This window comes from Streptomyces sp. ISL-96, from assembly GCF_018614035.1.
Classification (GTDB): Bacteria; Actinomycetota; Actinomycetes; order Streptomycetales; family Streptomycetaceae; genus Streptomyces.
This window is the reverse complement of record NZ_JAGGPA010000020.1, coordinates 282,363-340,033: the sequence shown is the minus strand read 5'-3', so window position 1 is coordinate 340,033 and position 57,671 is coordinate 282,363. Positions and strand designations below refer to the sequence as shown.

48 protein-coding genes and 1 pseudogene (2 of these 49 cut by a window edge) are annotated in these 57,671 nt (G+C 70.7%); 39 read left to right on the top strand and 10 right to left on the bottom strand.

Translation table 11 applies throughout. The annotated features are described in order from the left end of the window. Window positions 1-607, top strand: the 3' portion of a protein-coding gene (locus tag J7E96_RS14660; RefSeq protein WP_215131243.1) for an ABC transporter substrate-binding protein. 353 nt of this gene lie to the left of the window's left edge; the window shows 607 of its 960 coding nt (coding positions 354-960); its start codon lies beyond the left edge, outside the window; its stop codon occupies window positions 605-607. A gap of 35 nt (window positions 608-642) precedes the next feature. On the opposite strand, the gene J7E96_RS14655 is transcribed toward J7E96_RS14660, so the two are convergent. Continuing rightward, a complete protein-coding gene (locus J7E96_RS14655) occupies window positions 643-1,815 on the bottom strand; it encodes an ABC transporter ATP-binding protein (protein WP_215131241.1) in 1,173 nt (390 codons plus the stop codon). Window positions 1,816-1,925: 110 nt separating this feature from the next. Here J7E96_RS14655 and J7E96_RS14650 point away from each other — a divergent pair, with 110 nt between their 5' ends. Continuing rightward, window positions 1,926-3,224 carry an alpha/beta fold hydrolase gene (locus J7E96_RS14650; protein ID WP_215131239.1) on the top strand — a complete coding sequence of 433 codons (1,299 nt, stop codon included), beginning with the start codon at window positions 1,926-1,928 and terminating at the stop codon, window positions 3,222-3,224. A gap of 128 nt (window positions 3,225-3,352) precedes the next feature. Then, on the top strand, window positions 3,353-4,063 hold the full coding sequence (locus tag J7E96_RS14645; protein WP_215131237.1) for a PIG-L deacetylase family protein: 711 nt from the start codon (window positions 3,353-3,355) through the stop codon (window positions 4,061-4,063). Between the two features lie 18 nt (window positions 4,064-4,081). Here J7E96_RS14645 and J7E96_RS14640 read toward each other — a convergent pair whose 3' ends face one another. Further along, the gene (locus J7E96_RS14640; protein WP_215131235.1) at window positions 4,082-4,990 is read right to left on the bottom strand and encodes a SigB/SigF/SigG family RNA polymerase sigma factor; all 909 of its coding nucleotides are present in this window, start codon (window positions 4,988-4,990) and stop codon (window positions 4,082-4,084) included. A 300-nt stretch (window positions 4,991-5,290) separates the two neighbouring features. Between J7E96_RS14640 and J7E96_RS14635 the strand changes: the two genes are divergently transcribed. The 14 genes from J7E96_RS14635 to J7E96_RS14570 all read left to right on the top strand — a co-directional run bounded on the left by J7E96_RS14635 (window position 5,291) and on the right by J7E96_RS14570 (window position 22,307). Further along, complete coding sequence (locus J7E96_RS14635) at window positions 5,291-7,933, top strand: beta-N-acetylglucosaminidase domain-containing protein (RefSeq protein WP_215131411.1); 2,643 nt, start codon at window positions 5,291-5,293, stop codon at window positions 7,931-7,933. Window positions 7,934-8,192: 259 nt separating this feature from the next. After that, on the top strand, window positions 8,193-9,578 hold the full coding sequence (locus J7E96_RS14630) for a hemolysin family protein (protein WP_215131233.1): 1,386 nt from the start codon (window positions 8,193-8,195) through the stop codon (window positions 9,576-9,578). Beyond that, a complete protein-coding gene (locus J7E96_RS14625) occupies window positions 9,575-10,609 on the top strand; it encodes a hemolysin family protein (protein WP_215131231.1) in 1,035 nt (344 codons plus the stop codon). Before J7E96_RS14630 ends, J7E96_RS14625 begins: the two co-directional genes overlap by 4 nt. Before the next feature lie 108 nt (window positions 10,610-10,717). Continuing rightward, window positions 10,718-11,686: an NADPH:quinone oxidoreductase family protein gene (locus tag J7E96_RS14620; protein ID WP_215131229.1), complete on the top strand. Its 969-nt coding sequence runs from the start codon at window positions 10,718-10,720 to the stop codon at window positions 11,684-11,686. Then, window positions 11,683-12,864, top strand: a complete 1,182-nt coding sequence (locus J7E96_RS14615; RefSeq protein ID WP_215131226.1) for an acyl-CoA dehydrogenase family protein — start codon at window positions 11,683-11,685, stop codon at window positions 12,862-12,864. The genes J7E96_RS14620 and J7E96_RS14615 overlap by 4 nt, the downstream gene beginning before the upstream one ends. Then, the gene (locus J7E96_RS14610) at window positions 12,861-13,973 is read left to right on the top strand and encodes an acyl-CoA dehydrogenase family protein (protein ID WP_215131224.1); all 1,113 of its coding nucleotides are present in this window, start codon (window positions 12,861-12,863) and stop codon (window positions 13,971-13,973) included. Before J7E96_RS14615 ends, J7E96_RS14610 begins: the two co-directional genes overlap by 4 nt. 89 nt (window positions 13,974-14,062) lie before the next feature. Next, a complete protein-coding gene (locus J7E96_RS14605) occupies window positions 14,063-15,658 on the top strand; it encodes an ABC transporter substrate-binding protein (RefSeq protein WP_215131222.1) in 1,596 nt (531 codons plus the stop codon). A gap of 38 nt (window positions 15,659-15,696) precedes the next feature. Continuing rightward, window positions 15,697-16,662 (top strand): ABC transporter permease, encoded by a 966-nt coding sequence (locus tag J7E96_RS14600; RefSeq protein ID WP_215131220.1) that lies wholly within the window; start codon window positions 15,697-15,699, stop codon window positions 16,660-16,662. Then, window positions 16,655-17,536 carry an ABC transporter permease gene (locus J7E96_RS14595; protein ID WP_215131218.1) on the top strand — a complete coding sequence of 294 codons (882 nt, stop codon included), beginning with the start codon at window positions 16,655-16,657 and terminating at the stop codon, window positions 17,534-17,536. Before J7E96_RS14600 ends, J7E96_RS14595 begins: the two co-directional genes overlap by 8 nt. 230 nt (window positions 17,537-17,766) lie before the next feature. Beyond that, complete coding sequence (locus J7E96_RS14590) at window positions 17,767-18,663, top strand: ABC transporter ATP-binding protein (protein ID WP_215131409.1); 897 nt, start codon at window positions 17,767-17,769, stop codon at window positions 18,661-18,663. Beyond that, on the top strand, window positions 18,656-19,315 hold the full coding sequence (locus J7E96_RS14585) for an ABC transporter ATP-binding protein (RefSeq protein WP_215131216.1): 660 nt from the start codon (window positions 18,656-18,658) through the stop codon (window positions 19,313-19,315). The genes J7E96_RS14590 and J7E96_RS14585 overlap by 8 nt, the downstream gene beginning before the upstream one ends. Before the next feature lie 135 nt (window positions 19,316-19,450). Beyond that, window positions 19,451-20,335, top strand: a complete 885-nt coding sequence (locus J7E96_RS14580; RefSeq protein WP_215131214.1) for a phosphatidylinositol-specific phospholipase C/glycerophosphodiester phosphodiesterase family protein — start codon at window positions 19,451-19,453, stop codon at window positions 20,333-20,335. 120 nt (window positions 20,336-20,455) lie between these two features. Next, window positions 20,456-20,650 (top strand): hypothetical protein, encoded by a 195-nt coding sequence (locus J7E96_RS14575; RefSeq protein ID WP_215131212.1) that lies wholly within the window; start codon window positions 20,456-20,458, stop codon window positions 20,648-20,650. A gap of 79 nt (window positions 20,651-20,729) precedes the next feature. Beyond that, the gene (locus J7E96_RS14570; protein WP_215131210.1) at window positions 20,730-22,307 is read left to right on the top strand and encodes a hypothetical protein; all 1,578 of its coding nucleotides are present in this window, start codon (window positions 20,730-20,732) and stop codon (window positions 22,305-22,307) included. Between the two features lie 20 nt (window positions 22,308-22,327). On the opposite strand, the gene J7E96_RS14565 is transcribed toward J7E96_RS14570, so the two are convergent. Beyond that, entirely contained in the window at window positions 22,328-22,678 is a 351-nt protein-coding gene (locus tag J7E96_RS14565) for a DUF779 domain-containing protein (RefSeq protein WP_215131208.1), read from the bottom strand. Window positions 22,679-22,841: 163 nt separating this feature from the next. Between J7E96_RS14565 and J7E96_RS14560 the strand changes: the two genes are divergently transcribed. The 6 genes and pseudogenes from J7E96_RS14560 to J7E96_RS14540 all read left to right on the top strand — a co-directional run bounded on the left by J7E96_RS14560 (window position 22,842) and on the right by J7E96_RS14540 (window position 28,417). Then, entirely contained in the window at window positions 22,842-23,501 is a 660-nt protein-coding gene (locus J7E96_RS14560) for a hypothetical protein (protein WP_308295959.1), read from the top strand. A gap of 470 nt (window positions 23,502-23,971) precedes the next feature. Next, window positions 23,972-24,754: a class I SAM-dependent methyltransferase gene (locus tag J7E96_RS37375; RefSeq protein ID WP_308295958.1), complete on the top strand. Its 783-nt coding sequence runs from the start codon at window positions 23,972-23,974 to the stop codon at window positions 24,752-24,754. Window positions 24,755-24,968: 214 nt separating this feature from the next. Further along, window positions 24,969-25,439: pseudogene (locus tag J7E96_RS38800) on the top strand (ABC transporter substrate-binding protein); the annotation flags it as partial. A gap of 112 nt (window positions 25,440-25,551) precedes the next feature. After that, complete coding sequence (locus J7E96_RS38795; protein WP_374196670.1) at window positions 25,552-26,634, top strand: ABC transporter permease subunit; 1,083 nt, start codon at window positions 25,552-25,554, stop codon at window positions 26,632-26,634. Then, on the top strand, window positions 26,631-27,635 hold the full coding sequence (locus tag J7E96_RS14545; RefSeq protein ID WP_215131204.1) for an ABC transporter ATP-binding protein: 1,005 nt from the start codon (window positions 26,631-26,633) through the stop codon (window positions 27,633-27,635). Before J7E96_RS38795 ends, J7E96_RS14545 begins: the two co-directional genes overlap by 4 nt. Further along, complete coding sequence (locus J7E96_RS14540; protein WP_215131202.1) at window positions 27,632-28,417, top strand: ABC transporter ATP-binding protein; 786 nt, start codon at window positions 27,632-27,634, stop codon at window positions 28,415-28,417. The genes J7E96_RS14545 and J7E96_RS14540 overlap by 4 nt, the downstream gene beginning before the upstream one ends. 39 nt (window positions 28,418-28,456) lie before the next feature. Here the strand turns inward: J7E96_RS14540 and J7E96_RS14535 are convergent, their stop codons facing one another. From J7E96_RS14535 to J7E96_RS14525, 3 genes are all read right to left on the bottom strand, one after another. After that, window positions 28,457-29,041 (bottom strand): antibiotic biosynthesis monooxygenase, encoded by a 585-nt coding sequence (locus tag J7E96_RS14535; RefSeq protein WP_215131200.1) that lies wholly within the window; start codon window positions 29,039-29,041, stop codon window positions 28,457-28,459. A 64-nt stretch (window positions 29,042-29,105) separates the two neighbouring features. Next, the gene (locus tag J7E96_RS14530) at window positions 29,106-30,440 is read right to left on the bottom strand and encodes an erythromycin esterase family protein (protein WP_215131198.1); all 1,335 of its coding nucleotides are present in this window, start codon (window positions 30,438-30,440) and stop codon (window positions 29,106-29,108) included. A gap of 153 nt (window positions 30,441-30,593) precedes the next feature. Continuing rightward, entirely contained in the window at window positions 30,594-31,514 is a 921-nt protein-coding gene (locus J7E96_RS14525) for an SGNH/GDSL hydrolase family protein (RefSeq protein ID WP_215131196.1), read from the bottom strand. 206 nt (window positions 31,515-31,720) lie between these two features. On the opposite strand from J7E96_RS14525, the gene J7E96_RS14520 reads away from it, so the two are divergent. From J7E96_RS14520 to J7E96_RS14490, 7 genes are all read left to right on the top strand, one after another. Beyond that, a complete protein-coding gene (locus J7E96_RS14520; protein WP_215131194.1) occupies window positions 31,721-32,359 on the top strand; it encodes a LysE family translocator in 639 nt (212 codons plus the stop codon). A 92-nt stretch (window positions 32,360-32,451) separates the two neighbouring features. Further along, on the top strand, window positions 32,452-33,252 hold the full coding sequence (locus J7E96_RS14515) for an SDR family oxidoreductase (protein ID WP_215131192.1): 801 nt from the start codon (window positions 32,452-32,454) through the stop codon (window positions 33,250-33,252). 46 nt (window positions 33,253-33,298) lie between these two features. Then, window positions 33,299-34,303: a M28 family peptidase gene (locus J7E96_RS14510; protein ID WP_308295957.1), complete on the top strand. Its 1,005-nt coding sequence runs from the start codon at window positions 33,299-33,301 to the stop codon at window positions 34,301-34,303. A 168-nt stretch (window positions 34,304-34,471) separates the two neighbouring features. Beyond that, window positions 34,472-36,883 carry a SpoIIE family protein phosphatase gene (locus J7E96_RS14505; protein ID WP_215131405.1) on the top strand — a complete coding sequence of 804 codons (2,412 nt, stop codon included), beginning with the start codon at window positions 34,472-34,474 and terminating at the stop codon, window positions 36,881-36,883. Between the two features lie 118 nt (window positions 36,884-37,001). Further along, window positions 37,002-37,649 (top strand): SUMF1/EgtB/PvdO family nonheme iron enzyme, encoded by a 648-nt coding sequence (locus tag J7E96_RS14500; RefSeq protein ID WP_215131403.1) that lies wholly within the window; start codon window positions 37,002-37,004, stop codon window positions 37,647-37,649. 106 nt (window positions 37,650-37,755) lie between these two features. Further along, window positions 37,756-38,223: a hypothetical protein gene (locus J7E96_RS14495; RefSeq protein WP_251069915.1), complete on the top strand. Its 468-nt coding sequence runs from the start codon at window positions 37,756-37,758 to the stop codon at window positions 38,221-38,223. 308 nt (window positions 38,224-38,531) lie between these two features. Then, a complete protein-coding gene (locus J7E96_RS14490; protein ID WP_215131188.1) occupies window positions 38,532-42,161 on the top strand; it encodes a LamG-like jellyroll fold domain-containing protein in 3,630 nt (1,209 codons plus the stop codon). A 65-nt stretch (window positions 42,162-42,226) separates the two neighbouring features. On the opposite strand, the gene J7E96_RS14485 is transcribed toward J7E96_RS14490, so the two are convergent. Continuing rightward, window positions 42,227-45,574, bottom strand: a complete 3,348-nt coding sequence (locus J7E96_RS14485) for an NACHT domain-containing protein (RefSeq protein WP_215131186.1) — start codon at window positions 45,572-45,574, stop codon at window positions 42,227-42,229. A 232-nt stretch (window positions 45,575-45,806) separates the two neighbouring features. Between J7E96_RS14485 and J7E96_RS14480 the strand changes: the two genes are divergently transcribed. The 4 genes from J7E96_RS14480 to J7E96_RS14465 are packed head-to-tail and all read left to right on the top strand — an operon-like array spanning window position 45,807 to window position 49,459. Continuing rightward, window positions 45,807-47,192: an MFS transporter gene (locus J7E96_RS14480; RefSeq protein ID WP_215131184.1), complete on the top strand. Its 1,386-nt coding sequence runs from the start codon at window positions 45,807-45,809 to the stop codon at window positions 47,190-47,192. A 31-nt stretch (window positions 47,193-47,223) separates the two neighbouring features. After that, the gene (locus J7E96_RS14475) at window positions 47,224-48,288 is read left to right on the top strand and encodes an aromatic ring-hydroxylating dioxygenase subunit alpha (RefSeq protein WP_215131182.1); all 1,065 of its coding nucleotides are present in this window, start codon (window positions 47,224-47,226) and stop codon (window positions 48,286-48,288) included. Next, window positions 48,285-48,473: a hypothetical protein gene (locus J7E96_RS14470; RefSeq protein ID WP_215131419.1), complete on the top strand. Its 189-nt coding sequence runs from the start codon at window positions 48,285-48,287 to the stop codon at window positions 48,471-48,473. The genes J7E96_RS14475 and J7E96_RS14470 overlap by 4 nt, the downstream gene beginning before the upstream one ends. After that, window positions 48,470-49,459: a PDR/VanB family oxidoreductase gene (locus J7E96_RS14465; protein ID WP_308295955.1), complete on the top strand. Its 990-nt coding sequence runs from the start codon at window positions 48,470-48,472 to the stop codon at window positions 49,457-49,459. Before J7E96_RS14470 ends, J7E96_RS14465 begins: the two co-directional genes overlap by 4 nt. Window positions 49,460-49,487: 28 nt before the next feature. Here the strand turns inward: J7E96_RS14465 and J7E96_RS37365 are convergent, their stop codons facing one another. Continuing rightward, window positions 49,488-49,976 (bottom strand): hypothetical protein, encoded by a 489-nt coding sequence (locus tag J7E96_RS37365; protein ID WP_251069926.1) that lies wholly within the window; start codon window positions 49,974-49,976, stop codon window positions 49,488-49,490. Here J7E96_RS37365 and J7E96_RS14460 point away from each other — a divergent pair. The 3 genes from J7E96_RS14460 to J7E96_RS14450 all read left to right on the top strand — a co-directional run bounded on the left by J7E96_RS14460 (window position 49,882) and on the right by J7E96_RS14450 (window position 53,545). Further along, window positions 49,882-50,817 carry a SpoIIE family protein phosphatase gene (locus J7E96_RS14460; protein ID WP_374196669.1) on the top strand — a complete coding sequence of 312 codons (936 nt, stop codon included), beginning with the start codon at window positions 49,882-49,884 and terminating at the stop codon, window positions 50,815-50,817. The two genes, J7E96_RS37365 and J7E96_RS14460, sit on opposite strands and share 95 nt — an antisense overlap. Window positions 50,818-50,947: 130 nt before the next feature. Continuing rightward, window positions 50,948-51,337: an MmcQ/YjbR family DNA-binding protein gene (locus J7E96_RS14455; protein WP_215131180.1), complete on the top strand. Its 390-nt coding sequence runs from the start codon at window positions 50,948-50,950 to the stop codon at window positions 51,335-51,337. A gap of 597 nt (window positions 51,338-51,934) precedes the next feature. Continuing rightward, window positions 51,935-53,545, top strand: coding sequence for an RICIN domain-containing protein (locus J7E96_RS14450; protein ID WP_251069864.1), 1,611 nt, complete (start codon window positions 51,935-51,937; stop codon window positions 53,543-53,545). Between the two features lie 30 nt (window positions 53,546-53,575). Here J7E96_RS14450 and J7E96_RS14445 read toward each other — a convergent pair whose 3' ends face one another. Continuing rightward, entirely contained in the window at window positions 53,576-54,169 is a 594-nt protein-coding gene (locus tag J7E96_RS14445; protein WP_215131176.1) for a TetR/AcrR family transcriptional regulator, read from the bottom strand. Between the two features lie 64 nt (window positions 54,170-54,233). Between J7E96_RS14445 and J7E96_RS14440 the strand changes: the two genes are divergently transcribed. Beyond that, window positions 54,234-56,099, top strand: coding sequence for a serine/threonine protein kinase (locus J7E96_RS14440; RefSeq protein ID WP_215131173.1), 1,866 nt, complete (start codon window positions 54,234-54,236; stop codon window positions 56,097-56,099). Window positions 56,100-56,116: 17 nt separating this feature from the next. On the opposite strand, the gene J7E96_RS14435 is transcribed toward J7E96_RS14440, so the two are convergent. After that, a complete protein-coding gene (locus tag J7E96_RS14435) occupies window positions 56,117-57,310 on the bottom strand; it encodes a hypothetical protein (protein ID WP_251069863.1) in 1,194 nt (397 codons plus the stop codon). 165 nt (window positions 57,311-57,475) lie between these two features. Here J7E96_RS14435 and J7E96_RS14430 point away from each other — a divergent pair, with 165 nt between their 5' ends. Continuing rightward, window positions 57,476-57,671: the beginning of an ABC transporter substrate-binding protein gene (locus tag J7E96_RS14430; RefSeq protein WP_215131169.1), read on the top strand. 785 nt of this gene lie beyond the right edge of the window; only the first 196 of its 981 coding nucleotides appear in the window; the start codon lies at window positions 57,476-57,478; its stop codon lies beyond the right edge, outside the window.

Genomic DNA, 57,671 nt, shown 5'->3' with positions numbered 1-57,671 from the left:
CTCTCCCGACCTCGGCGCCACCATGACCGCCCTGCGGGCCCTGGCGGCCCCGCGCGGGCTCGCCGTTCTCGACGCGGGCCGCGCCGTCGACCAGAACGCGTTCGCCGTCGCCGCGTCGTACGCCGCGAAACACCGGCTGAAGACCCTCTCAGACCTGGGCAGGTCCGGGCAGCCGGTGCGGCTCGCGGCGGGCGACGAGTGTGTCCGGCGCCCCTACTGCGAGCCCGGCCTCAAGAAGACGTACGGCATCGACATCACCGCCGTCGATCCCAAGGGGGTCGGTACCACCCCGGCGAAACAGGCCGTCCAGAACGGCCAGGACCAGATGGTCCTCACCACGACGACCGACGCGACCCTCGACGACTTCGGCCTGGTGCTCCTGAAGGACGACAAGAAGCTCCAGAACGCCGACCACATCGTGCCCGTGGTCAACAGGTCGCGGGCCGGATCCGCCGGGGTGAAGCGCGCGCTGGACAAGCTCAACACCGTACTGACGACCAATGACCTGGCGTCCCTCAACAAGCAGGTGGACAGCTGGCGCAGACTGCCGGAGGACGTCGCCCGGAGCTACCTGGAGTCCAGGAAGCTGATCCCGGCGGACGGCTGAGGCGTCAGAGCTCCCGCCGCGAAGGCGATGGGCCGCTACGCGTCCGCCACCGAGTCGAAGGCCACCTGGCCGCGCGGTACGCCCCGCGCGTCCGCGTCGACCGACCGGCGCAGCGCCTCGTGGAGCTTCGCCGGAGTGAGTACGCCGACGAACTTCGCGCCGTCGAGCACCGCCACCCACCCCGCGTCGTACTGGAGCATCTCGCTGAACGCCTGCTTGAGCGGCGCCCCCACCGGCACCCAGGCCTCCATCCGGCGGGCCAGGTCACCCACAGTGCCGCCGCCGCTGCCCTGCCCCGCGATGCTCAGCTCTTCGGTGGACACCCAGCCGTGCAGGTCGTTTCCGCCGGTCAGGACCACGGCCCACCTGGCGCCGTCGGCGCGCAGCCGGGCCGCCGCGTCCCGCGCGGGCTCGTCCAGGCGGGCGATCGGTGGCTGTTCCAGGTCGGCGGCCTCGATCTCGGTGACGGACAGCCGCTTCAAGCCCCGGTCCGCGCCCACGAACTGGGCCACATAGGGGGTGGCCGGCGCGCCGAGCACCGTCGCGGGCGTGTCGAACTGCTCGATGCGCCCCTGTCCGTACACCGCGATCCGGTCACCCATCCGTACCGCTTCCTCGATGTCGTGAGTGACGAGCAGGACCGTCTTGCGCACCGTCGCCTGGAGAGCGAGGAACTCGTCCTGGAGGCGCTCGCGCACCACGGGGTCGACCGCTCCGAACGGTTCGTCCATCAGCAGCACCGGCGGATCCGCCGCCAGCGCGCGGGCGACGCCGACCCGCTGGCGCTGTCCGCCGGACAGCTGGTCCGGGTAGCGCGACCCGTACACGGACGGATCGAGCCCCACCAGGTCGAGGAGTTCCGCCGCCCGCGCCCGGGCCTTCGGCTTCTTCCAGCCGGTGAGGAAGGGGACCGTGGCGGCGTTGTCGAGGACCGTGCGGTGCGGGAAGAGACCGACCTGCTGGATGACGTAGCCGATACGGCGGCGCAGCCTGACCGGGTCGACGGCCGCGATGTCCTCGCCGGCCACCAGGATCCGGCCCGAAGTGGGCTCGATCAGCCGGTTGACCATCATCATGGTGGTCGTCTTCCCGCAGCCCGAAGGACCGACCAAGGTGACCAGCTCACCCTCCGCGACCTCGAAGGACAGGTCGTGGACGGCGGGCGTGCCGTCCGGGTACACCTTGCCGACCTGCTCGAACCGGATCATGTACGCCACGGTAGAAGCGGCAGGGACAAGGCGCACACGGGCCGCGACTGTACGAGTCACCACCCCCGGGTGTGCTGAACTATGCGGAAGTGATCAGAACGGGAGTAACTGTGACCAGCTATCGCCAGCCCGGCACCGTCCTCACCGACCACCGTTTCACCGTCCCCCTCGACCACGCCCGCCCCGCGGGGGAGCGCATCGAACTCTTCGCGCGAGAGGTCGTGTCGAGCTCCAGGGCCACCGCGGACCTGCCGTGGCTGGTCTACCTGGAGGGCGGCCCCGGATTCGGCGCACGCCGTTTCGTCGGGCGCCAGGCGTGGCTAGGCCGCGCTCTCCAGGACTTCCGGGTACTGCTCCTCGACCAGCGCGGCACCGGGCTCTCGACGCCCGCCAACCGGCAGAGCCTGCCCCTGTGCGGCGGCCCGCAGGAGCAGGCCGACTACCTTGCCCACTTCCGCGCCGACTCGATCGTCCGCGACTGCGAGACCATCCGCCCCTGGCTGACCGGCGGCGCGCCCTGGACCGTACTCGGCCAGAGCTTCGGCGGCTTCTGCGCCACCCACTACCTGGCCACCGCCCCCGAAGGGCTGAGTACGGTGCTCATCACCGGCGGCCTGCCGAGCCTCGACGGGCACGCGGACGACGTCTACCAGGCGGCGTTCCCCCGCATGGAGCGCAAAAACGCCGCCCACTACGCTCGTTACCCCCAGGACGTCGAGCGGGCGCGCCGGATCGCCGAGCACCTGAGCGAGAACCAGACCGTGCTGCCGAGCGGCTACACCCTCAGCCCCGAGGCGTTCCAGTCCCTCGGCATCATGCTCGGCTCCGGCGACGGCAGCCACCAGCTGCACTACCTCCTGGAGAACGCCTTCGCCCGTACGTCGCACGGCCCCGCCCTCTCGGACACCTTCCAGGAGGCCGCGCAGACCGCACTCTCGTACGCCGCCCACCCGCTCTACGCCGTCCTGCACGAGGCGATCTACGCCCAGGGCACGCGGCCCACCGCCTGGGCGGCCGACCGGGTGCGCGCCGGATTCCCGCAGTTCGACGTGGGCAAGGCGCTCGCGGGCGAAGGGCCGGTGCTCTTCACGGGCGAGACCATCCACCCCTGGCACTTCGACTGCGACCCGGCGCTGCGCCCGCTGCGCGAGACGGCCCAGCTGCTCGCCGAACGTACCGACTGGCCCGTGCTGTACGACGCGGAACGCCTCGCGGCCAATGAGGTGCCGGTCGCCGCCGCTGTCTACCACGACGACCTGTACGTCGACACGGAGCGCGCGCTCCAGACCGCGCGGACCATCAAGGGCCTGCGCACCTGGGTCACCGACGAATTCGAACACGACGGTCTGCGGACGGGTGGTCCGCGCGTACTGGACCGGCTGCTCGCACTGACGCGCGGCGACATCTAGCGCGACAACCAGCGGCCACAGCCCGCCAGTAGAACCGGAATAGGAGGTTCGCCGCTTATTCTGCGCCCATGACAACCGAGCCGACACACCAGCCTCACCAGCCCCATCAGCCTCAGCAGCTTCAACCGATGCCGAGCGACTGGCAGCGCGCCCTCGCCGTCGTGGCGCACCCGGACGATCTCGAGTACGGGTGCGCCGGCGCCATCGCGGGATGGACCGACGGCGGCCGGGAAGTGACGTACCTGCTCGCCACCCGTGGCGAGGCCGGGATCGACAGCCTGGAGCCGGACAAGTGCGGCCCGCTGCGGGAGCAGGAGCAGCGGGCCAGTGCGGCGGTTGTCGGCGTCTCGGCGGTCGAGTTCCTGGACTACGAGGACGGCGTGATCGAGTACGGGACCGGGCTGCGCCGGGACATCGCCGCCGCCATCCGCAAGCACCGCCCCGAACTCGTCATCGCCCTCAACCACCGCGACACCTGGGGCGGCGTCGCCTGGAACACGCCGGACCACCGGGCGGTGGGCCGGGCCACCCTGGACGCGGCGGGCGACGCCGGCAACCGCTGGATCTTTCCCGAGCTCACCGAGCAGGGGCTCGCGCCCTGGGACGGGGTGCGCTGGGTCGCCGTCGCCGGCTCCACGACGCCCACCCATGCGGTGGACGCGACGCCCGGGCTCGAACGTTCCGTACGCTCACTGCTCGAACACCGTGCGTACATCGAGGCGTTGACGACGGAGGACCCCGAGACGTACTGCCGTACGTTCCTCACGCAGAACGCGCAGCGCGCGGCGGAGCGCTTCGGCGGAAGGCCTGCGGTCACCTTCGAGGTCTTCAGCCGCTGAGCCGTGACGCTGTGATGCTCAGGCTTCTTCGCAGAGCATGCCGGCGCGGAGCTTGGTGAGGGTCCGGGTGAGGAGGCGGGAGACGTGCATCTGCGAGATGCCGAGCTCGGCTCCGATCTCGGACTGCGTCATCTCCTGGCCGAAGCGCATCTCGATGATGTACCGCTCCCGGTCGTCGAGTTCGCCCAGCAGGGGTGCCAGGGTCTGCAGGTCCTCGACCGTCTCCATGGCGGGGTCGGTCTCGCCCAGTACGTCGGCGAAGGTGCGCGACGTGTTGGCGTGGCCGTCGTCGCCGGGGTCGTTGGGCATGTCCAGGGAGCCGGCCGTGTAGCCGTTGGCGGCCACGAGGCCTTCGACGACCTCGTCCTCGCTGAGATCCAGGTGCCCGGCCAGTTCCCTGACCGTCGGGTCCCGGTCCAGCGTCGCCGCCAGCTCCTCCCTGGCCTTGGCGAGCTCGACCCGCAGTTCCTGCAGCCGCCGGGGGACGTGGACGGCCCAGGTCGTGTCGCGGAAGAACCGCTTGATCTCGCCGACGATGTAGGGGACGGCGAAGGTGGCGAACTCCACCTCGCGGCTGAGGTCGAACCGGTCGATGGCCTTGATCAGCCCGATGGTGCCGACCTGGACGGTGTCCTCCATGTCGCCGCCGTCACCGCGGCCCCGGAAACGCCGGGCGGCGAACCGTACCAGCGAGAGGTTCATCTCAATGAGCGTGTTACGGGCGTACTGGTGCTCGGGCGTGCCCTCCTCCAGGACCTGAAGCTGGTCGAAGAACGCCTTTGACAGACTGCGGGCATCCTTCGGGGCGACCGTCCCCGCGTCCTCGATCCACGGCAGCTCACCCGTACCGGGCAGCGTCCCGGTCCGCGCGCCCGTCGCGACCTTCGTCCGCGGAACTTCCGAAATCCGCACCGGCGTTGCCGTCATGTTCCTGCCTCTCTCGTGATCGCTCCGTGCCTCCCGCCTGCCCAGGCGTCCTCGATGTATGCGTCCCGCCGCCGAATGGGGGACGAGACGGGCCCGGCGGGGGCCAAGGTGCGGGTACCGCTATCCGGCCCAACGTTGAATGGGCGTGGGCAACTTGCGGAATCGTCTGGATTAGACGTGCGCACCATTGACAGCCTGTCAGGCCCCAGGAGGATTCTGTGGCGTTGTGATGCGCGATCGCCCACAGTTTTCGCCGGGACCCCTGGAGGACGTGTGACGCTCCGCCTGCGCCCGCTCGCCATGCTCGCTTCCGCTCTCGCCCTTGTGCTCGGGTTTCCGGCCGCCGGGATGGCCGCCGACCCCCCGGCCGACACCGACCGAAGATCCGCCCCCGTCATCACTCCGACACCGCAGGACCTCCGAGAGCGCGACGACCGCGTCACCGTCACCCCGACGGTGACGCTCGTCGCGGGCGCCGACGCCGATGCCGCCGCCCTGACGGTGACTCGGCAGGCGCTCCTCGACGCCGGTGCGCACCAGGTCGTACGCGGCGAACGCCCCGTCACGAACCGGCTCACCGTGTACGTCGGCGGCCCCGGGGAGACCCCGCAGACCGCCGGGGCGCTCGACGCGCTGGACATCGAAGGCCCCGGCCAACTCCCACCCGAGGGGTATGTCCTGGGCATCGGTGAACGCCGTATCGCGCTCTCCGGCAAGGACACGGCCGGTACGTACTACGCCGCCCAGTCGCTGCGCCAGCTGCTGCCCGAGCGAAAGGGCCCCGGCGCGAAGGTCCAGGGGGCCGAGATCCGCGACTGGCCCACCACCACGATCCGCGGCGTCATCGAGGGCTTCTACGGCATCCCGTGGACCCACGCGGCCCGCCTGGATCAGCTCGACTTCTACGGCGAGCACAAGATGAACATCTACGTCTACTCGCCCAAGGACGACCCGTACCTGCGCGAGAGGTGGCGGGAGCCGTACCCCGCCACGCAGCTCGCGAAGATGAAGGAGCTCGTCGACCGGGCCCGCACCCGGCACGTGGAGTTCACGTACGCGCTGTCGCCGGGACTGAGTGTCTGCTACAGCTCCGAGGCCGACATCAAGGCGCTGACCGACAAGTTCAAGACGGTCTGGGAGCTAGGCATCCGCACGTACGCCGTCCCGCTCGACGACATCAGTTACACCAAGTGGAACTGCCAGGCCGACCAGGACAAGTGGGGAACGGGGGCGGCCGCGGCGGGCGCCGCCCAGGCGTACCTCCTCAACCGGGTCAACCGGGACTTCATCGCCACCCACCCGGGCGCCGCGCCGCTCCAGATGGTGCCGACGGAGTACTACAACGTCACCCCGTCCCCGTACAAGAAGGCGCTCGCCGAACAGCTCGACGAGGACGTGGTGGTCGAGTGGACCGGTGTCGGCGTCATCGCGCCGGTCATAACGGTGGCGCAGGCCAGGGCCGCGCGTGATGTCTTCGCGCACCCGATCCTGCTCTGGGACAACTACCCGGTGAACGACTACGTCACCAACCGGCTGCTGCTCGGCCCGTACAACGGCCGGGAGAAAGGGATGCCCGCCGAGCTCGGCTCCGGCATCACCGCCAACCCGATGAACCAGGCGTACGCCTCGAAGATCCCACTGATGACGGTCGCCGACTACATGTGGAACGACGCGGCCTACGATCCGGTCAGTTCGTGGCAGACGGCGATCTCCGAGTACGCGGGCGGCGACGCGCAGACCGAGAAGGCCCTGCGGATCTTCTCCGACGTCAACTACAGCTCCCGCATCAACGCACAGCAGGCACCCGCTCTGGCCGCCTCGATCGCGCGGTTCTGGGAGTCCGGGGACGCGGACCGGCTGGACCGCGCCCTTGGCGGCCTGCAGAGGGCCCCGGACGTGCTGCGCGACCGTATCGCCGAGCAGGAGTTCATCGACGACAGCGGGCCGTGGCTCGACGCCGCCGAGGCGTGGGGCGTCGCGACGCGTGCGGCTCTGCGGCTGGTCGAGCTGGCCCGCGACGGAGACGGCGCCCGGGCGTGGGACCAGCGGCAGCGGCTGCCGGGGCTCGTGGCCGCGGCGAAGTCGTTCACGTACACGGACCTGAACGGGCGCAAGATCCCGGTCGTCGTGGGTGAGGGCGTGCTCGACAAATTCATCGAGGACGCGGCCGCCGAGCACGACCGGCTGCTCGGCGTCAGCGGCGCCGTCAAGGGCCTCACCAACCTGCCGACGTACCAGGGCAACGTGATCGCGCGGATGGTCGACGGGGACGACAGCACGTTCTTCTGGAGCAGCCGGGCCATCGCCACCGGTGATCAGGTGACGGTCGACCTCCGCAAGGAACGGGAGATCGGCAGCATCTCGCTCGCCATGGGCAAGCCGGGAAGCGTGAACGACTACATGCGCAACGGGGTGCTGGAGTACTCGTCGGACGGTGCTTCCTGGGAACAGCTCGCGACGTTCTCCGGTAAGCCCGTCGTGACGGCGACCGCTCCGGCGGGTACCGAGGCACGGTACGTACGGGCGCGGGCCACCGCGCGGCAGACGAACTGGCTCGTTGTGAGGGAGTTCGCCGTCGAGACGACGGACGCCTCCGTGTCCGGCGGACCGCCGGCGGCGACGGGCAGCAGCCTGCGCGCGGCGGCCGACGGAGACGTGACGAGTGTCTACCGCGCCGCCCGCGCACCAGAGCCGGGCGAGGCGCTCCAGGTCGACGTCGGCGGGACGCGGGCGGTGGAGTCGGTGACCGTCCTCCAGCCGAGGGGCAGCTCCGCGCAGGCCGCCGTGCAGGTACGGGACCCGGACGGCGACTGGCTTACGGTCGGCGCGCTCAAGGGCGGCTACGGGGAGTTCACGGTGGACGGTGAACCGGTCTCGGCCGTACGGCTGCTGTGGAGCGAGGGCGGGAGCACCCCGCAGATCGCGGAGGTGATCGTCCAGTAGCGGACGTTCGGTGCGGGGCGCGCGGCTCCCGGGCGATCGATCGGCCCGGGGGCCGCGCTGTGTCCGGCCGTACTGTGGATGTGACCGCTGTCACGTGGCACCTGACATCGTTTTGCGCCCCCTTTACGATTGGGGGGCGGGGATCTTCGTCCCGCCCGGAACTTGAACCAAGAAGGAGCTGCAGTACCGCAATGGGTGAGCCTCCCAGTACGAGCCGTGCCATTCCCGTCCCGTCCGACCGTGGGGCGGAGGTGGCACGGTGATCGAAGTCCTTCTGCTGCTCCTCGCTCTCGCACTCACCCTCGCGTGTGCGTTGTTCGTCGCGGCCGAGTTCTCGCTGACCACGGTCGAGCGTGGCGAGCTGGAACGGGCCGCGCAGGCCGGTGAACGGGGCGCGGTGAGCGCCCTGAGGGCGGCCAAGCGCCTGACCTTCCAGCTCTCGGGCGCCCAGCTGGGCATCACCGTGACCTCGCTGGTCATCGGCATGCTCGCCGAGCCGTCCCTGGCCGTACTGCTGCGCGGCCCCCTGGAAGCCGCCGGGCTGCCCGCCGGGGCCGTGTCCACCGTCGCGACGTTTCTCGGCGTCGCCGTGTCCACCGTGGTGCTCATGGTGGTCGGCGAGCTCGTTCCCAAGAACTGGGCGATCTCCAATCCGCTGGCCGTCGCCAAGGTCGTGGCCGGACCGCAGCGCGCGTTCACCGCCGCCTTCGGGCCGCTGATCCGCCACCTCAACAACACGGCGAACCGCATGGTGCGACGCTTCGGCCTGGAACCCGCCGAGGAACTGGCGTCCGCCCGTACGCCGCAGGAGCTGGTCGCGCTGGCGCAGCACTCCGCGCGCGAGGGCGCGATCGAGGAGGACTCCGCCGAACTGTTCGTCCGTACCCTGCACCTGAGCTCGCTGACCGCGGAGAACGTCATGACGCCGCGCGTGGACGTCCAGGCTCTGGAGGCCCGCGCCACCGCCGCCGACGCCGCCAACCTCACCCTGGCGACCGGCCTGTCCCGGTTCCCCGTCTACCGGGGCACGCTGGACGAGGTGATCGGCACGGTTCACATCCGCGACGTACTCGCCCTGGACGAGACGAAGCGGGACCGGACTCCGATCACCGAGCTGACCACCGCGCCACTGCTCGTACCCGACTCGCTCCCGGTGGACCGGATGCTTCAGCAGCTGCGCCGCAGCCGCACCATGGCCGTGGTGATCGACGAGTACGGCGGGACGGCGGGCGTCGCCACGGTCGAGGACGTCGTCGAAGAAGTCGTCGGCGAGGTACGCGACGAGCACGACCCGGACGAACGCCCCGGCCTCGCGGCCGGTGACCCGTCGCCGGACGGCCACGCGGTGTGGGAAGCGGACGGCAGCGTCCGCCTGGACCAGCTCCAGGAGATCGGCTTCACCGCCCCGGACGGCCCGTACGAGACACTCGCCGGGCTCATCGCGACGCGCCTGGAGCGCATCCCGGCGCCCGCCGACCGGCTCGACGTCGACGACTGGAAGCTCGCCGTCCTCGACGTGGAGCACCACCGCGCGGACCGGGTACGGATCACCGCACCCGCACCCGCACGGGCGTCGGTGGACTCCGTGGCCGCACCCGTTTCCGCACCCGTTTCCGCAGCGAAGATCGCCGAGGACGCCCGATGACCGCCCTCCAGCTCGCCATCGGCGCGCTCACCCTCCTCACCAACGCGTTCTTCGTCGGCGCGGAGTTCGCTCTCATCTCCGTACGCCGCAGCCAGATCGAACCGCAGGCACTCCAGGGCAGCCGCCGCGCCAAGAGCACCCTGTGGGGCCTTGAGCACCTGTCGGCCGTGATGGCCTCCGCGCAGCTCGGCATCACCATCTCCTCGCTCGTCCTCGGTGCGGTCGCCGAGCCGGCCATCGCCCACCTGCTGGAACCGCCGTTCCAGGCCGTCGGCGTACCGGACGGGCTGATCCACCCGATCGCGTTCGTGATCGCACTGACGCTGGCGACGTACCTGCACATGCTCATCGGCGAGATGGTTCCGAAGAACATCGCACTCGCCGCCCCGGTCCCGACCGCGCTGGCACTGGCTCCGGCGCTGGTGGCGCTGACCCGCGCTCTGCGGCCGGTCATTTTCGGTATCAACGCGTTCGCCAACGTGCTGCTGCGGATGCTCAGGGTGGAGCCGCAGAACGAGGTGACGTCCGTCTTCACCGACGACCAGCTCGTCCGTCTCGTCAAGGACTCCAGCGAGGCCGGTCTGCTGGCGCCGGCCGACGGTGAGCGCCTGCGCGACGCCCTGGAGCTGGGCAACCGGCCGGTGGGTGAGGTGATGGTGCCGCTCAGCAGGATCGTCACCCTCGACCACACCACCACCCCGCAGCAGCTGGAGCGGGCGGCGGCGACCTGGGGATTCTCCCGGCTGCCGGTCACCGGGCCGGGCGACGAGGTGCTGGGTTACCTGCACATCAAGGACGCCCTCGGCGTCGTGGAGCGCACCCGGCCGTTCCCGCGCGGAGCGCTGCACCCGGTGATCCGGGTCGAGATCGACACGCCGCTCGACGACACCATGACCGCCATGCGGGCCGCGGGCACGCACCTGGCCGCCGTCACGGGCGGCAAGGGCACCGTCATCGGCTTCGTGACCATGGAGGACGTACTGGAAGAGCTCGTCGGGCCGGCGGCGGCGGGCGGGGCGGTCCCGGTCTGACGACGTCGGCGCGCTGAGCCGATGGTGCCGAGACTGTTCCCATCCGGGCAAGCGACCGCTTAGTATGCGCGAGCGTGGTACTGCCTACGGTGTTGTGGAGGATCTCGGATGCAGGCATGGCGAGTGCACGAGAACGGCGAGCCCGGCGAGGTGATGCGGCTCGACGAGGTCGAGAAGCCCACGCCGGGCGAAGGGCAGCTTCTGCTGAAGGTGCGCGCCGCGAACATCAACTTTCCCGACGCCCTGCTCTGCCGAGGCCAGTACCAGGTGAGGCCGCCGCTGCCCTTCACTCCGGGCGTCGAGATCTGCGGTGAGACTCAGGACGGCCGCCGGGTGATCGCCAACCCGGCGCTGCCGCACGGCGGTTTCGCGGAGTACGTCGTCGTTGACGCGGCCACGGTACTGCCCGCCCCTGAGTCGCTGGACGACGCCGAAGCGGCCGCCCTGCACATCGGTTATCAGACGGGCTGGTTCGGCCTGCACCGCAGGGCGCGCATCGAGGCGGGGGAGACCCTGCTGGTGCACGCGGCGGCGGGCGGCGTCGGAAGCGCCGCCGTACAGCTCGGCAAGGCCGCGGGCGCCACCGTCATCGGCGTCGTCGGCGGCCCGGACAAGGCCCGGATCGCCCAGGAGCTGGGCTGTGACCTGGTCATCGACCGGCGCAGCGAGGACATCGTCGCCAAGGTCAAGGAGGCCACCGGCGGGCGGGGCGCGGATGTGGTCTACGACCCGGTCGGCGGCGACGCGTACGCCAAGTCGGTCAAGTGCGTCGCCTTCGAGGGGCGCATCGTCGTCGTCGGCTTCGCCAGTGGCGCGATCCCCTCGCCGGGCCTCAACCACGCCCTGGTGAAGAACTACGCGATCCTCGGCCTCCATTGGGGCCTTTACAACACCATGGACCCGGCCGCGATCCTCGCCTGCCACCAGGAGCTGACCAAGCTGGCCGCCGAGGGCGCCATCAAGCCCCTGGTGAGTGAGCGCGTAGCCATGAAGGACGCGGCGGACGCCGTCCAGCGCGTCGCCGACGGCACGACCACCGGACGCGTGGTCGTCGTACCCGAGGGGATGGCCCGATGACGGACGCGGCGGAAGTACGAAGCCTTACGAAGGAGTTGCTGGCGGCCCATCCGCCGGCCACCACGGACCGTACGGACTTCCTCAAGGCGCGCTTCGACGCCGGACTCGCCTGGGTGCACTACCCGGTGGGTCTCGGCGGTCTCGGGGTGCCCCGCTCCCTCCAGACCGTCGTGGACGCGGAGCTGGCGGCGGCCGGCGCGCCCGACAACGACCCGCGGCGCATCGGCATCGGCCTCGGCATGGCCGCGCCGACCATCCTGCGCTTCGGTACGGACGAGCAGAAGCAGAGCCTGCTGCGGCCCCTGTGGGTCGGCGAGGAGGTGTGGTGCCAGCTGTTCAGTGAGCCGGGCGCCGGCTCGGACCTCGCGGCGCTCGGCACGCGCGCGGTGCGCGACGGTGACGACTGGGTCGTCGACGGGCAGAAGGTGTGGACCTCCAGCGCCCATGTGGCGCGCTGGGCGATCCTCATCGCCCGTACGGACCCCGACCTGCCCAAGCACCAGGGCATCACGTACTTCGTCTGCGACATGACCGACCCGGGGGTCGAGGTCAGGCCGCTGCGCCAGATCACCGGCGAGGCCGAGTTCAACGAGGTCTTCCTCACCGGCGTACGCATCCCCGACAGCCGGCGCCTCGGCGCCGTCGGCGAGGGCTGGAAGGTCGCCCAGACCACGCTCATGAACGAGCGCGTCTCGATCGGCGGCTCCCGCATCCCGCGCGAGGGCGGCATGATCGGCCCCGTCGCCCAGACCTGGCGCGAGCGCCCCGAACTGCGCACCCACGACCTGCACCAGCGCCTGCTGGACCTGTGGGTCGAGGCCGAGGTCGCCCGCCTCGCCGGAGAGCGGCTGCGCCAGCAACTCGTGGCCGGGCAGCCGGGACCCGAGGGCTCGGGCATGAAGCTCGCCTTCGCCCGCCTCAACCAGGAGATCAGCGGCCTGGAGGTGGAACTGCGCGGCGAGGAAGGGCTGTTGTACGACGATTGGACCATGCGCCGCCCGGAACTCGTCGACTTCACCGGCCGCGACGCCGGCTACCGCTACCTGCGCTCCAAGGGCAACAGCATCGAAGGCGGTACGAGCGAGGTGCTGCTCAACATCGTCGCCGAACGCGTACTCGGCCTGCCGTCCGAGCCGCGCAGCGACAAGGACATCGCCTGGAAGGACCTGGCTCGATGACATCTCAGCCCGATCTGCTGTACTCCGAGGCCGAGGACGACCTGCGCGCGGCCGTACGCTCCCTCCTCGCCGACCGCTGCGACGCCGCGGCCGTGCTCACCCGCGCGGAGTCGGACACCCCGTACGACCCGCGGCTGTGGGCCTCACTGGCCACCGACATGGGGCTCGCTGGCCTCCTTGTGCCCGAGAAGCTCGGCGGTCAGGGCGCGACGCATCGCGAGGCCGCCGTGGTGCTGGAGGAGCTCGGACGCAGCGTCGCCCCGGCCCCGTACCTCACCGGCGCGGTCGTTGCCGCCGAGACGCTGCTGGGATGCGACACGGAGGACGCGGCCGTCGCGGAGCTGCTCGGCGCGCTCGCGGGCGGCCGTACGGTCGTGGTGCTCGCCGCTCCGCTGGCCGCCGCTCCCTCGGCCGAACTGTCCGGTGCGGTACGGGCGGACGGCGGCTCACTGAGCGGACGTATCACCGGCGTCGCGGACGCGGCCGCCGCCAAGGTCCTGCTCGTACCGGCCGAAGACGGGCTGTACGCGGTGGAGACGGGGGCGCCGGGCGTCACCATCGAGTCGCTGACGCCGCTCGACCTGACCCGGCCGCTGGCCACCGTCACCCTCGACGGTGCCCCCGGCCGCCGGCTCGCCGGCTCGGCGGCGGCTCCCGTACGGCGCGGACTGCTCGCCGGGGCCGGACTGCTCGCCTCGGAGCAGCTGGGGCTCGCGGAGTGGTGTCTGGAGGAGGTCGTCCGCTACACGCGCGACCGCAAGCAGTTCAACCGCCCGGTCGGTTCCTTCCAGGCGCTCAAGCACCGCATGGCGCAGCTGTGGCTGGAGGTCGTCTCGGCGCGGGCCGCCGCCCGCAACGCCGCCGACGCCCTGGCCACGGGCAGCGAGGACGCGCCCCTCGCGGTGGCGGTCGCGCAGACGTACTGCTCACGGGTCGCGGTGCACGCGGCCGAGGAGTGCGTACAACTGCACGGCGGCATCGGCATGACCTGGGAGCACCCAGCGCACCTGTACCTGAAGCGAGCCAAGGCCGACTCGATCGCGCTGGGCGCGCCCGGCCGGCACACGGAGGCGGTGGCGGACCTGGTCGGTCTGCCGGCACCCCGGTAAGGATCAGTGGATCAAGCACCCCTCTACATGCGGTTTAATTGCGAGTCGTTCGCAATAACTGTTGATCTTGTTTAGGGGTGTGGAGAGCCATGCTGTCCCGATCCATACGTGGGGCGGCCGCCGCGGCGCTGGCCGGAACACTGGCCATCACCGCGGCGGCCTGTTCGAAGCCGGGCGCGTCCGGGACCGGGCGCGGAGCCGGGGATTCCGCGGTCGTCGGCATCGCGTACGAGCCGGAGACGCTCAGCCCGCTCCTCGGCTACGGCAAGGACGGCAACTCGAAGATCTTCGACGGGCTGCTCACCTTCGACGACGAGATGAAGCTCCAGCCGGCGCTCGCGGCCGAGCTGCCCGAAGTCACTGCCGACGGCAAGACGTACACGTACACCCTGCGTGAGGGCGTGAAGTTCAGCGACGGCAAGCCCTTCACGTCGAAGGACGTCGTCTTCACGTACAAGACCATCCTCGACAAGAAGACCAACAACGCCTCCAAGACCGAACTCGACGCGATCAAGGACGTCAGGGCCGACGGCGACCACAGGGTCGTCTTCACGCTCAAGTACCCGTACGCGCCGTTCGCCGAGCGCACCGTCCTTCCGATCGCTCCCGAGCACGTCGCGGGCAAGCAGGACGTCAACAGCGGCTCCTTCACGACGAAGCCGGTCGGCACCGGACCGTACGTCCTCACCGGCTGGTCCAGGGGCGAGAAGCTCAGCTTCAAGGCCAACCCCGGTTACTGGGGCGGCGCGCCGAAGGTGAAGAAGTTCACCATGGCGATCATCAAGGACGACGACGTACGCGCCACGCGACTGCGCACCGGCGACCTCGACGGCGCCATCCTGCCGCCCAACCTCGCCAAGACGTTCAAGGACGACAGCAGTCGTACAACGTACGCCGCCAGGTCCTTCGACTACCGCACCGTGACCCTGCCGACGCGCAACAAGGTCGCGGGCGACACGGACATACGGCGGGCCCTCGACGTCGCCGTCGACCGCCAGGCCATGGTGGACAAGATCCTGGAAGGCGCGGGCAAGCCGGCGTACGGTCCCGTCCCGACGGACAGCCCCTGGTTCGCCAAGGGCACCGAGCGCGTCCACGACCTCGCCAAGGCGAAGAAGATCCTCGACGAGGCGGGCTGGAAGCCGGGCGCCGACGGCATCCGCGTCAAGGACGGCGTACGCGCCCAGTTCCCGCTCTGGTACCTCTCCGGCGACAAGCTCCGACAGGACCACGCCCTCGCCTACGCGTCCGACGCGAAGAAGGCCGGCATCGACATCAAGACCCAGGCGGGCACCTGGGAGGCCATCATGCCGCGCATGAAGCACGACGCCGTGCTCGCGGGCGGCGGCGCGCCCGGCGACCCGGACTTCGACCAGTACACGCTGCTTCAGTCCTCCCTCGCGGGCGACGCCTTCAACAACATGGCCTGGTACGACAACCCGGCCGTCGACAAGGCGCTCAAGGCCGGTCGTGAGAGCGGCGAGACGGCCGACCGCAGGGCCGCGTACGACACCGTCCAGCGCGAGCTCGTGAAGAACCCCGGCTACACCTTCCTCACCCACATCGACCACCTGTACGTCGTCGACGACAAGTGGTCCGGGCTGACGACGCAGACCGAGCCGCACGACCACGGCCTGGCCTCGGGCCCGTGGTGGAACGTCGAGGACTGGACGCCGAAGAAGTGACACACCCGGGCGGGAGCCGAAAGCTCCCCTGGGGGCCGATGGCGAGGATGGCGGGGCGGCGGATCCTGTTCGCCGCCCCCGTCCTGCTGGTGGTGACGTTCGGCGTGTTCGCCGTCGCCGCAGCCTCGCCCTTCGACCCCGTGAAGGCATACGCGGGCACCGCCGGCCTCACCGCCTCGCAGGAGAACCTCGACCAGCTGCGGGCCAACCTCGGCGTCGACCAGCCGCTCGTCGAACGCTGGTGGCACTGGCTGACCTCGGCCCTCACCGGGGACCTCGGCGACTCCAGCGTGATGCGACAGCCCGTCACCGACGTCATCGCCGAACGCCTCGGCTGGTCGGTGCTCCTCGCCGTCACCGCGTTCCTCGTCGCGATCCTGTTCGGTACGTCGCTGGGCGTACTGGCCGCGCGCAGGCAGGGCGGCTGGCTGGACCGGGCGGTCACCTCGGCGGCGTACACCCTGGAAGCGGCGCCCGCCTTCTGGCTGGGACTGCTCGCCATGTGGTTCTTCGCGCTGGAGCTGGGCGTACTGCCGGCGGGCGGCCTGACCGACACCGACAGCGACGTGATCACCTTCGGGCAGGTCGCCACACACCTGGTACTCCCGGCGGCCGTTCTCGGGGTTTCGCAGCTTCCCTGGTTCTTTCTCTACGTACGCCAGGGTGTCGCCGACGCGCTGGAGGAGGACCCGGTACGCGGCGCCCGCGCGCGGGGCCTCGGTGAGCGCACTGTGCTGCTCGGGCACGCCCTGCGCTCCGGAATGCTGCCGACACTCACACTCGTCGGCTCACGGGTGCCCGAACTCATCACCGGCGCGCTGCTCGTGGAGACGGTCTTCAGCTGGCCGGGCATCGCGGCGGCGACGGTACAGGCGGCGACCTCCGTGGACTTTCCCCTCCTCGCGGCGCTGACGGTGCTCGCCACGGCGGCGGTCCTCGCCGGGAACCTCCTCTCCGACCTGCTGTACGGACTCGCGGACCCGAGGGTGGGCTTCGATGGCTGAACCGGCTGCTGAAACGGCTGTATGGCACTCCCACGGGCGCACCCGCCGCTCGACGCGCACGTTCCGAGTCCGCACCTCCGCCGTGATCGTGGCGGCGGTGGTGCTCGCGGTGCTCGTCGTACCGCCGCTGGCCAACCTCGACCAGCAGGCCGTCGACTTGTCGATGAAGCTCCAGCCGCCGTCCCTGGCCCACCCCTTCGGGACGGACGACGTCGGGCGCGACCTGTTGCTGCGCTGCGTGTACGGGTTGCGCGTCTCGCTCCTGGTCGGGCTCGTCGCGGCCCTCGTCGCGACGTTCATCGGTACGGCGGTGGGGGCGGCGGCCGCGGCGTTCGGCGGCTGGACCGACCGCTTGGTGATGCGCCTGGTCGACACCTTCTCCTCCATCCCGCATCTGCTGCTCGGCATCTTCATCGTCGCGATGTTCCGGCCGGGGGTGTGGCCGGTGATCGTGTCGGTGGCGCTGACGCACTGGCTGTCCACGGCCCGTATCGTCCGCTCCGAGGTGCTGTCGCTGCGCTCGCGCCCGTACATCGACGCGGCGGTCTCGGGTGGCGCGTCGCGGTGGCGGGTCGCCGTACGGCACCTGTTGCCGGGCGTACTGCCGCAGGCGGGTCTCGCGGCCGTGCTGATGGTCCCGCACGCGATGTGGCACGAGTCGGCGCTCTCGTTCCTGGGCCTCGGCCTGCCGACGCACCAGGCGAGCCTGGGCAACCTGGTCCAGTCGGCGCGCAGTTCGCTGCTGGCCGGCGACTGGTGGCCCACCCTTTTCCCCGGCCTCCTGCTGATCATCCCGACCCTCGCCATCGCGGGCCTGGCCGGCGCCTGGCGGGAGCGGATCAATCCCCGCCGCCGATCGGAGCTGATGCTGTGACGACGCCCAAGAACGCCGAACCGGCCTCCTCGGCCGGTGTCACCCCCGACGCGCGGACAGCGACGGCGATCGCGCCGTGCGCGGCGGAAGCAACCGAGCGTTCCCGTGTCGCGCTCGGGTCTGTTCCGGGGAACGTTCATGAGGCGGCCGTTTCCGGGTCGGACATCGACACGGAGAACGACGCCACGACGCCCCTGTTGTCCGTACGGGGGCTGTCCGTGCGGTTCCGGATGCGTGGGGGGCGGTACATCGCCGCCGTCACCGACGCCGACTTCGACCTGGCACAGGGGGAGTGCCTCGCCCTCGTCGGCGAGAGCGGGTGCGGCAAGTCCGTGCTCGCCTCCGCGCTGCTGGGGCTGCTCCCCGGCAACGCCCAGACCGCCGGTTCCGCGCGCCTCGGGGACGTCGATCTGCTCACCGCCGACGAACGCACCCTGGCGCGCACGGTCCGGGGCCGCCGTATCGGACTCGTACCCCAGAGTCCCGCCGCGCACCTCACCCCCGTACGGACCGTCGGAGCGCAGCTCGAAGAGACGCTGCGCGAGCTGACCGGCACGCGAAAGCACGACCTGCGCGCGGCGGCCGAGCGGGCCGCGTTCCCCGTGGACCATCTCGGCCGCTACCCGCACGAGCTGTCCGGGGGCCTCGCCCAGCGCGCCGCGACCGCCCTCGCCCTCGTCGGCGACGCGCCCCTGCTGCTCGCGGACGAGCCGACCACCGGCCTCGACCGCGACCTCGTCGACCGCACCGTCGACGAGCTGCGCCGGCACGTCGACGAGGGCCACGCGCTGCTGATGATCACGCATGACCTCGCGGCCGCCGAGCGCATCGCCGACCGCGTCGCGGTGATGTACGCCGCAAGGATCGTCGAAGTTGCCGAAGCCACCCGCTTCTTCGCAGCGCCCGGCCCCCGGCACCCGTACGCCCGCGGCCTGCTCAACGCCCTCCCCGAGCGCGCGTTCGCGCCGATCCCCGGCATGCCGCCCGAGCTCGGTGACCTGCCCCCGGGGTGCGCCTTCGCGGCCCGCTGTGCGTACGCCACCGACGCCTGCGCCGTACAGCCCGACTTCGTGGACGGCATCGCCTGCCACCACCCGCCCGCCGAGGAGCGTGCCGCCCGTGCTTGAACTGGACGCGATCACCGCTGGTTACGAGCGCGGGGCGCCGGTCGTACGGGACGCGCACCTCACCGTCGCCCCCGGCGAAGCGGTCGGCCTGCTCGGGCCGAGCGGGTGCGGCAAGTCGACGCTCGCCAGGGTCGCCGCCCTCCTGCACCGCCCCGACGCGGGGACCGTCACCTTCGACGGCCGCGTCGTCACCGGCTGGCGCCACCGCGCCCCGCGCGAACAGCGCACAGCGATCGGCGTGGTCTTCCAGCAGCCCCGGCTGTCCGCCGACCCCCGCCTGCGCCTGCGCGACCTGATCGCGGAACCCCTGCGCGCCACTGGACGGCGTAACGAAGCGGCCGCCACCGTGAGCGAGCTGTCCGAGACCGTCGGCCTCGGCGACGACCTCCTCGGCCGGCGCCCGCACGAGGTGAGCGACGGCCAGCTCCAACGCGCCTGCCTGGCCCGCGCCCTGGTGCTGCGTCCGCGCTGGCTGGTGTGCGACGAGATGACAGCGATGCTGGACGCGTCGACGACGGCAGCCCTGGTCGCGGTGGTCGAGGAGTACCGGCGCGAACGCGGCGCCGGCCTGCTGACGGTCGGCCACGACCGCGTCCTCCTGGAGCGCTGGTGCGACCGTACGGTCAGCTGGGAGGACGTCGCGGCGGCCTGAGCCCGACGAGCCGCCAACCTCCTCTGAACCGCGGTCGACGGGTGGCCGAACTCTTGTCAGGGCCCTGCCCATTGGTGCTGTACGGGGCGGATACTCGCCGGAGTCCCGCACGCCCCGTACACCTCCGGAGGCACCATGGCCGTCGCCGCGCCCACCCGCCGCAGAGTCGTCACCACCCTCGCCGCCGCCCTCGCGGGAACCATCGCCGTTCCCGCGTACGCCCAGGCCGCCGAGACGAACCCCCAGAGGCCACAGAGGCACCACAAGCCACTGCGCCGCGCTCACGCGCACAATGACTACGAGCACGATCGCCCGCTCCTCGACGCCCTCTCCCACGGCTTCACCAGTGTCGAGGCGGACATCTTCCTCGTCGACGGACAGCTCCTCGTCGCCCACGACCCGCTCGGCCTCGACCCCTCCCGCACCCTGGAATCGCTCTACCTGGCCCCCCTCGCGGCCAGAGTCAGGGCCAACCACGGCTCCGTATACCGCGGATACCGCCGCCCCGTGCAGCTGCTCATCGACATCAAGAACGAAGGCGCCGCCGCCTACACCGAACTGCACCGCCAACTGCGCCGCCACCGCCGGATGCTGAGTACGTGCGCACACGGGAAAGTCCGCCCCGGCGCGGTGACCCCCGTCATCTCCGGCGACCGCGCCGCCCGCGCCCCCATGGAGGCACAGCGTGTGCGCCACGCCTTCTACGACGGGCGCCTCGACGACCTCGGCGCCGCCGCCCCGGCCCCCGCCTCCTTCATCCCGCTGATCAGCAGCAACTGGACGCACAGTTTCACCTGGCAGGGCGCGGGCCCCTTCCCCGCCGCCGAGCGGGCCAAGCTGCACGCCATCGTCTCCGCCGCCCGCCGACGCGGTCAGCGGGTCCGTTTCTGGGCCACACCCGACCTGCCGGGACCCGCGCGCGACTCCGTCTGGACCGAGCTGCTCGCCGCGGACGTGGACCACATCAACACCGACGACCTCGCCGGCCTGGAGCGATTCCTGCGTACGCACGACGCGTAGTCCGCCATCACACCCAGTCAACACCCGTACGGCGGACACGTCTTCCGCCCGGATGGGCCCTCCGCTAGGCCAGACTGACGGCCGAATGCCGCAATTCAGGCGCGGCGGAGGAGGTTGACCATGGCCATTTCGATCTCGTTGGTGCTGCTTCTGCTGATTCTCGCGGTGATCTTCCTGCGCAACGGGGGACTGAAGGTCTCGCACGCACTGGTCTGCGCCCTGCTCGGCTTCTTCCTGGCCGGTACGAGCATGGCTCCGACCATCCAGAACGGGATCGCCGCCACCGCGGACGTGGTCGGCGACCTCCGACCGTGACGCTGATTTCCATGGACACTTCAAGGAGTCGGCTCTAGCGTCGGGCGGCGGCGCGACCCGCCCCCGTCCAAGGAGCCCGATGTCCCGGTCCTGCAGAGCGTACGCGCGTGCACTGGCCCTCGCCCTGGCACTCGTTGTCCCGGCGGTGCTGCCGCCGGGCTGCGCCCTCGCCGAAGAGATACCCAAGGCGCCGGGCCACCGGCTCGTCGGCTCGTACGAGGGCGAGCCGGCCATCGCACAGCCGGTCCCCGGCGACGCACCCCCTCAGCCCCCCTTCCTCGCCCCCAACGGCCGCAGTGGCATGCACGCGGACGGCGCGGGCAGCGGCACCCACCCGTACTCAGGGCCGCTGGGACGCGACCCGCAGGTCACCAGCCAGAAGATCGCGGCGCTGGGCGGCGAGTGCGCGACCGCCACCTTCGACGTGGCGGGCCGCCTGATCACCGTCTGCGGCACGTTCCAGGGCTTCCGGCTCAAACTGCTGCACCCGCGAACGCTCGCCACCCTCGCCGAGTACAAGCTGCCGCAGCGCTCTTCGACCGTGGAGGCCATCACCCGCCTCGACTTCGAGAAGATTTTCAAGGACACCTCGGGCGGCGCCTACTTCTACCTCGACAACCAGGACCGGGTGGTACTCGCCGACTCCCGCCAGCATGTCCTGCGGATAGCGCACGAGCGGACGGCCGACGGCAGTTGGCGCTTCGTGGTCGAGGACGACTGGGACCTCACCGCGCACGTCCCGCACGACTGCGTGACCTGGACGAACCTCTACCCCAGCGGCACGTGCGATCCCGTGACCTCCGTGATGCCCGACTGGCAGGGACGCGTCTGGTGGGTGACCCGGCTCGGCCGCGTCGGCACAGTAGACCCGCAGACGGGCCGGATCCGTGCCGTCCGGCTCGAAGGGGAGGAGATCCAGAACTCCTTCTCGGTGGCCGAGGACGGCGTCTCGATCGTCTCCGACCACGCCCTCTACAGCTTCCGCGCCGACCCCGACGGCACACCCCGGGTGCGGTGGCGCCAGACGTACGACCGGGGAACGGGAACCAAGCCCGGCTCCGTCAACCAAGGATCGGGCACCACCCCCGACCTGTTCGGCGACGACTACGTGGCGATCACCGACAACGCCGACGACCGGATGAACGTCCTTGTCTACCGACGCGCAACGAACGTTCCCGGGAACGACCGACTGGTGTGCAAGGTGCCCGTCTTCGCCGCCGGGAAATCCACCACGGACAACTCCCTCATCAGCTGGGGCAACAGCCTCGTCGTCGAGAACAACTACGGCTACGAGAACCCGTCGTCGCTGCTCCTGGGACGCAGCGTCCCCGGCGGCGCCACACGGATCGACGTACGCGAGAACGGCAGCGGCTGCGACACCGTCTGGGAGAGCGACGTACGATCCCCGTCGACCGTCCCCAAGCTCTCCACCGCCAACGGACTGCTCTACTTCTACGCGAAGGAACCGAACCGGCTGGGCATCGACGCCTGGTACCTGACAGCCGTCGACTTCCGTACGGGAAAGACCCGCTGGCGGCAGCTCACCGGCACGGGCCCGGCGTACGACAACAACTGGGCGCCGATCACCATCGGCCCGGACGGCACCGCCTACGCCGGTGTCTTCAACGGCATCGTGGCGGTGCGTGACCGGGACTGACGGCGGCGCACGCGAACCGGTCAGATCAGCCGCGACCGGATCAGGAACCGCACCCCTTCCGGCGCCTCCAGGGAGAAACCACTGCCGCGCCCTTCCACCACGTCGACGATCAGCCGGGTGTGCCGCCACACCTCGTACTGCGAGACGGACATCCAGAAGGGGACCGCCTCCTGGACGCCCTCGACCGTCAGGGATTCCAGAAGTACGTCGGAGCCGCCCGTACGGAACTCGCCGTCCGGATAACACATGGGCGCACTGCCGTCGCAGCAGCCGCCCGACTGGTGGAACATCAACGGGCCGTGGGCCTCCCGCAGCCGCCGCACCAGACCGGCGGCCGCGGGGGTGAGCTCCACGCGAGGCGTGTCAGTCATCGTGTCGCCCATTCCGGTTCATCGACGTGTCATTGAGGCAATGACCCAGCCAACGCCCCGCAAGGTTGCGAGGTGGTTGCACGCGAGGGCGGAACTCGGTCGCCCAGACGTCGGATGCGATCATGCGGAGCGTACGAAAAGAAGATCGACGAGGAGAATTCCGGTGAGCGCGACGCTACGCCTGGTGTCCGAACCCAGGGCCAACCCGCACGACCTGGAACACGAGGTGAAGTACGCGGAGACCGAGGGCGGCGCCTCACGCGTGGCAGCTCATGTGGAACGTGAACTGCCGCCCGGAGGTGTCCCGGCCTATCTAGCGGCGCGCAAGAACGGCACCCGCTCCTTCGCCCTGTGGGCCGACCCGCACCGCCGGCGCCGGATCGCCACCGTCGTCACCACGGCCGCGTCCGACGGCGTCGCCACGTACCAAGTCCTGGGAGAGCAGGGCGAAGCCATCGGTACGCTCACGCGCGAGAGGGCGCTGTCGGGCAGCGGCCTGCGTACGCGCTGGACAGTGGTACAGACCGGCGCGCCGGAGGCCGTCGGCTTCAAGGGCCGGATCTTCTGGTGGTACGTGTGGTGGCTGCTCTTCCCGGTCCAGGCGGCGATCGTGGTGGGCAGCCTTGTGGGGGGTGGCGGCGACGCCGCGCGTGGGCCACGGCGGATCATCTGGCGTACCGGCACGGAGACGCCGCTGGAGTTCCGGTCCAGTAACGACGACGTGCATATACACGTTGAGTGGGTCGACTGGCGGCTTGCCGCCGCACTGCTGCTTCTTGTCCGCAGCTTCGGATTCTCCGCCTGGGATGACAGCAAGAACTGAACCAGGGAACCAGCCGCCCGGCGGCTTCTACGCCGCCGCTGTGGAACAGCGCCGCCGCCTGGTCGCGGTGGCCGAGCGCGAGCCGTGTCAGCAACTCCAGTCCACGCGCACCCGGCGAGGTCAGCGGATCGGTGTCGGCCCCAATTGGCCGCCTTCTGGGTGAACGACCCAAGCTCGGCCTCCGCCTGCCGACACTTCCTGCGCGGCCGCCTCACCAGCACCGGCCTGTCGGACCAGGACGCCGGGCAACTCAGCCGAACCGTGACGGAGAGCGCCGGGTCGCTGATCCCCTCACTCGCCGGCGACCCGCGGACCGCCTCAGCTGTACCCGCCCGGGCGGTCCGGCGCGCGGGCAGGAACGTCTATGCGCGTCGGCCGCACCGCTATGAGGTGCCATGGTCCGGCCATGGAAATCGGGTTGATGGAAGGGTTGGTGCGGAGTGTGTTCGCTGTCTGCGGATTCTGGTCCGGTGCGCGTACTGGACGTGTCGAGTGACGCGTACCGGCGGGCGTTCGAGCTGTTTCTGTCCGGTACGGACGAGAAGGCCGTCACCCACGCCCGGCTGGCGGACCTCGTCGCAGGGCTTGAACGGCGGCGGGTGTTCCTGGACGTGGGGGCGGGCGCGGGGCAGACCACCGCCCATCTGGGGCGGCGTTTCGATCGGACGGTGGCGGTCGAACCCAGCGCCGCGATGCGGGAAAGGCTCGTCCAGGCGTGCCCCGGCGCCGTTGTCGTGGCTCAGCCCATTGAGAGCGCCGACGGGGACGGCGCGGATCTCAGGGACACAGCGGACCTCGCCCTTCTCTCGCACGTCCTGTACTACCTGCCCGAGGAGGCCTGGCTGCCCACCCTGAGGCGCGTGCTCGGCTGGGTGGCGCCGGGCGGCACGCTCCTGGTCGTGTTGCAGAGCCCCGGCAACGCCTGCATGCGCATGGTGGAGCACTTCACCGGTACGCGCTTCGATATGCGGCCCTTCGCCCGCCAACTCGGGGAATTGACGGCGCAGGTGTCCGGCTGGTCCATCGAGACGCTCGACGTCCGCTACCGGACCACGCGCTTCGCCGAAGCCGTGGACGTGGCTGAGTTCATGGTCAATGTGCCCGTGCTGCCCAGCCTCGATCCCCTGCCCGCCAGAGCCGACCTCGTCGCGTACGTGGAAAAGCACTTCGCCCGTCCGGACGGCACGTACGTCATCGGTCACGCCCACGACATCCTGTGCGTCCGCCGCACTCCAGACCCGGCGGCTTATTGAGAACGAATGTCATGTGCTAGTTTCACATTCACTCATTCCTCATTCCTCACCGCCCGCACCGCCCCCCGGAGTACCCGTGCACCTGCGCATACCCCTGCTCTCCACCGGCCTGGCGGCAGTGTCAGCCCTGCTCCTGACCGGCTGCTTCGCCGCGGCAGGTGAAAACGAGACCTCCGGCTCCGGAGCCGGCCGCGGCGACCGGATCAGGCTCGCGATGCTGCAGCCGCCCCGCTCCGGCCTGTCCCCCCTGAGCGACGACGCGTTCAAGCTCTCGCGCTGGTCCACGGCCGAGACGCTGATCAACCTCGACGAGGAGGGCGACGCCCAGCCCGCTCTGGCCACCGACTGGGAGCGCACGTCCGACAGGACCTGGGAATTCACCGTCCGCGACGGCGTGACCTTCCACGACGGCAGCGAACTCACCGCCGAGGTCGCCGCCCACGCGCTCACCCGCGCCACCAAGGCCTCTCCCAAGCCCCGCATCCTCGACGGCGTGGAACTGACCGCGAAGGCCGACGGCGACAAGCTCCTCGTCACCACCGCCGATACGGACCCCCTGGTGCCGCATCGGCTCTCCTCGCCGCAGCTGTCCGTCCTCGCCCGAAGCGCGTACGGGAAGAACGGCAAGGTGAACCCGGTCGGCCACGGCAGCGGCGCGTACGAGCTGGTGAAGGTCAACGGCACCACGACCGCCACGCTCGACCGCTACGACGGCTACTGGGGCGACAAGGCCAAGGCCGCCGGGCTGCACACCGGGCGTCATCGCGCGGGCGGCGCTGCGCCGCGCCATGCCGGCCGTGCTGCCGCAGCTCGGTCTGGTCGCCGTCGGGCTGACGGGCGGCGCGGTGGCGGTGGAAACGGTGTTCGCGGTGCCCGGCATCGGGCGTACCGCGCTCGGGGCCGCGGAGTCACAGGACCTGCCGCTGCTGCAGGGGTCGGTGCTCGCCCTCGTACTGCTGGGTCTGGCCGCCGGTGTGGTGGCGCAGGCCGCGCGGCACCGGATGCTCGGACCTGGGCTGCGGGACGCCGCCCTGTCGCTGCCCGCGCCGGTCGCGGCGGAGGCAGGGCGGCTGCGCCGGGCGGTGCCGGTCGTCTGCGCTCTGTCGCTGATGGCCGTGATCTGCTGGGGTCTGCTGCTCGACCCGTTGCGCGTCGATACGGCGGCCAGGCTCGGCGCGCCGGGCTGGGCGCATCCGCTCGGCACCGACTCGCTCGGCCGTGACGTCCTCGCCCGGGTCGGGCACGGGGCGGCGGCCACGGTGGGGGTCGCGGTGCTGGTCTGCTTGGGCTCGTACGTCATCGCCGTGGCCGCCGGATTCCTGCCGCGCCTCGCGTCGGGCGCCGCGGAGTCCGCGAACGCGGTGCCACCGGTGATCGCCGGCATCCTCGTCGCGGCGATCCTGGGCACCGGCACCCTCGCCGCCTCCCTCGCGGTCGCCCTGGTCTCCTGGCCGCCGCTCGCCGCGCACGCGGCGGCGCTGGTCCAGGAGACCCGCGCCGCGGCCCATCTCACCGCGCAGCGCGCGATCGGCTCCCCGCCGTCGTGGATCCTGACCCGCCACATCCTCCCGGCGGTCGCCGCCCCCGTCGCCCGCCACGCCGTCCTCCGCCTCCCCGGCATCGCCCTGGCCCTGGCCTCCCTCGGTTTCCTGGGCCTGGGCGCACAGCCTCCGGCGCCGGAGTGGGGGCTGACGCTGTCGGAGTCACTGCCGTACGTCGAGCGGGCGCCCTGGGCCGCCTTGGCGCCCGCGGCGATGCTGTTGCTGCTGGCCGCACTGGCGGTGTCCTTGTCCACACTGCCCGCGCCGGCGGCGGGGCGAGAGCTCTTCGCAGGTGTACGACGCCGACTGCGCGGCTCTCTGGAAGGAAGCTCCCCATGAGACCTCTTCTCGACGTACGGGACCTGCACATCACCGTGCGCGGGCTGCACGCCGTGCGCGGAGTGTCCTTCACGGTGCGGGCGGGCGAAGCGCTCGCCGTCGTGGGGGAGTCGGGGGCCGGCAAATCACTGACCGCGCGGGCCGTGCTGGGCCTGCTGCCGGCCGGGGCCGAGATGCGGGGGAGCGTGCGGTTCGGCGGCCGGGAGTGGGTGGGGGCGCCTCAGTCGGCGTACCGGGAACTGCGGGGGCGGCGGACGGCCTTCGTGCCGCAGGACGCGCTGTCCGTACTCAGTCCCGTGCACACCGTCGGCGAGCAACTCGCTCTCGCCGTACGGTCCGTGCGTCGCGGCATCGGACGGAAAGCCGCCTTCGCAGCCGCGGTCGCCGCGCTCGACCGGGTCGGCATCGCGGACGCCGGGCGGCGCGCCCGGGCGTACCCTCACGAGTTCTCCGGCGGCATGCGCCAGCGTGCCGTCATCGCGATGGCCATGATCAACGAGCCGGAGCTGGTCTTCGCCGACGAGCCGACGACCGCCCTCGACCCGACCGTGCAGGCGCAGATCCTCACCTTGCTCGGCGACATCAGGAAGGAGACCGGCGCGGCGCTCGTCCTGATCACCCACGACCTCGGGACCGTCGTCGGCCACGCCGACCGGGTGCTGGTGATGTACGCGGGGCGACCCGTGGAATCGGGACCGGTCGCAGAAGTCTTTACGGCGCCCCTTGCCCCGTACACCGCAGGACTGATCGCCTCCCTGCCGCTTGTACACACAGCGCGTGCCACCGGCCGAAGGCTGCCGTCGATCGCCGGCGCGCCGCCCTCCCTCTCGGCGCTGCCGCCGGGCTGCGCCTTCGCCCCCCGCTGTCCGGCCGCCGAGCACTCCTGCACGAAGACCCCGCCCGAGCCGGCGGTTGCCGCGGCCGGGCGAACCGTGGCGTGTCACCGCCGGGGAGAACTTCCCGTACCGCTCACGCGGTTGTTCGAGGAGAGCGCCGCATGATTCCGCTGCTGGAGGTCGAGGACCTGACCGTTCGCTATCCGGGGCGCGGACGGCGGGGAGAGCCGGTCCTGGCCGTGGACCGGGTCTCCTTCGCAGTCGGCGCGGGACAGACGCTTGCCCTGGTCGGGGAGTCCGGCTCCGGCAAGTCCAGCACCGCGGCGGCCGTACTGATGCTGCGACGCCCCGAGTCGGGCTCGGTCCGCTTCGAAGGGCGGGAGCTCACGACGCTGCGGGAGCCGGAACTGCGGGCGCTGCGGTCCGCGTTGCAGCCGGTCTTCCAGGACCCGTACGGATCGCTCAGTCCCAGACTGCGGGTGCGGGACGCCATCGCGGAGCCACTGCGGGTACAGGGCCGCTGGGACCCGGTGGCCGGCCGGGCCCGGGTCGCGGAGCTGCTGGAACTCGTCGGGCTCGACGGTTCCCTGGGCGCGCGCCTGCCGCAGGAGCTGTCCGGTGGCCAGTGCCAGCGCGTCGGCATCGCCCGCGCCCTGGCGTGCCGCCCGAAGGTGCTGGTGCTGGACGAACCGGTTTCCGGACTTGACCCGTCCGTCCGGGCGGGGGTGATGAATCTGCTGACCGGCCTCCAGGACGAGCTCGGGCTCGGCTGTCTCCTCATCTGCCACGACCTCGCGCTCGTACGGCATGTGGCACACCGGGTCGCGGTGCTGCACCGGGGACGGATCGTGGAGGAGGGCGCGGTCGCGGAGGTGTGCGAGACCCCCTCGCACGCGTATACGCGCGAGCTGCTGGCAGCCGTGCCCGCTCTCCCCGCCGTCCGCTGAGCGGTACGCGCCCGACCGAGGACGTCGTCCGCCGGCCGGTCAGACCCGGTGCTTGCAGAGCCATCCGCGCAGCAGCCGACTGACGGCGGGCATGGCCACGTACGTCATGCCCACACTCAACACCACTGATATCACAGCCGTGTTGACGAGCAGCGGCAGTGTGGTGGCGAGCGGCTGGATGAACGTGACGTTGGCGATCAGCGAGATCGGGTAGACAGCGAGGGACGAACTGATCGCCATCTTCCAGCGGGGCGGGGCCGGCTGCACGGACCCCGGCTTGGCGAACCAGGTTTCCATGCCCGTCAGCTCGCGCCGCGCGATCTCGGTGTGACGGTGCCCCTCGCAGTGGTCGAACCACGCTGCCCGTTCCGGTGACTCTTGCCATGTCCGGCACGCGGCGGCATCGCGGAAGCGGTGGACGAGGAACCACGGGCTGCCGTCTGCCGACGGCCGGAACAGGCCGTACCCAAGATGCCCGGGAAATGCGGCGGCGGTTTCGAGAATGCCCGACGCCCACTTCTCGAAGGCGGCCTCGTGGCCCGGCTCCACCTTACGGGCGATGAGTAGCGTCACTTCTCCGGTGTCGGCCGGTACGGCGGCGTGCTCAAGGCTGATCGCGGTCACTGGTTCGTCTCCTCGTATGTCCCGTGCCGCGCCGGGCTCCACCCTAGGCGGTCAAGGTGCGGGGTTACACGCCGACAGGCCAGGTCTCCTCTTCACCCGTGTCGGCCGGCACGGTGTGGAGGGGGGCCAGCGCGGTGGTGCGGTCCAGGAAACAGAAGGCGTCGTAGCGTTCGCCGAGGACGGTGGCGACGTAGTTGCCCCACTTCTCGCGCTGAGGCTGGTAGACCACCCCGATCGCGCGATGGTCGTACTCCTCCTGGAGCCAGCGGTCACGCCGGCGGCCGGGCGGGAACACGAAGAGGCTGTCGCTGTCGGGCAGCGCCCGGTGCAGCAGGTCTTCGAGGCTGCCCTCGCGGGCCGGTGGGACCCACATGACCTTGGGGGCGCCGCCCCAGAAATCGGAGGCGATGACGGTGCCCTCGTACGAGCCGAATCCGGCCAGGACGACGCCGTCGGCGGCGTGGCGCTCCCGTACCAGCTGACCGACGCTGACCATGCCGGCCGCCGCCATGTCCGTGGCGCGGGCGTCCCCGACGTGGGTGTTGTGCTCCCACACCACTGCCTTTGCCCGTGGCCCGTAGTACTCCATGAGCCGGTCGAGAGTGTCGGCCATGTGGTGATCCCGGATGTTCCACGAATGCGGCCCGCCCCGCAGCATCGCCCGGTAGTAGCGCTCGGCGCCCACCAGCACCTCCGCGTTCTGCCGCGCAGCAAACTCGGCCAGGCTGCCGTCGGCCGCGGCGGCCTCCTCTGTGCTGCGTCGCAGCTGGACGAGGAGCGCGAGGACCTCCGGTTCACAGCCGGACGGTACGAGCTCGGTGGACAGGGCGTAGGACTGGGGATCCTCGGCGTACGGCTCGAAGCAACGGTAGGCCTCCAAGGCGTGGGCCACCGCCTTCGGGGCGTTCGCGCCCAGGTAGTCGCGTACCGCTTGCAGCGACTCCCACAGGCTGTACACATCGAGTCCGAAGAAGCCCACTCGCTGGTGCTGCGGCAGGGCGGCGTTGTGGCCGCGAAGCCAGCGGCTGAAGCGGGCGACGTCGGTGTTGGCCCACATCCAGGCCGGCCAGCGGTCGAAGTGTTCCAGTACGTCTATCGGGTCCTCGGGTGCCAGAGGGACTGCCGTAACGGAGCAGTGCAAGGCCTGGCAGTCGGGCCAGTCGCCCTCCACGGCGACGAAGGAGAAGTCCTTCTCCTCGATCAGGCGGCGGGTCAGCACGTTGCGCCACCGGTAGTACTCGGCGGTGCCGTGCGACGCCTCGCCCAGCAGCACGTAACGGGCGTCGCCGATCCGCTCCAGCAGCGGATCCAACGACTGCGCGCCCGTCAGGGGAAGGGCGGTCTCACGAACCTGCGCGATCTGAGGTTGCGCGCCCGGTGTCGCGTTCCTGCGCACCATGCGAAATCCCTCTCCGGACAGACAGTCACCGGTCCAGCTTTGCCCGGTGGCAGCGGTCGGGTACCCGCAGTCGCGCGCTGTGATGCGCGGGAATCCTGGCGAGACAGGTGAGGCGTACGTTGTCACGCTGCGCAGTGAACGAAGTGCGAGCGGTCAGGCGCGCGGGCGCAGCCCGGCGTCGACGACCGTGGCGATCGCCTCGCAGTACCGCACGATGCCAGGTGAATGCACTGGACAAGGTCGCGGCGTCTTGGTGGTCGGTGCGAGGCAGAAGTGCAGATGGTCGTCGTCCCGGTGCACAGCGGTGAGCCCGCCGCGGCAATCCTGCGAGCGGGCCCGCTCGTCGTCGTTGCAGGGCAGCCGTTGCGCCCAGGTGTAGCGGGCACCCGCCGGGCTCACCGACAGGCCGGCGTCCGCCACCAGGTCCCGGCCGGCAGCCGCCTGGGCCCGGTAGATGCCGTTGACCCGGCGGACGCGATCCGGTGAGAAGGCGTCCGGGCCCTGCAGCACCCAGACGATTCTGGGACGGGGGATCCCGACGTCGCGTGCCGCCGCCGCGATCTGCTCCGTGAGCGCTTTCGCGTCGGCCGCGTAGCGGGTGTAGTAGCGCGACCCACCCCCTTGGGGAATCGAGTCCATGCAGGGGGTGTACGCCCAGGAGTTGCCCCAGAACTGCAGGACGACGACCTTCGGCCGCTGCGACCTGACCAGGGCGGCAGCCTTGTCCTGTGGCGGCACGAGCGAATCGCGGGCCGTGTCGGCCAGGTAGTCGCACAGGGTCGTACCGGAATACGGCGCACTGTGTACGGTCGCCCGCCCCGCGGCGGAGATACGGTCGGCCAGGACGCGCTGGGTCTCCATGGCGAGTGAGTCCCCGAGGTAGAGCACACGCGACTTCTCGCGGGGCGGCTGCGACTGCGCCGGTGCGCCGGTCGGCGGGACCGAAGCGGACTCCACCGGCCGCGCGGCGGTCGGCGCACCGGGACCCGCCGGTGGGGGAGCGGCAGCGATGGAGGCGTCCGAGGGATCGGAGCAACCGGTCACCCAGGCCAGCGCGAGCGCGGCCAGAACCACTGATCGCCTGCTCCGTCGCCTCACAACCGGCCCCCTCCGCGCGGCAATTGGGGGACCCACCCTGGACCCGCGAGGCACGGACGTCCAGTCGCGCAGGTGACAAATCGCAGGCTTCGTGCGGTCCCGGCCGGTCCGGGGCCGGAAAAGCGCCAGCAGGCCGGAAATGGGCTGTGGGCGTGACCGGACTCCGTGATTGCATGGGCTTCATGGTGTCCACTGACCGGCTGCTGGCATTCGCGGCCATGTCGTTCCTGCTGATCGTGATTCCCGGCCCCAGCGTGCTTTTCGTGATCGGGCGGGCGTTGGCGCAGGGGCGCCGCGCCGCGCTGACCACGGTCGTGGGGAACACGGTCGGAGCGTACGTCCTCGTCGTGGCCGTGGCACTCGGCGTCGGGGCCGTCGTGGAGCGCTCGGTGCTCGCCTTCACGGTGCTGAAGCTCGTGGGCGCCGCGTACTTGGTGTATCTCGGCGTCAAGGCGGTGCGGCAGCGCGCGTCGTTGCATGCCGCGTTCACCGGTGACGCTCCTGCGCATGGCAGCATGCGCACGTTCTGGGAGGGCTTCGCGGTCGGCGTGGCCAACCCCAAGACCATCGTGTTCTTCGCCGCCGTACTGCCCCAGTTCGTCGACCGTGGCCAGGGGAACGTCACGGCTCAGATGCTGTTGCTCGGCCTGGTCTTCAATGTCATCGCGGTGGCTTCCGACAGCGTGTGGGGACTGGTCGCGGCCACCACGCGGAGCTGGTTCGCCCGCTCACCGCAGCGGCTCGCCATGGTCGGCGGGGTCGGTGGGCTCACGATGATCGGCCTCGGCGTCACCGTCGCCGCGACGGGCCGCAAGGACTAGGCGCCTTTGTCGGCTGCACGTGCCCCGAGGCCGCACCGGTGGGAGAGTCGGAGGGGGAGCACGAGCTGTTCGAACCCGGAGGCGAGCTGTGCATGGACACTGTCCTGGTCACTGGTGGGACCGGCCATCTAGGGCGTGACGTGGTGGCTCTGCTGAAGTCCCGGTACCGGGTGCGTGTGCTGGCCCGGTCCCCCGGCCAGGATCCGGACGTGGAGTGGATCAAGGGTGATCTCGCCACCGGAATCGGAACGCAGGAATCCGTATCCGGGGTGCAGACCGTGGTTCATGCGGCGACTCTGTCCCCGGCTGCCCGGCGCGGCTACCTCCTTCCGACGGACTTCTGGCGCAGCCCTCCCGAGGTCGATGTCGACGGCACCCGCCGGTTGCTGGAGGCGTCCCGCAAGGCAGGCATCGCCCACTTCGCCCATGTCTCGATCGTCGGCGCCGACCGCCCCCGTGTTCCGTACATGCAGGTCAAGCACACCGCCGAGAAACTGGTACGGGACAGCGGAGTGCCGTGGTCCGTCCTGCGGGCCACACAGTTCCACTGGCTGACCGACCGCATGCTGGGCAAGATGTCGCGGATGCCGTTGCTGGCGCTTCCCGGTGCCCTGGTGACTCAGCCGGTGGACTCGCGCGACTTCGCCGCGTACGTGGCCGGCCGCGTACAGGACGGCCCGGGCGGGGATTGCGAGGAATTCGGCGGCCCCGAGGTCCTGGAGCTGCGTGATCTTGTCAGGCAGTGGCAGCAGGCACGTGGCCGGGCGTTCCGCGTGGTGGACGTACCCGCGCCCGCCCGCCTCCGGCAGGCGGCCCGTGACCTGACCACTCCGGACGGCCGACTCGGCCGGACCACGTGGTTGGACTGGCTGAACACCCACCAGCCCGAGTAGGCGGCGTGCACCCTCATCGATGACAGCGGGCCAAGGCGGTGAAACGGTGGTGTTCGAGCTCGTACGTGAACTGAACCGGCGGGCCGACCCGGTGCGCCTGCGGCACGACGTGGAATTCCTCGCCGACCGCCCGCGCAGCCGCACCCGTGCCCCCGAGGCCATGCTGCGCGCCGAGGCCTACGTGATGGGTGAACTGGCCACCGCGGGCTGGCGAACCGAGCGGCAGCCGTTCGACGTACGGTGGCGACTGGGCGGCAGCGACCGCCAGGGCCACCAGGCGATCGCGCTACAACTCCGGCTGCACCCGCACCTGACCGGCGCGAACCTCGTAGCCGGCCTGCCGGGGGCCGACGACCGGCCCACCGTGGTCGTCGGAGCCCATCTGGACACCGTCGACGGCAGCCCCGGCGCCGACGACAACGCCTCCGGAGTCGCCGCGCTGCTGGAAATCGCGCGGCTCCTCGGCGGACTGCCGCGGCCGCCCGCCGTCACCCTCCTGTTCTTCGACATGGAGGAGCTGGGCATGATCGGTTCCCGGTTCGCCGCCCGGGAGCTCCGGCGTACCCGGCAGGTCACGGGCATGATCTGCCTGGAGTCCGTCGGCTTCTTCGCGACCGGGCCCGGCACCCAGCTGATGCCTGCCGGGTTCGCAGCGGCCTTCCCCCGGGTGGCCGCCCGGGTCCGCTCCGGCGGACAACGGGGCGACTTCACCCTGGTGGTCCACCGGCGCTCGACCGGGGCGGCGGCGTCTACGTGGCGCCGGGCAGCGGAGGCCGCAGAGCCCCGGCTTTCCGTCGTCACCCTGCGCGACCCGCGGCCGCAAGGCCTGCTCGGCGCCCTCGTCGGCCTTGCGGCGCCCCCGCTGATCCACCTCGACCGCAGCGACCACGCGTCATTCTGGAACGCGGGGATTCCGGCCCTGATGCTCACCGGTACGGCGAACTTCCGGAACCCCCACTACCACCGGCCGACCGACACTCCGGACACCCTCGATTACCGGCGTCTGGCAGCGGTCGCCGTCGCGACCGCCGCCACCGCCGCGTCCTGGTGAGCTGCGGACACCCGTAGAAAACAGCACACGTCGCCCACCTTCCCTAGGCTGGAACTGACTGGCAAGGTGCGCGTGGAGAGGTGGGCGGGCCACCTCGGACGGTGGCTCTGCCGGAGCGAAAGACCGGTGGTCTCGGCTACGGGGGCGCGGCAGGCTGTGAGAGAGCAGATGCGGGTATTCGGCGGCGTGTCGCTGACAGCTGTCTACGTGCTGGGCAGGAGGGACGACAGCCTGCGACTGGTGGAATGGGCCGGAGAATCCGGGGCCCCGTTCGGTCTGTCGCCCAGCTACCCGCTCTCCGGTCGTGGCCCCGTCGTGGACGCCTTCCATGCCGGCCGCCCCCTGTGGCTGAACGCGGCGGACCTGGCCGCTTACACCCGTCCCGCCGAGGAGAGTGCGGAGGAGACCCTGCCCGACGGCATGTCCCTGGGCGCACTGCCGCTCGGAGCGAACGGCCGTCCGCTGGGCTGTCTGGTCGTCGTGGACCGCCTCGGCCACGGCTTCGACGCCGAACGGCGCAACTTCCTGGAGCTCTACGCCGACCAGGTCAGCACCTGGCTGGAAGCGGTCGGTGAAGTGAACACCCACCCCATCGGCCGTACGGAGCCCCGGCCGGTATGGGGCTCCGCGCTGGACGGCCTGAGCGTCGGCTCGTTCACCCTGGTCCTCAGCAGCGGAAAGATCGACGCGGACGGTCCCCTGCTCGATCTCGTCGGCATCCCCTGGGACGACTTCGACGGACGTGTGGAGACCCTGCTGGCACACACCGTCCCTGACGACGTCCCCGCCCTCATGTCCATCGTGGAGCCGGGCCACATGGCTTCCGGCGGCCGGGAACTGGAGTTCCGTATCCGCCGCCCCACCGGCGAGCTGCGCTGGCTGCGCCTGCGGTGCCGGCTGCTGGCGGACGGCGGCGGCAGGCCGGAGCGGGTGCTCGGTGTGATCGCCGATGCCTCGAATCTGCGGCCCAGCGCCGACGAGGTTTCCAGGGTCCAGCGGCTGTCCGTCGCGCTGGCGGGTGCGATGACCGTGCGGGACGTCAGCAGGGCGGTGGTCGCCGCCCTGCGCGACCCGCTGGGAGCCGATCGGGTGGCTCTCGCCGTACTCGAAGTGGACCGGCTGGTGGTCACCGTCCTCGACCCGCCCGAAGCCGATGCCTGGCCGGAACTCTGGCGCACCGAATGGCGCTCCGAGTGGCCCGACGCGCCCGTCGCCGCTCTGCCCACGCTGCAGGCCGCAGTGCGCGAGGGCCGCGCGAGCCTGTGGACGGCGGGCTCCGCCCTCGAACCGGGCCTCGCGGGCGTCGGCCCCGGCGGTCTCGCCGTCCTGCCGCTTCCCGCCGAAGGCCGGGTGGTCGGCACGTGCCTGGTCGGATGGGACGACCCGCACGAGTTCGGCCCCGAGGAACGGTCCCTGCTCACCGCGACCGCCGGCCTGGTGGGGCAGGCCCTGGTACGCGCCCGGGCGTTCGACGCCGAGCACGAGCTGGCCACGATGCTCCAGCGCAGCCTGCTGCCGCGCAAGCTCCCGCGGCTGCCGGGCGGAGTGGCCGTCGCCCGCTATCTGCCGGCGACGGTGGGTCTCGACGTGGGCGGCGACTGGTACGACGTGATCCCGCTCTCCGACAACCATGTGGCGCTGGTCGTGGGGGACGTACAGGGACACAGCGCCGGCGCCGCCACGATCATGGGTCAGATGCGTACGGCGATCAGGGCGTACGCCGTGGAAGGCCACCCGCCCGACGTGGTCGTCTCCCGCGCCAACCGACTGCTCGTCGGCATGGAGACCGACCTCTTCGCCACCTGCTGCTACGTCGCCATCGACATGGAGGAGGGCGACGCCTGGTGCGTCCGGGCGGGGCACCTGCCGCCGTTGCTGCGCACCCCGGAAGGGGGCACCCAGGAACTCACTCTGGAAGGCGGGCCTCCGCTGGGTGTGCTCGCGGAGGCGGAGTTCCCGATGACCTCGGTCGCCTTGGCCCCCGGCGCGGTTCTGACCCTGATGACGGACGGCCTGGTCGAGTCCTCCAGCCTCCACCTGGAAGACGGCATGCGGCGCGTGTGCGACGTACTCTCCACCACTGACCCGTCCGATGCCGGGCGGATGGCCGATGAACTGCTCGGGGGCGCCAACCGGCGCGACGACGACGTGGCCCTGCTGCTCCTGCGCTACGACGGAATGGGAGAACGGCCGCTCCGGGCGGGCTGGACGGTGTGGAGGCTGCCCGACGCCGTCGCGCACGCGCGCCGTTTCACCTCCCGCACCCTGCGCACCTGGAACGTGTCCGAGCAGCGCGACGCGGTCCTGCTCATCGTCTCCGAGCTGGTCACCAATGCCCTGGTACACACGAAGGGCCAGGTGCGCCTCGACCTCACACTCACCGGCGAGCGACTCCGGGTGGCGGTGAGCGACGCGTCGCCGCGCACGCCCGTCAGACCGGCGATCGTCGACTGGGAGGCGACCGGCGGCCGCGGCATCCTGCTCGTCGAGGCGGTCTCGACGTCCTACGGTTCGGTACCACTGGGCGGCGGCAAACAGGTATGGGCCGAAACGCCCCTGCCGCCACCCGTGATCCTGTAGGCGGAGTCAACAAGCCACAACGCCATACGTATTGTGGGCGCGAGACGACCTTGTGGTCGCCCCGGACGGAGAGGCCCACCGCGTGCACCCAGCCACCGACGACCCGACGATCCCCTCGATGGTTCAGGTGCCCGGTGGCGCCGTCGACCTTCGGGACGACCGGCGCGGCACCAGCTGGCGGGCTGAGATCGCTCCTTTCCTGCTCGGCCGGTATCCCGTCACGGCGAACCTCCACCGTGCCGTCTCAGGAGCGGATCCCGTTCCTGCCACGAGCGGCTCCTCGCCCGTGACGAACGTCAGCTGGCTCGACGCGATCGACGTATGCAACCGGATCTCGGACCGGTCCGGCCTCGACCGGGCGTACTCCCGCGACGCACAGAGCGGGGAGGTGACCTGCGACTGGTCGTCCAACGGCTATCGCCTGCCGACCGAGGCGGAGTGGCAGTACGCCTGCAAGGCGGGCACCAGCGGCTACCGGTACGGGGAGATAGACGACATCGCCTGGTACGCGGACAACTCCGGAGGCCGGGTCCACGACGTCGGCGGCAAGGCCCCCAACTCGTGGGGGCTGCACGACATGCTGGGCAACGTCTGGGAGTGGTGCTGGGATCTCTACGACGAGGAGATCTACGGCTCGTACCGCATTTTCCGCGGTGGCGGCTGGGCCGAGTCGACGCGGGGCTGCGGTGCGTCTGTGCGTCGCCGCAGTCACCCCTCGTTCAGGATCGACGACCTCGGCTTCCGGCTCGCTCGGACGGCGTCATGAGGCGCGGACAGCCGGCGGTCGGCGGCGGGCCGCCCGTAGTCGCGGATCCATGCCCCTTGTGTTCGTCCCCCTCCGGGGCAACGTCCGGCCGTCGGGCAGCGTCCTTCTGGGCGTGATCGAACTTATTGACCCCTTCAGCCCCGACGACCACGAACAGACCGTGCGGCCCGGCCCGTGGTGGCGTCATGCCTTGTGGGTGGCGGGCATCACCGTCCTCGGGGTGGGGGTGGGCTGGGCGAGCGCCTTCTTCCGTGTCGGCCCCGAGGAGTACGGGCTGCCGTCCGCGGCTCCGGGGGAAGTCTGGCCGTATCTGCTCACCTGGACTGCGACCGGCCTGGCGGCGGCGGCCGTGCTGCGGGCCGCTGCCGCCAGGGTTCCGGTCTACGCCGTGGGGCGGATCGCGGCCGTGCTCACCGCCCTGGGAACCCGGGTCTCGCTGGGCTGGCGGCCGGAAGCGCCGGTGCTGGCTGCGATGGCCGCGGCCGCACTGACGGCGGCGGGCATCTGGTGCGCCCTCGCGCTGCGCTCGGCGTCCCGTGGCAACCGCGAAGGGCTGGTTACGTCGGACGGGTGAGGGCAGGCCGGATCAGAAGCTCGCTCACGTCTGGGCCATGAGCCGCAACATCGCCGTGTCGTACCGTGCTCGCAGGCTCACATCCGCCGGCCGCGCAGAATCTCGGAGTCCGCACCGGCGAGCAAGGGCTGTCAATTGGTTCACCGGAACAGTGGTGCGACTCCTCCTGGTGGAAAGAGCCGGATTACCGGAGGGTGCGCGGCGTACGTGCGGCTCCTGTGCGCGGTGTTGACGTGTCCGTGCCAGCGTCCTACCTTCTCGATCGAGATGTCAGACGAGGTTCGATATACCGAACGAATGAGGAGTTCATGGCGCCTCCCCTTGACAGACGAAACTTCCTCCGTGGCGCGACGCTCGTCGCGACGGCACCCCTGGTGACGTCCCTGCCCGCAGGTCAGGCGACCGGGGCGCCTCGGATGCCCGGTGCCGGTGCCGGTGCCGCGGGCGTTGCGCTGCGGGTTCCGTCCGCCTGGAAGGTCCAGCCCTTCCCGCTCAAGGACGTGACCCTCGGTGGCAACGGCATCTTCGCCGCCAAGCGCCAACTGATGCTCGACCACGGCCGTGGCTACGACGTCGACCGGCTGTTGCAGGTCTTCCGTGCCAACGCCGGGCTCTCCACCCTCGGCGCGGTCGCCCCCGGCGGCTGGGAGGGTCTTGACGGCGAGGCGAACGGCAACCTCCGTGGCCACTACACGGGCCACTTCCTCACCATGCTCTCCCAGGCGTACGGGAGCACCGGGCAGGCGGTCTACGCCGACAAGATCCGTCACATGATCGGTGCCCTGACCGGGGTCCGCGAGGCGCTGCGCCGCGACCCGGCTGTGCTCAGCGTTCCCGGAAGGTTCGGTACGGCCGCCGAGAACGTGCGCGGCTCCCACAGGTACGTCGATCTGCCCGCCGGCGTCCTCGGCGACTCCTCCGCCGTCACCCTCTCCGCCTGGGTGAAGCCCACTCACGACGCCGACTGGACACGCGTCTTCGACTTCGGCAACGACACCACCCGCTATCTCTACCTGGCCGCCCGCAACGCCAACGGCCATCCCCGTTTCGCCCTCACCACCAACGGCCCCGGCGGCGAGCAAGGCATCAACGGCAGCGCCCCACTTCCACTGAACCGGTGGAGCCACCTCGCGGTGACCCTCTCCGGCACCACCGCGACGCTCTACGTCAACGGCACCGTCGTCGGCCGGAACACCGCCATGACCCTCAACCCGCGGGCGCTCGGAACCCTTGCCAACAACTGGCTCGGCCGGTCGAACTACCCCGCCGACCCCGTCTTCGCCGGCGCCTTCGACCAGGTCGACATCTGGTCACGGGCGCTGACCCCCACCGAGATCGCCGCACTCCAGGACACGCCGGCCGCCGAGTCCTCCGCGGGCGCCGGCGACCTCGCCTCGTACACCTTCGACGAGACGAACGGCGCCACCTTCGCCGACGCCTCCGGCCGCGGCCGCCCCGCGACGCTTCGCCGTACCTGGGGCGCACCGAGCCACCCCGGTTTCCTGGCGGCGTACCCGGAGACGCAGTTCATCACCCTGGAGTCGATGACCACCGGCAACTACACCGTGGTGTGGGCGCCGTACTACACCGCCCACAAGATCCTGCGAGGACTCCTCGACGCGTACCTCAACACCGGCGACGACCGGGCGCTCGATCTCGCCGCCGGTATGTGCGACTGGATGTACTCCCGGCTGTCCAGACTGCCCGCCGCCACCCGGCAGCGCATGTGGGGGATCTTCTCCAGCGGCGAGTTCGGCGGCATCGTCGAGGCGATCTGCGATCTGTACGCGATCACCGGCAAGCCCGAACACCTGGTACTGGCCCGGCTCTTCGACCTCGACCGGCTCATCGACGCCTGCGTCGCCGGCACGGACATCCTGAACGGCATGCACGCCAACCAGCACATCCCCATCGGCATCACCGCCCTGGCCACCGGGGCCGCACTGGTCACCGTCCCGCAGCAGGACGCACAGGCCCGGAGCGCGGCAGCGGTCTCTTCCGTGACCGTCCGGCCCGATCCCTCGTACGCGCACGAGAGCTTCCAGGGCTGGGGCACCAGCCTGGTCTGGTTCGCCAACGCCACCGGCGACTACCCCGAGGAGATACGCCAGAAGCTGGCCGGCCTCCTCTTCGGCGACGACGGCCTCGCCCTGAACATCGCCCGCTACAACATCGGCGGCGGCAACGCCCCCGACGTGAAGGACTACCTCCGTGCCGGGGGAGCGGTCGAAGGCTGGTGGAAGGCCCCGGCGGGCACCACCCGCGAAGACACCGACTGGTGGAGCGCCAAGGACCCGGCCGACTGGAATCCGCAGGCCGACGCCACTCAGCGCTGGTGGATCGACCGGATCAAGAACGACATCGACCACTGGGAGACGTTCAGCAACTCACCGCCGTGGTTCATGACCAACAGCGGCTACGTCTCCGGCGGCTTCAACTCCTCCACCGACCAGCTCAAGACGGAGTCCGTCGACGACTTCGCCGCCTACCTCGCGGGCGCGACCGAGCGGCTGGAGAAGGCACACGGCATCAAGGTCGACACCCTCGACCCGTTCAACGAACCCAACACCGACTACTGGGGCACCCGCCTGGGAGCCGACGGCCAACCGGTCGGCGGCCGCCAGGAAGGGGCCCACATCGGCCCCGGACTCCAGCAGAAGGTGCTCCGCGCCCTGGCCCCGGCGCTGGAGAAGTCCCGTACCGACGCGAAGATCTCAGCGATGGACGAGACCAACCCCAGCATCTTCGCGCAGAACTGGAACAGCTATCCCCGGGAAGTGCGCGACCTCGTCGACCAGATGAACGTCCACACCTATGGCACCGCCGGCCGCACCTCCGTGCGTGACCTGGCCAAGGCGGACGGCAAGCCGCTGTGGATGAGCGAGGTCGAGGGCGACTGGGGCGACGGGCAGAGCTTCACGGACATGCGGCCGGGCCTCGGGCTGGCCCAGCGCATGGTCGACGACCTGCGTGAACTTGAGCCCGAGGCCTGGGTGTTCTGGCAGCCCGTCGAGGACTACGACAACATGAAGCCCGGCGGGGAGTCGGCCAGGGGCGGCAACTGGGGGAGCATCCAGCTCCCGTTCAGCTGCACCGCGAAGGACACCCTGGCGACCTGTCCCATTCGTACGAACACCAAATTCGACACGGCGCGCAACTTCACCCACTACATCAAGCCCGGTGACCGGCTGATCAACGTCGACGACACGTCCAGTGCCGCCGCGGTCTCCAAGAAGGGCGACGCGGCGACGGTTGTCCACGTCAACAGCACCACTGACGCCCGTACGGTCACGGTCGATCTGTCGAAGTTCGGCCACATCACCCGCAACGCCACCGTCACCCCCGTCGTGACCAGCGCCGAAGGCAAGCTCGAACGGCACGAGGCCGTGGCGGTCAGCGACCGGAAGGCCACCTTCACCGTGCCCGCCCAGTCTGTGACCTCCTTCGTGGTCAAGGGCGTCTCCGGTGTAGCGAAGGACGCGGCCCTGCTGCGGAAGGGCCACACGTACCAACTGACCGGCGTCCAGAGCGGAAAGGCACTCAGCACCGCCGACAACGGCACGAGCCTCGTCATCAGGACTGCGAGCGCGGGAGCGGCCAACACCGGCCAGCAGTGGCAGCTGCGGCAGATCACCGGTGACACCGGCAACCAGAAGCGGTACGTGTTCACCAACCCGGCGGAAGGAAAACGCCTGGCCGTCCGCGACGGAGCCCCGGTGCTGGAGGCCGACAGCGGCAACCGCGACAAGGCCACCCAGTGGATCATGTCGACGACCGGCGACGGCACCTGGACCCTCGTCAACGCCGCCACCGGAAGACTGCTCGAAGTCGGCGGCCAGGCGACGCACGACGGAGCCGCCGTCACACTGTGGACGTCGAACTCCGGCTCCAACCAGCGCTGGAAGGTGTCCGACGTGACGGCCCACACCCTGGGCTGACACACGCCTCTGTCTCCGCCGGCCACGGCGGAGACAGAGGCGGCCCGTGCGGACATTGGTGCGGGTCACCTGGGCCGGGCGTTGTTCTGCGCCCGTTCCCCCATCCGCTCCCAGAACCGCCTCAGCTCGGTGACGTCCGTGCGCCGCTGCCAGCGGGCCTGGCGACGGAAGAGTGACCGCGACAGTTGCGTGGACTGCGCGCGGCAGAAGGCCTCGCTCAGCTCGACCCGGTGGCTGTCCAGGCCCTTGGGCGGGTACGGGCAAAGTTCGAAGGCGCAGTCGTCCCGGCAGTTGGAGCCCGCCTGCGACGCGGCTGTACGTACGACCGTACGACCAGGGTCGAGTGGTCCTCGGTCCCGGGTGAGGCACGGCGGCAGGTCCGGCCGGTTCGTGTGCTGCAGGCGCCGTAGCCGGTCTTTGGGCCAGTCGCCCCGCTCGGCGAGGTTGAGCAGCAGGAGGACATCGGCGAGGAGCTGCTGGGCGCGCGGGTGCAGGGAACTCCAGCCGGTGGAGGGCGGAATCCACAGGTGGTGCTTGCGCGCTTCGCCCTGTGGGGCCGTCTGGGAGCCGACGTGGGCGGCGACACCTGACTCGTCGATCCAGAGGAACCGCTCCGGCTGCCGGGTCTCCATGGCCCATACGCACAGCTCGGCGGCCGCCTCGACGAAGGGGTGCTGCGGCTCGCCGTCCGGGAGAGCGAGCCACTGCCGTACCTGTTCGGCGGGATCCGAGCCGTGTCCGTGCGCGGGCTGTGTCACCGTGACCCCGTCGGGCAGCGCCCAGAGGGTCAGCGCGTGCAGCAGCGTGAGCCGGGTGAACCAGAACCGGGTGCGCTTGAGCATGTCCCAGGCCTGCCCGCTGAGGTACTCGCGGGCCTCGGGCCTGGCATGCGGATGGCGGTGGCGGCGGTTCGCCGCGTACTTGAAACCTTGAGCCAGAGCCACCTCCACGGTGAGGTCGAGGGCGGGCGCGCCGGCCCCGTCCGGAGCGCCGACCCGCCGCACCCAGCCCTCCAGGAACTCGTACGGCGTGTTCTGGTGGCGGTGCGTGGTGACGGATCCCACGAGCAGGGGGACCAGCCACGCGCACATGGTGTCGTCCCGCCATCTCTGCTCCTCGTCCTCGCGCTCCTTCTCCTCCCGCTTGCGCTCCTCCCGCCGTCGCTCCTCCCGCTCCTTCGACTCCCGTTTCGTGCGGGCGATGTCACCTTCGACCCGGCGTTGTCTCCTGTACTCCTCTTCCGCGACGGCCTCCGGTTGCTGGCCCGCCCACAGCTCCTCCATCCAGTCCGGATCGCGTTCCACCCGCTGTTCCCGGACACCCTGCGGCCCGCGCAGCCTGGCCTGGAGCACCGCGAAGGCGCTGTCGCCACCCGCCCCGATCTCCTGCGCGATGGCGACCCGGATGGGGTAGGAGGGCTCCAGGCGCGCGATCTCGAAGAGCACCAGATAGGCGGGTTGCAGCGTGCGCCTGCGGGCGACGCCGCGCATCGCCTCGCCGAAGCGGGACACCACCAGCGCCTTGGCGACGCGCAGGGTGTGCGGATCGCGTGCGCGCAGGTCCGGCCAGGCAGTGGCCAGCCGCATGGCGATCAGGTGCTGCTGCGGTACGGCATCGACGCTGTCGATCTCCAGGGCGGCCGCGTACAGCTCCAGCGCCTTGGCGTGCAGCGTGCGGCCGACGAGCCGCTGGGCGGCGTCCGAGACCCGGCCCTCCGGAGCGTGCAAGCCGGGAGGAATCGCCCGGTGGTCCCGGTCCATCTCTGCCTGGCACGCCGCGTTCAGCAGGAGGTCGCGGGCGGCGGACACCGGGCACCACGGATCCCCGTCGCCGTGCGCCTCCTCGTGGAGGCACGAGCCTTCGGGCGTACGGGAGTAGAGCACCATGGCGATCAGCAGTTCCCGGCCCGGCTTCTGGAGCGCTGCGGGGAACATGGCGACCGCCCGTCGCTTCCTCGGGAAGTCCGGATGAATCACGGCGTTCATGATGCGGGCGCCGAGGTGAGCCTGGATCACGCTGTGCTGGAAGCGGACCCGGTCCCCGCCGAGCTCCAGCAGCCCCATCCGCATCCCCCAGTGTGCGGCGAGGCGAAGGTCCAGCCGACTGCCCTCGACCCTTTTGTCCAACTCCAGCAGGATCTCGGGAAAGCGGGGACGTGACGGATTCTGCTCGTCCATGACATCGCTGAAGCGCACCTCGGAGGAGTCCGTGGCCAGGCCGACGCAGGCGATCGCCGACAGGTAGTGGATGGCCGCCCGCCGCTCCTCCTGATTGAGCGGCAGTTCCGGGCGGAAGCGCCCGCTGATCAGGGCGCTGATCCAGGTGTCGAGCAGATGGAACCGCAGCGCCGCCCGGTCTCCGCCGCGCGTCTCCACGGCCTCCTCCTCGGACTGGCCGGTGAGGGCGCGCTCCAACAGCCCTTCGTCGTGGAGTTCGGCGGCGATCTGCAGATAAGTGGGCGCCTCGGCGATGCCGGCCTTCTCGACGATCCAGTCCAGCCGCTGCCGGTCCTCCCAAGCGCTGCCCGAGGAGATGTACGTGAGGGCGGCCTCCTCGCTCAGCGGTTCCAGGTCGGTGAGGGACGCCTCCATCCCCCTCAGCGAGTCGTGCGGCCGTGAGGTGATGATGAGCGGCAGCCGCTCCTCGTTCGCCCGGCGGATCGCCAGCCGGATGATGGTGTCGCGCTCCTCCGCCAGCTCCGGAGCGGTCAGTGCCTCCTCCAGACCGTCCGCGAGTACGACGATCCGTCCTTGCTGGCACAGCCGACGCCACACCTTCTCCGCCTCGGCGTCGGAACGGATGTGCCCCTGCACCTCACGAGAGAACCGTTCGAACGCCAGCTTCCGGAAGTCGAGATCTCTGTCGGCGCTCCGAAGCCGAAGGGGCACAGCGAGGGCGCTGCGCCGGGCGAGCTCCTGCGTCAGCAGCACGACCAGCGCCGTTTTGCCGGTGCCGACGCCGCCGACCACGACGTGCGCACGGCGGAACCGGCTGTCCCGCTGGTCCTCCATGAGGATTTCGCAGAGCTGGTCACGCCCCACGACCTTGCCGAAGATCCCGCCCGCCGTCTCCACGAGCTCGTGCGGCTTCTCCCTGGCCTTCTTGAGATACACCGTGCGCACACGGGTGAACCGGAAGAAGAGGTACGCGACCGTGGCGAGGGCAACGGTGAGAAAAGGCATGACGACCGTCTGGAGGATGCCACAGGAGAGCGGACTCTTCGCGCAGTGGCGATCAGCCCACCTGATGGGCGTCCAGGACTCCGTGTCCGCCTCCTCCGACAGGGTGACCACGGCCGTCACCGCCAGGAACAGCAGGATCAGCGCGCCCAAGAAGGTCAGTACGAGCAACGGGACGTACGAGCCACGCTTGGGGACCCGCCACTTCCGGGCATGGTTGTAACCCTGCTGCATCAACCGACGCGAAGCACCCCTGTCAACGTTCACCCCGTCACTGATTCCGTGTCAGCGCGGAGCCCCACCGACATTCACCCACGCGGCGCATTACCCGAGTGCCGTCCTCCGCCTGAACCTCAGCTCCCCCCCATAAGTTTCCCGGCATCCGGAAAAGACCCTGGTGACCCGGTCCGGCCCGCCGCACGATGGTGCCCGACGATCACCACGCAGTCGACAACGGAGTGCTGCCATGGTCCTGCCATCCCCTTCCTCCGCACCCGGACAGACCGGCTCTTTGCGCGCCGCCCTCGACGAGGGGCCGATGAGCCGCTTCCAGTGGGGCGCGATCGCGGTGTGCGTACTGCTCAACATGCTTGACGGCTTCGACGTACTCGTCATGGCCTTCACCGGCAAAGCCGTGTCGGCGGAGTGGGCGCTCAGCCCCTCCCAACTGGGACTGCTGCTCAGCGCCGGCCTCGTCGGCATGGCGCTGGGCGCGATGTTCGTCGCCCCGTGGGCCGACCGGATCGGCCGCCGCCCGGTCATCCTCGGCTGCCTGGCGGTGGCCGCCGCCGGGATGCTGCTCTCCTCGGTCAGCCAGTCGGCCGTCCAGCTCGGAGTGCTCCGCGTGCTCACCGGAGTCGGCATCGGCGGCGTGCTGGCCGGCAGCAACGTCATCGCCGGCGAGTACGCCTCCCGCCGCTGGCGCGGTCTCGCCGTCAGCCTCAACTCCACCGGTTACGCGATCGGCGCCACCGTCGGCGGACTGCTCTCGGTCGGCATGATCGGGGAATTCGGCTGGCGCTCGGTCTTCCTGACCGGTGGTCTGGCCACGGCCGTCGCCGTCCCGCTGGCCTTCTTCTGGCTGCCGGAGTCAGTGGACTTCCTGGCCTCCCGCAGGCCGAAGCGGGCCCTGGAGAGGATCAACGTACTGGCCCGGCGCATGGGGCAACCGCCGCTGGAGACCCTGCCCCAGCCCACCGCCGTACCGTCTGGAATCGGGGCCGGATTCCGCGAGCTGCTCTCTCCCGCGCTGCGCCGGTCGACGCTGCTGCTGTGGTCGGCGTTCTTCCTGGCCATGGCCGGCTTCTACTTCGTGACGAGCTGGACGCCGACCCTGCTGGTCGAGGCCGGCCTCTCCGGCACGCAGGGCCTCACCGGCGGGACGCTGCTCAACCTCGGCGGCATCTTCGGCGCCGCCGCGCTGGGCGCCCTCGCCGCCCGCTTCGCGCTCCGTTCCGTACTCATGGCGTACCTGATCACCACGGCCGTGATGCTGGCGGCCTTCATCGCCTCCACCTCCTCGCTCGGGGCGGCCTTCACCCTCGGCGCCGTGATCGGCCTGTTCGCCAACGGCTCCGTCGCCGGGCTGTACGCCCTCACCCCGGCGACGTACGGCACAGGGATCCGGGCCACCGGACTCGGCAGCGCCCTCGCGATCGGCCGCATCGGCGCGATCCTCGCCCCGACCGTCGCGGGCGGCCTCCTCGACAGCGGCTGGACCCCGCAGAACCTCTACCTGGCCGTGAGCGTGCTCTACGTCGCCACCGCGGCCCTCCTCCTGCTGCTGCGCCCCGCCACGGAACCGGACACGGGGCCGGCCATCGCGGCCCCGGCGGCAGGCACCGCGCACTGAACCCACACCCACAAACCCACCAAGGATGATCATGACTGCTTTCGTACGCGATCAGTGGTACGTCGCCGCCTACGGCCGCGAGGTCGGGCGCGAACTGCTCGGACGCACCGTGCTGGGTGAGCCGATCCTCCTGTACCGCACGGAGGACGGCCGGGCGGTGGCGATGGCGGAGCGCTGTGTGCACCGGCGCTTCCCGCTGTCGCAGGCACCGAGCCGGCTGGACGGTGACCGGGTGGTGTGCGGCTACCACGGTTTCACCTACGGCCCCGACGGTGGCTGCGTCTTCGTGCCCGGCCAGCAGCGCATCCCGCGCACCGCCCGCCTGAAGACCTACCCCGTCATCGAGCAGGACTCCTTCGTGTGGGTGTGGATCGGCGACCGCGAGCCCGGGGACACCGTGTCGCCCCGCGCGCCGTGGATGGACTCGCCCGCGTACACCGTCGTGTCGGGCATGGAGCCGATCGACGGCGACTACGGGCTGCTCGTCGACAACCTCATGGACCTGTCCCACGAGACGTACCTGCACGGCGGTTACATCGGCACACCGGAGGTCGCCGAGACCCCGATCACCACGGAGGCCGACGACAAGGCCGGCATCGTCTACGTCAGCCGCCACATGGACGACGCGGAGTGCCCGCCGTTCTACGCGAAGTCCACGGGCATCGAGGGCCGCATCACCCGCTGGCAGGACATCGAGTACCACGCGCCCTGTCTCTACCTGCTCCACTCGCGCATCGCCCCCGTAGGCGCTCCCGGTCCGAATCCGGACGGCAGCGACCCGCACGCGTTCCACGTGGAGGTCGTCTACGGCATCACCCCGTCGACGGAGAAGTCGACGTACGACTTCTGGGCCGTGGCGCGCGACTTCGCCCTCGACGACCAGAACGTCACCGAATTCCTGCGCAGCAACAACCACACGGTGGTGATGCAGGACGTCGTGGCCCTCAACCTGCTGCAGAAATCCCTGGACACCGAGAAGGCCGGCTACCAGGAGCTGAGCATCAACATCGACACCGGCGGCCTGGCCGCCCGTCGCATTCTCGCCCGTCTGGCATCGCAGGCGGACGCGGGGCAGCCGGCGGCGACGGCCCCGTGAACGCGTCCCACCCCGCCGCCCTGACGGGGGAAAGCGTCTTCCGCATCCACTGGGTGCTGGGCACCGACCAGCTGCTGGCTGTCTGCCACTGCGGCGCGGAGCGGGAGTTCGAGGACCCGGTGGAGCTGTGGGACTGGCTGCTGGGCCACCCCGAGGGCCACAGAACTGTGAGGGAAGAACTGTGACCGCCGTGATCCCCCCGCGCATTGCCGCCGAGCCGGAACGCGAACTCGAACTCGAACTGACCCTGGCGCGGAAGGAGTTCCTCGCCGAGCGCGTCGCGCTGCTGACGCTCGCGCACACCGACGGCTCGCCCCTGCCCGAGTGGAGCCCCGGCGCACACATCGACCTGGTGCTCGGACCCGGCCTGGTGCGGCAGTACTCGCTCTGCTCGGACCCGGCCGACCGCTCCCGGTGGCACGTCGCGGTCTTGTACGAACCGGAGAGCCGGGGCGGCTCCAAGTGGGTCCACGAGCGCCTGCGCGAGGGGGCCGAGGTGCGGGTGCGCGGACCGCGCAATCACTTCGCCCTGGAACCGTCCCCGCGTTACCTGTTCATCGCGGGTGGCATCGGCATCACCCCGATCCTGCCCATGGTCGCCGAGGCCCAGCGCCAAGGGGCTGACTGGCAGCTCGTCTACGGTGGCCGCAGCCGCCCGGCCATGGCCTTTCGCGAGCATCTGGAGGCGACGTACGGAGAGTGGGTTTCCGTACGCCCCCAGGAGGAATTCGGCGTACTCGACCTGGACGCGCTGCTGGCCGGCCCGGAGACGGACACGTTGGTCTACTGCTGCGGCCCCGAAGGTCTGCTGAAGGCCGTCGAGCGGCGCTGCCGTGACTGGCCTTCCGGCGTACTGCACATCGAGCGCTTCGCGCCCAAGGACCTCGGCCCGCACGCTCAGGACGAGCCCTTCGAGGTCGAACTGGCCCAGAGCGGCATCACGGTGAGCGTCCCACCGGACAAGTCCGTCCTCCAGGCCGTCGAGGAAGCCGGCGTGCAGGTGCTGTCCTCCTGCCAGGAGGGCACCTGCGGCACCTGCGAGACCGCGGTCCTCGACGGGACCGTCGACCACCGGGACTCCCTGCTCACCCCGGCCGAGCAGGCCGCGCACGACACCATGTTCATCTGCGTCTCACGCGCGGCCTGCCCCCGCCTGGTCCTGGACCTGTGATGGTCTCGCTCACGTGCATCGGGACTATTCAGCCCGGTCGCCGGCACGGCGGTCGGCTGCCCGGCGCGTTGTGCGGGGGACAGCTGCTGGTTTCGGCGATTCTGGTACGACGATGCGGATCACTCTGGTCATCGCGGTGCTCGCTGCCGTACAGGTGTGGGGCAATCGGCTCGGCGCCGACTGGTACGTCCCCCTCTGCGTCGCCACGGCCGCCGTTCTCCTGCTGATCGCCCGGTGGGACGGCCTCAGCTGGGCGGACCTCGGCCTCGGGGCAGGCTCTGCCCGGCGGGGACTGCGCTGGGGACTGGTCCTGGTCGGTGCCGTCATGGTGGTCTATCTGCTGGGTCTGGCCGTGCCGTTCACGCGGGAGGCCTTCCTGGACGAACGCGCTGCGGGACTCACCCTGCAGCAGTTGGTGTTCCGTGTGTTCGTCCGTGTACCGCTCGGCACCGTGCTCCTCGAGGAGATCGCGTTCCGGGGAGTGCTGTGGGCCATGGTCGAACGGCGACGGGATCACGGGGGCCACCTGCCTGTACGCCATCTACGACCCGGTCACCGGGGCTTGCGGCGTGGCCCGCGCCGGGCACCCCGGCCCTGTGCTGGTGCATCCCGACGGGAGCGTGGGCTTCCCCCACGTACCCGTCGCCCCGCCGCTGGGAGTGGGCGGGACCATGCCGTTCGAGACCACCGACCTGCGTCTGCCCGAGGGCTCCCGCCTTGTCCTCTATACCGACGGCCTGCTCAAGGACCGCGACCGTGACGTAGACACCGGACTGGAACTGCTCCGTACTTCACTGGCCGCCGCCGGGGACCGCGACGCGGAGGCCACTTGCGAGACCGTGATCGACACCATGCTCCCGGAACGCGCCAGTGACGACATCGCCCTGCTGGTCGCCCGTACCCGCCTGCTGGATCCCGGGCAGATCGCCGTGTGGGACGTGCCCGCCGACCCGGCCGCCGTCGCCCCGGTGCGCGCCGAGTGCGGTGCGCGGCTGCGGGAGTGGGGCCTGGAAGAGATCGGCTACACCACCGAACTGATCCTCAGTGAGCTCATCACCAATGCCGTCCGCTACGGCTCGCCGCCCATCCGCGTACGGCTGTTGCGCGACCGCAGCTTGATCTGCGAGGTCTCCGACGGCAGCAGCACCTCACCGCATCTGCGCCGGGCGGCGACCACCGACGAGGGCGGGCGCGGGCTGTTCCTGGTCGCCCACCTCGCCCACCGCTGGGGCACCCGCTACACCCCGGAGGGCAAGGTCATCTGGACCGAACAACCCCTTCACGACGGTACGGCCGCCACCACTGGAGAATCCCTCGCCGACCTCTTCCTCGGAGCGTGGGACGAAACCGCTCTCTAACCGTGGCGCCGAAGGACCGGCACATCCAGCTCGACGTGCCGCGCCGCAGCAGTGCGAGTGCGTCGCCGAGGCTAGCGTGAGGAGCGGATGTCCGTGCGGGCAGTGTGACCTGCGGCAGGAGGAGGCGTCGATGAAGGCTGCGGTGCGCAAGTGGGAGGCGGTGCGGGAGTTCGCTCTCGGGCTGCCGGGAGCCGTGGAAGAGTTTCCCTGGGGCCCCGAGGAGTGCGTAGTGAAGGTCAACAAAAAGATCTTCGTCTTTCTCGGCAACGCGGACGGGCCCGAGCCCCCGGGCCTCTCCGTCAAACTGAAGGACCCGGCGGTGCACGAGCACGCGATGACCGCGCCGGGGGCCGAGCCCACCGGGTACGCACTCGGCAGGGCGGGCTGGGTCTCCGTACCACTGGGGGAGAAGGGGGCGCCAACGGCCGAGGTGCTGTGCGAGTGGGTGGAGGAGAGCTACCGGACCGTCGCCCTCAAGCGACAGGTCAGGGAACTCGACGCACGGATCGAGGCTGAGTAACTCGTGTACCCCACTTTCCTTTCACGAATGGGAAGTTACTCTGGCGCCTTGTTCCTCATGAGTCACTTGTGCAAGGGTGAACTACCTCACGTGTAGTCAATTGTGGGCGCTTTTCTCCCCGTTAAGCGAACTTGGTATGCACCAATCAGGGGCCGATTTCCGGCGCCCAGAACTTCTCTGTGCCATTTTGCGCCTTGGAAGGAAAACAGTTCTGTGCACACCCCCCACCCCCCACGCCCGCCCTATCCTCCTGGTTCCGGCGCCGCTGCGGGTGAATCCGACGAGAGCCTCGCCGCGCGGTTGCGAGCGCGGCCGGAGAGCGAGACGGCACACGCCGTTGCGATGCTCCTCGCCCGGCACTGGAAGCCGGCTCGCGACTATGCGGCCATCTGCCTCGCTTCCTCGGCTGACATCGCATCACAGGTCACGACGGCGGCCTGCCATCAGATGCTGGAGAGCCTTGTACGGGGTGAGTCGGCAGCGGCGCTGCGTCCCCGACTCCTGGTGGCCGTAGGCGACACCGTCAAGAGGTGGGCCGCAGACCAGCGCATATCCACTTCCCTGCCGGAACTGCGGAAACCGACAGGGGGTCGCGGCATGCGCGCGGTGAAGCCGAAGGCAGCTGAAAGCCGCAAGGTCGCCGATCACTCGTTCCGGGCATTGCCAGGAGCCGCGCAGTGTGTGCTGTGGCACGTCGAGGTCGAGGCCGAGCCCATAACCGTACCGGCTGGTCTGCTGGGCGTGGACACCGACACCGCGTCGGCCCTGCTGGAACAGGCCCGCAACCAATTCCGTGCGGGTTGCGTGCGCGCCCATAGGGAACTCGCACCGAGCCAGGAATGCCGCTACTACACCCGTCTGATAGATGCACCGATTCGCCGCGGCGGCGCCCTGCTCCCGGATGTCCAAACGCATCTGGCGAAGTGCCGTCACTGCCGCTACGCCGCTGAGCAACTCGGCTATTTCGAAGACCGCCTGGGTCTCCTGCTGGCCGAAACGGTGCTCGGCTGGGGCGCCCGGCGCTATCTCGACTCGCGGCCGGGCCGCGGCGCCCAAGGGGTTGGGGTGCACGCCGGCGGCCGCGTTCGCCACGGTGCCGGGCGCCCAGGAGCCGGACGCCACCGTCTGCTGCCCCACATCACCGCGGCAGGCGCTCACTTCACACCGCCACCGACGCGGCATGCGAAGGTCTTGCTCACCGGCCTTGGCCTCGTCTCGGCCGTACTCCTCACGGCCGTGCTGGCCACCAGCCTCTCGCCGGACCACGGAAACGGCGATCACGCCGGGCCCGCGGCCTCCACGGCTTCGAGCGACAGCCACGCCACCGCTCCGCAACCCACGTCCGAGGCTCCGCCCGCCGAGTCGACCGCGACCGCCTCCACCGTCCCCACTACCCCCGCCGGATTCCCCGCGGCTCCTCTGCGGACCAGGCTGCGCAATGCCGCTGCGGACCTGTGCCTCGACATCCGCGGCGGAAAGCCGAAGTCCGGTGCCCTGACGAAGCTGGCGGTGTGCTCGTCGGCCAGGAACCAGCAGTGGTCGTACGAGGACGACGGCCTGCTGCGCAGTGTCGCGGACCCGGAACTCTGCCTCGATTCCCATGCGGACGAGGGCCTGATCGCACTCGCCGAATGTGCCGGCCCCTCTGCGGCACGCGCCGATGACGTGCGCTACGACCTGACCGTACGAGGGGAACTGCTGCCTCGGTGGGACGAGCGACTGGTGCTCACGCCTGTGTCTCTGGACAGGGACGCGGACGTGGTGGTCAAGATCCGCAACGGGTCCGCGGAACAGCGGTGGCTGCTCGACTCCCCGACAGTGACCCCCGGATCCCGGTCGATCTCCGGAACACCCCCGTCCTCGGAGAGCGTCGCCGCCGACGTACCGCCTGCCGAAGAGGACTGCACCGCGCCGAAGTGCTCGTCTTCCTCACCGGGCGGGAAAAGGGACAAGCCGGAGGAGCCGGAGGCTTCGAGCGAGGAGGTCCCGCCGGGGCACTACGACAAACGGCGTGCGGAGGCCGGCGGCTGCGGAGGGCCGGAGCCCGTTGTGCCGCGCCACGGCGGCGGCAACACCTGCCCTGTCGTAAAGCGGGTCAACGAGGAGGAGGCGCACCTTCCGCGTCACGCCGTCGATGTGAGAGACCTGCCGACTCTGTCCGGCCGGGACGCCGGTGTCACGGGCCTCTCCGAGGGCGCCGAAAGGTGAACCGGGGACGGCCGTAGGCAAGTTCACGCGTCACGGGGCCAGCGACCGCCAGATCCGGTCCGGCAGGATCCGGGCCGCCTCGTCGAGGTCGACGTCGTCGATGCCCGACAGCCAGCGGCGGGCGACGGCGACGACCGGGCCCAGGGCCAGGGACTCGATCAACGGCAGGGGGAGCGGGGCGAGTTCGCCGGACTCGACGTGGGGCTGGATCCACTGGGCGAAGGCCGAGAGCCGGGCCTCCTGGGCGTCGCGGAGTTCCTTGCCCCGGCCCATGTGGTGACGGTCGGCCGTGGAGGAGTGCAGGAGCAGGGCGGCTTCCCTGTGCTCCTGGATGAACGCCAGGTAGGTGCGGACGAGGGCGCGGATGCCCGTACGGGCGGTGCGGGCGCCTTGCAGAGCCCCGGCCAGTTCGCCCAGCAGCCGGCTCAGCCAGCGGTGCGTCAGCGCGGCGACGAGGCCGTCGACGCTGCCGAAGTGGTGGTAGAGGCTGCCCAGACTGACGCCGCTGGCCCGGGTGACCGCGCCGACCGTGACGCCCCGCTCGCCCTCGGCCGCGTAGACGCGCAGCGCGGCGTCGAGGAGCAAGTCGACGGTGACTTCGCCGCGTTGCTGTTTCGGGCTCATCGGATTCCTTCTCCGGTTCTAGAGTATCTTTCTAGAAACTGATTCCAATTCTAGCGGGGCTGACGTGTTGGAGCTGAGGGGGAGCGGGGCCGAGCCGCTGGAGGCGGGGGATCCGCTCCGGATCGGGTCGATTCCGCTGGCGGGCCGGCTCGGGGCCGGCGGTATGGGGCGGGTGTACCTCGGGGTCCACGAGGGGCGGTACGTCGCCGTCAAGCAACTGCTGTCCTCCGTCGTCGGTGAGGACGAGGACTTCCTGCGCCGCTTCGGGCACGAGCTGGACAACCTGTCCCGACTGCCGGCCGAGGCCACCGCACCGCTGCTCGCCAGCGACCGCACCGCACGGCCCCCGTGGTTCGCGACGGAGTACGTCCCCGGGCTCACCCTGAGGCAAGCCGTCGAGCTGAACGGCGGCCCCCTCACCGCGCCCGCGCTGTGGCTGCTGCTGCGGGAGGCGGCAGCGGGTCTGGCGTCGGTCCACACGCTGGACATGGTGCACCGGGACATCAAGCCGTCCAACGTCATGCTGACCCTCGACGGGCTCACCCTCATCGACTTCGGAGTCGCCCGGGCCGCCGAACAGAGCCAGCTGACCAGGACCGGCATGGTCGTGGGCACGCCCGCCTACATGGCGCCCGAACAGGCCTCGGCCTCACGGGGGTTGAGCGGCGCCACCGACGTGTTCGCGCTGGGCTCGGTACTCGCGTACGCGGCGTGTGGCCGGCCGCCCTTCGGGGACGAGTCGGGGCACGGCGTGCTGTACCGCATCGTGCACGAAGAGCCCGACCTGGAGCCGTTGCGGGAGCTGGAGCCGGACCTCGCCGAGGTCGTCGCGGCCTGCCTCGACAAGGCCCCCGAGGGCCGCCCCACCGCCGCCGAACTCCTCGAACGCGCCTCACAGCACGGTCCGTTCGCCGCCCCGCTGTGGCCTGCGGCCATCACCGAGCGCCTGTCCGAGCGGGCCGCCTTCGCCGCCAATGTGCAGGAGATCGACGTACCGACGATCCCGCTCACCGGCGGAACGCCGGAACCGGAGAAGGTACGGGAGAAGGACACCGAGCCGGAGCTGAAGCCGAAGCCGAAGCCGAAGCCCGAGGCCGATTCCCGTCCTGAACGCCGCCGCCGTACCCGCGTCCTCCTCGCCGTCGTCCCCGTTGTCGCGGTCGTGGGCGGTACGACCCTCGCCATCCAGCTCCTGCCGTACGTGTCCTTGCCGCAGGCCGGGGCGCAGGCCACCCCGTCCGCCTCGGTTTCGGCACCGGCCGACCCGACGTCGCCGACGGCGGGAGGGAGCCCGTCGGGTACGGCGTCACCGGGGAAGTCACCGGCGAAGTCGCCTGCCAAGAACAAGGGTGAGGAGGACGACGAGGACAAGGGGCAGGGAGGCACGAGCGGGTCCCAGGTCACGGTCACCGGGGGCACCGGGACCGGCGCACAGGACGGCACGGGCGGAAGCGACACCTCCGGCGGCTCGGGCACGTCCGGCGGTTCCGGCAGCTCGGGCACTTCCGGCGGCTCGGGCCTCTCCGGCACCTCCGGCGGCGGGGCGCCCCCAGCCACCACGCCCCCCGCCTCCGGCACCCACCGCTACCGCAACGGCGACAACGGCAGGTGCGTCACCCAGGTCTACGGCGCCTCGGACCATGGGGACTGCTCGGACTCCACCGCCCGGTGGACCGTGCGGAGCGGCTCGGACGGCAGCTTCAAGCTCGTCAACCAGCAGACCGGCCAGTGCCTGTACTCCAACGGGCTCGGCCAGGCCGTCTTCGTGGGCGACTGCGCCCAGGACGCCGGCCGGCTGTGGCGTGCGGGTTCGGGCGGCAGCCTCCGCAGCGACTACGGCGGCGGCTGCCTCGACCTGGGCATGAGCAGCGGCCTGGTGACGAAGACGTGCGCCGGGGAGGCTTCGCAGCGCTGGACGCGACAAGCCTAGGGCATGTGGGTAGGCACTCAACGACCCACCGGATCCATGGAGGATGCGTCGTTGGGGGTGATCAGCGCGAGGTGGCCGCCCTCGTCGAGGGGCGTGGGCACGGTGATGAGCGCCGTCTGCCGGGCCGTGTCGGCGTCGAAGACGTGGACCTCTCCATGCCCCCCGCGGGAGACCGCGACAAGTGAGGCGCCGGGGGAGGCCGCTATGGCGCGGCGCTGCACGCCGTCCCACGGAGTGCCGCCGCGGCGTGGGGCTCCGGCCATCGGCGGCAGCGGCAGGCGTGCCGTCACGCTCGGGGCCGTGTCTGTGGTGGAGACGAGGATCAGTTCGTCGCCGTCGGGGTGTACGCGGGCGAAGGCCACGTGGCCGGCCAGCACCGCCAGCCGGAACACCAGGCCCGGGCCGAGGCCGAGGCGGCCACCGCGGCCCGTATCGAGGTGGTGCCACCAGGCGTCGTTGGTCCAGTCCGGCCACTCTTCGGGGGCGCTCGGGCCGCCCCTTACGCAGGACCACAGGGTTCGGCGCGCGGCGTCGAGCCGCAGGTAGTAGCCGCGGCCCCCGGTACGTCCGCCGGCCTCCCAGGGCAGCGTATCTCCGGCCACGAGCACGCCGCCGTGTTCGCGAGCCCGGTGAACCCCTGAGCCCGCTGCCGCGAACAACCAGCCTGTCAGGGGGTCGTAGGCGTCACCGTGTCCGTCGTGGTCCGGCAGGGGGAGTGTCTGTGCCGGCTCGGCGGGCGGGCATGAGGGGGCGGCCGCCATCAGGTCGGCGTGCCGGTACGCCGTGAGTTCGCCCGGCTCGCGATGGCGCAGCACCACCAACGGGTCGTCGGGTGAGCCGGCGAAGGTGACACCCGGTTCGCCGACCCGGGTACGGACGCGGACCGCGCTGGGGCCTCCTTCGGCCGCCAGGTCGATGGCCGTCAACTGGTCGCTCCACGCAGCCCAGTTGCGGCCCAGGCCGGTGGTGACGGCGATGCGGCGCCCGGAGTGGTCTGCGGCCAGATGCTCGGCGGGGACTGCCACCGGTATGCGGGACTCGACGACCGGACGGCCCGACTCCGGTCCGTACGGATCGAGGATCAGCAACTCGCCCGCGCGGTCGTCGACGAAGGCGGTGAGGTTGCGCGGAAGGGCGAGGAAGCCGGCGTGCTCGGCGAGGTGGCGCCCGTCGAGCTGAGCTGTGGTCCGCCCGTCGCGCCCGCACCGCATGTCCAGAATGCTTATTTTTCCAGCTATTTGGTCGGCGACGATCAGTCGTGGTCCGAGATTCACGGTCGGGGCCTCCGGGGCTGCGATGGCTGGACAAGGGCTCGTTTGGCAATGATTATCATCTCTAAAAGACTGCTGGATATCGAGAAGAACAGAGGGCACGTCATGTCGCGCGCAGTGAGAAGGGTCCGCCGTTGGGCGGCGGCCGTCGTCATGGGAACCGTCCTGGTCGGATGCGGCGGCGCAGAGAAGCCCGCCACCGGGAAGGCCGGGGCGGACGACTCCGGTCCGAAAACCAGCGTGAACGTCCGGCCCATCAAGGCGTCGACCACGATCACCGACGCCCAGGGCGTCACCGTCA

Coding starts and splice junctions, on each gene's coding strand:
- J7E96_RS14655 (WP_215131241.1), bottom strand. CDS start 1,815: ATGATCCGGTTCGAGCAGGTCGGCAAGGTGTACCCGGACGGCACGCCC.
- J7E96_RS14645 (WP_215131237.1), top strand. CDS start 3,353: ATGCCGAGCGACTGGCAGCGCGCCCTCGCCGTCGTGGCGCACCCGGAC.
- J7E96_RS14640 (WP_215131235.1), bottom strand. CDS start 4,990: ATGACGGCAACGCCGGTGCGGATTTCGGAAGTTCCGCGGACGAAGGTC.
- J7E96_RS14635 (WP_215131411.1), top strand. CDS start 5,291: ATGCTCGCTTCCGCTCTCGCCCTTGTGCTCGGGTTTCCGGCCGCCGGG.
- J7E96_RS14625 (WP_215131231.1), top strand. CDS start 9,575: ATGACCGCCCTCCAGCTCGCCATCGGCGCGCTCACCCTCCTCACCAAC.
- J7E96_RS14620 (WP_215131229.1), top strand. CDS start 10,718: ATGCAGGCATGGCGAGTGCACGAGAACGGCGAGCCCGGCGAGGTGATG.
- J7E96_RS14615 (WP_215131226.1), top strand. CDS start 11,683: ATGACGGACGCGGCGGAAGTACGAAGCCTTACGAAGGAGTTGCTGGCG.
- J7E96_RS14610 (WP_215131224.1), top strand. CDS start 12,861: ATGACATCTCAGCCCGATCTGCTGTACTCCGAGGCCGAGGACGACCTG.
- J7E96_RS14605 (WP_215131222.1), top strand. CDS start 14,063: ATGCTGTCCCGATCCATACGTGGGGCGGCCGCCGCGGCGCTGGCCGGA.
- J7E96_RS14600 (WP_215131220.1), top strand. CDS start 15,697: ATGGCGAGGATGGCGGGGCGGCGGATCCTGTTCGCCGCCCCCGTCCTG.
- J7E96_RS14595 (WP_215131218.1), top strand. CDS start 16,655: ATGGCTGAACCGGCTGCTGAAACGGCTGTATGGCACTCCCACGGGCGC.
- J7E96_RS14590 (WP_215131409.1), top strand. CDS start 17,767: ATGCGTGGGGGGCGGTACATCGCCGCCGTCACCGACGCCGACTTCGAC.
- J7E96_RS14580 (WP_215131214.1), top strand. CDS start 19,451: ATGGCCGTCGCCGCGCCCACCCGCCGCAGAGTCGTCACCACCCTCGCC.
- J7E96_RS14575 (WP_215131212.1), top strand. CDS start 20,456: ATGGCCATTTCGATCTCGTTGGTGCTGCTTCTGCTGATTCTCGCGGTG.
- J7E96_RS14570 (WP_215131210.1), top strand. CDS start 20,730: ATGTCCCGGTCCTGCAGAGCGTACGCGCGTGCACTGGCCCTCGCCCTG.
- J7E96_RS14565 (WP_215131208.1), bottom strand. CDS start 22,678: ATGACTGACACGCCTCGCGTGGAGCTCACCCCCGCGGCCGCCGGTCTG.
- J7E96_RS14545 (WP_215131204.1), top strand. CDS start 26,631: ATGAGACCTCTTCTCGACGTACGGGACCTGCACATCACCGTGCGCGGG.
- J7E96_RS14540 (WP_215131202.1), top strand. CDS start 27,632: ATGATTCCGCTGCTGGAGGTCGAGGACCTGACCGTTCGCTATCCGGGG.
- J7E96_RS14530 (WP_215131198.1), bottom strand. CDS start 30,440: ATGGTGCGCAGGAACGCGACACCGGGCGCGCAACCTCAGATCGCGCAG.
- J7E96_RS14520 (WP_215131194.1), top strand. CDS start 31,721: ATGGTGTCCACTGACCGGCTGCTGGCATTCGCGGCCATGTCGTTCCTG.
- J7E96_RS14515 (WP_215131192.1), top strand. CDS start 32,452: ATGGACACTGTCCTGGTCACTGGTGGGACCGGCCATCTAGGGCGTGAC.
- J7E96_RS14505 (WP_215131405.1), top strand. CDS start 34,472: ATGCGGGTATTCGGCGGCGTGTCGCTGACAGCTGTCTACGTGCTGGGC.
- J7E96_RS14500 (WP_215131403.1), top strand. CDS start 37,002: ATGGTTCAGGTGCCCGGTGGCGCCGTCGACCTTCGGGACGACCGGCGC.
- J7E96_RS14490 (WP_215131188.1), top strand. CDS start 38,532: ATGGCGCCTCCCCTTGACAGACGAAACTTCCTCCGTGGCGCGACGCTC.
- J7E96_RS14485 (WP_215131186.1), bottom strand. CDS start 45,574: ATGCAGCAGGGTTACAACCATGCCCGGAAGTGGCGGGTCCCCAAGCGT.
- J7E96_RS14480 (WP_215131184.1), top strand. CDS start 45,807: ATGGTCCTGCCATCCCCTTCCTCCGCACCCGGACAGACCGGCTCTTTG.
- J7E96_RS14475 (WP_215131182.1), top strand. CDS start 47,224: ATGACTGCTTTCGTACGCGATCAGTGGTACGTCGCCGCCTACGGCCGC.
- J7E96_RS14455 (WP_215131180.1), top strand. CDS start 50,948: ATGAAGGCTGCGGTGCGCAAGTGGGAGGCGGTGCGGGAGTTCGCTCTC.
- J7E96_RS14450 (WP_251069864.1), top strand. CDS start 51,935: ATGCGCGCGGTGAAGCCGAAGGCAGCTGAAAGCCGCAAGGTCGCCGAT.
- J7E96_RS14445 (WP_215131176.1), bottom strand. CDS start 54,169: ATGAGCCCGAAACAGCAACGCGGCGAAGTCACCGTCGACTTGCTCCTC.
- J7E96_RS14435 (WP_251069863.1), bottom strand. CDS start 57,310: ATGCGGTGCGGGCGCGACGGGCGGACCACAGCTCAGCTCGACGGGCGC.